The following is a 57,266-nucleotide window of genomic DNA, read 5'->3' on the forward strand; positions in this document are numbered from 1 at the left end:
CCGCTCGGCGCACCTGCCGCCGATCAACGAGGGGATGCCGACCGCCTGCGAGCAGGGCCGGCCGCGGGTGGACTGCACGCTGAGCGCGGAGACGGGACGTCGCCTCATGGCCAACATCCGCCGCGAGCAGTACGGCGGCCACCCGGTGATGGAGCGCAAGGCGCCGTTCGGCGCACAGCTCGGGATGTGGTGGCTGTACTTCGAGTGGCAGTGGCTGCGCGATCCCGACGGCCGCGCGCCGGCCGCCCAGCGCACGCTCGCGATGGCGTTCCTCGTGCTCGCGGTGCTCGGGCTCGTAGCGCTCCGTCGCCGGGAGCGCGCGGCGTGGTGGTACCTCGCGCCGCTCGCGGGGACGCTGACGCTGGCGCTCGTCTTCTACCTGAACTTCAACTACGGCTACTCGCAGGCCCCATCGCTCGGCGACACGGTGCCGCGCGAGGTGCGCGACCGCGACTACTTCTTCGTCTGGACCTACTCGGCGTGGGGGATGTTCGCGGCGCTCGGCCTGGCGGCGCTCTGGCGCGCGCTCGCGGATGGGCTGATGGCGCGCGGCGCACCCGCGCGGCGCGCGTGGGCGATGGCGGCGCCCGTGCTCGCGCTCGCGCTCGTGCCGGCGTTCGGCAACGCGACCGCCGCGTCGCGCGCCGGGCAGACCTTCACGCGCGAGTGGGCGGTGGATCTGCTGAACTCCGTCGAGCCGTACGGCGTGCTGGTCACCAACGGCGACAACGACAGCTTCCCGCTCTGGTACGCGCAGCAGGTGGAGGGCGTGCGACGCGACGTGACGGTGGCGCTGGTGCCGTACCTCGGCCTGCCGTGGTACGCGCGGCAGCTGCTGGTGCAGCCGCCCGCCGCGTACGACCCGGCGCGCGGGCCGGCGCTCTACGCGGCCATGCGCACGCCGCGGCCCACGCAGCCGCTCTGGGACCTGACGCCGCGCGGGACCGACGCGATCCCCGACTACGTGCAGCTCGCCGAGCCGCAGCGCTTCCAGCACGGCGAGATGGACGTCACCGTGCCGGCGGGCGTGCTCACGCGCGACCAGCTCCTGGTGCTGCGCGCCATCAAGGACTCGTTCCCGGAGCGCCCGGTCTACTTCACGAATCCAGGCTATCCCGCCGCGCTGGGCTTCGGCGCGTACGTGCGGCAGCAGGGCCTCGCGTACCGCCTGGAGCCGCGCCCGCTGGTCGCGAGCGCGACGCTGGTGCCGGTTAGCGGCGTCCACGTCGACGTCCCGCGCTCCGTGGCGCTCTGGTCGTCGACGTATCGAGGCACGACCGCGCTGCTCCGCGAGGGGCAGTGGGTCGACCGCGCGTCGGCGAACATCCCGGCGAACTACGCGCTCACCGGCCAGCAGCTCGCGACGGCGCTGGCGGCCAGCGGGGACACCGGCGCGGCGATGCGCGTGGCGCGCCAGGTCGAGGCGATGGCGCGCTCCGCGCGGCTGCTGCCCGCGGGCGAGTGAGCGTGGCGCGCGCGCCGCGGTGCAGCTGACCCATTCGGCGAGGTCGGCATCGGACGTACGATGGGCCCGTCGCGCCGCGCCGTGGGAGTCGCCACGGCGCGCGCGATCCGACCCACACCGCACCTCTCCCGATGTCCCGACCCTTCAGCTCCGTACTTCGGAGTCGCCTGCTGCTCGCCACGCTCGTCGCGGCGGTCGTTCCGGCCGCCGTGCGCGCGCAGTCCACGCAGCCCGACTTCCCGCCGCAGCCCACCGAGGCGCGGGTGTACTACGCCGGCAACCAGAGCCGCGGCATGTCGGAGTGGTATCCGACCGAGGCGCACGCCGAGGTGAACGACCCGGCTGGGATGTACGAGGCGTCGGCGACCGCCGTGCAGTCGCAGGGACGGCTGTCGATCTACGTGGCGACCCAGCCCTCACAGTGGAACAGCCACAACACGGAGGCCATCGCCCGCCTCGGCGGCGTCCTCCAAGTGAGCAACTTCGGGCCGGCCGCGCTGATGCAGCCGTTCCAGTTCTACACGCACGGCACGTTCGACGCGACCGCCGCGCCCCAGTCCAACTACTCGTTCCAGTACTACTACTCCATCTCGGAGTGGACGGGGACGCAGTGGTCGCTGCTGTGGCGCACGCCGATCCGCGTGAACTACTCGTCGCAGTACGGCACCACCTATGAGCTGGAGAACGTCACGGGCGCGAGCTTCCTCGTCGCCGCGGGCTCCACGCGCACCTTCGGCATCAGCGCCTCGCTGTACGCGCAGGCCGCCGCGGGCGCTATCGCCGACATGTCGCACACGGCGCGCATCTACGCGACGCCCACGGCCGGCCTGACGGCAGCAGGGGTCAACGGCTTCCTGTCGGAGCAGGCGATTCCCGAGTGGGCGCAGCCGGCCGTCGTGACGACGCCGGAGCCGGCGACGCTGCTGCTGGTCGCGCCGGCGCTCGCGCTGGTCGCCGTCGTCCGCCGTCGGCGCCGCGAGGGCTGAGCCGGCCGGACGGCGCGCGCCAGGGGAGCGACATGCTCTGCGGCGCGTCTCGCGGCCGCGACAGGCCATAGATTCCCGGCATGTCCCTCGTCGTCACCGACGCCGTCGTCCTGCACGCCTTCGACTACCTGGAGAGCTCGCGCGTGCTGCGCCTGGCGACGCGCGAGCACGGCGTGCAGTCGGTGCTGGCGAAGGGCGCGCGCCGCTCGCAGAAGCGCTTCGGCGGCGCGGTCGACCTGTTCGCCGAGGGGCAGGCGCAGTACTACGCGAAGGCGGGGCGCGACCTGCACACCCTCGCGTCGATGGACGTGACACGCGCGCGCTTCGGCCTCGCGGCCGATCTGGAGCGCTTCGCGGCGGGAGCCGCGCTCGCGGAGCTGGTGCTGCGCTTCGCCCGCGACGAGAGCCAGCCCGCGTGGTACGACACGCTGGTGCAGGCGCTCGACACGCTCGCCGCCGCGCCGCCGGCCGGTGCGCGTGGCGCCGGCATCGCCGGCGCGTGGCGGGTGATCGCCGCGCTCGGCTTCTCGCCGGCGGTCGATCACTGCGCGAGCTGCCACGACCCCATCGCGGAGGACCGGCCGTCGCGCTTCAGCCACCCGGCGGGCGGCGCGCTCTGCGACCGCTGCGCGCGCACGTCGGGAGCGGGCCGCGTGCTGCCGGCCGAGGCGCGCGCCGCGCTGCGCGCCTGGCTAGGGGATGGTTCCGACGCCGCCGCGCTGCCGCTCGTCGACGCGGCGACTGCGCGCGCGCACCAGCGGCTGCTGCGCGAGTTCCTGCGCGAGCACCTGGTGGACGAGCGGCCGCTCCGGGCGTTCGAGAGCTGGGAGTCCACGCGCTACGACGTGCCCGAGCCGGCGTCCTGACCGTCGGGACCGCCGGCCACATCGACCCCCGGAGGACGGCGCTCGCGCGCGCTGGGGGTCATCGACACCGAACCGCGCGCCGGAGGAGCAGCGCCGCGGCATGCGGGGGCGTGCCGCGATCGGTCCTGCCGATCCGGCCGGCGTGCGCCCGTCCACGGTCGAGGCGTACCGGCGGTAGTGGCGGACCTCGTGCTCGCGCGTCTACAGGATACCGGTACGGTCCAGCTCGACGGGGCGCGCGTGCGTCGCGCGGGCTGGATGCCGGCGCCGTCGGCCGCGCACCGACGCGTGCTCGACGCGCTGCCGGATCGGTTGGCGGCCGCGGGGCTGGCCCGGCCGACGACGGTCGAGCGGACCGCCGAGCTCGGGGTAGAAGTGCCGGCGCCGCGCGCGCCGGGCCAGCCGGACGCTCGGGTGGTCGCGTTGGACCCGGAACGGACGCGCACGGCGGACGCGTTGCACCGGGGCATCGCGCTGCTGGCCGGCCGCTGCACCCCTGGCGAGATCTACCTGCCCGGAACGCGCCGTGGGATGCGCGAAAGATCGAGAATGCACTTCATGTCGGTGCTCGAACACCTTGACCGGGAGGGACTTACCGCTCTTGTGGCCGATAGTCGCCGGTGGCGCGGCGGGCCTGGCACTTCGTGTGCCACATCACATGCTTGACACCGCCTGCTCGGTCCGTTAGCGTCTCAGCAGGCGTAGTCTGTTCCGTCCACCACAACAGGAGTCCTGCCAAGGAACCTAGTCCGTCAAATTGGAGAGGCACATGAAGCTCCGTTGGGCAGCACTCATCGCAGTGCTCGCTCTCAGCGCGCTCATGCCACGTCCCACGGAAGCGCAGGCCAGCGGGCAACCCCCGCAGTCGGCGCGACGCAATGGAAGTCTCGGGCAGAACTATCCGAACCCGTTCAATCCCGAGACGACCATCCCCTTCTCGATCGGCGAGCCTGGCTGCACCGATCAGACCCGGCAGTATCGGGTGACCATCCGCATCTACAACCTGCTCGCGCAGGTCGTCGCGGTGCCGGTCATCCAGGGTTCCGGTGCAGTGGGTGCCGGTGGCGGTCCTCCCGCCGTCGAGAACCTCACCCTCGGGTGCGGGTCCTACAGGGCCTACTGGGACGGCAAGTACCTGAACAGCAGCCGAGAGGCCGCCTCGGGCGTGTATCTCTACCGGCTGGATGTGGATGGCAAGGTCGAAGGCGTCAAGAAGTTCCTCGTCACCAAGTAGCACCGGTGGCGATGACGCCCCGGTCGCCTTCCGAGCGAGCGACAGCACAACCCGCATGACTCGATGCCCCGTCAGGTCCGCCTGGCGGGGCATCGCCCGTTTCAGCCGGTTGGTCGGCCTGCCGAAACGACGGACCGCGCGACGCGTACGGCGGAGCACCTGCGCCTGGCTCCGCCAGTCTGCCCGCTTTCGCGGGCCCCCGGCTTGCGGCCCCGTCGATCGTCGATCGCGCGACGCGCGCGATGATCTTCTGTTCCCTGGACTCCCGATCCGATGCTCAATCCCGACCGGCTGACCGTCAAATCCGCCGAGGCGCTGAACGAGGCCGTGGCCGTGGCGCGGCGCGCCGGCAACCCGCTCGTCTACGACGCGCACCTGCTGCTTGCCCTCCTCCAGCAGGACGAGGGGATCGTGACGCCCATCCTCCAGAAGATCGGCGTCTCGAACGTCGCCGACTTCCGGCGGCGGGTGGAGCAGGAGGCGGCGCGCTACCCCAAGCAGTCCGACGCGCAGCCGACCGTCTCGCGCGAGCTCAACCAGGTCCTCGACCGGGCCGACGCCGACGCGCGCGAGCTGGGCGACGAGTACGTCTCGACCGAGCACCTGCTGCTCGCGCTGGCCGAGGTGAAGGGGACCGAGAGCTTCGCGCTGCTGCGCGGCGTCGGCGCGACGCGCGAGGAGCTGATCAAGGCGCTCCAGGCCGTGCGCGGGGCGCACAAGGTCACCGACCAGAACCCCGAGGAGAAGTACCAGGCGCTGTCGCGCTTCTCGACCGACCTCACGGAGCGCGCGCGGCGCGGGAAGCTCGATCCCGTGATCGGCCGCGACGAGGAGATCCGGCGCGTGGTCCAGGTCCTCTCCCGGCGGACCAAGAACAACCCGATCCTGATCGGCGAGCCCGGCGTCGGCAAGACGGCGATCGTCGAGGGGCTGGCGCAGCGCATCGTCGACGGCGACGTGCCCGAGAGCCTGCGCAACAAGACGCTGATCTCGCTCGACATCGGCGCCATGCTCGCGGGCGCCAAGTACCGCGGCGAGTTCGAGGAGCGCCTGAAGGCGGTGCTGAAGGAGATCACGAGCGCCGAGGGCCGCTTCATCGTCTTCATCGACGAGACGCACACGATCGTCGGCGCGGGCCGGACCGAGGGCTCGCCCGACGCCGGCAACATGCTGAAGCCCGCGCTCGCGCGCGGCGAGCTGCGCGTCGTCGGCGCCACCACGCTCGACGAGTACCGGAAGTACATCGAGAAGGACGCCGCGCTCGAGCGCCGCTTCCAGCCGGTGTACGTGGGCGAGCCGAGCGTCGAGAGCACGATCGCGATCCTCCGCGGCCTCAAGGAGCGCTACGAGGCGCACCACGGCGTGCGCATCACCGACGGCGCCGTCGTGGCCGCGGCGACGCTCTCGCACCGCTACATCGGCGACCGCTTCCTCCCCGACAAGGCGATCGACCTGCTGGACGAGGCGTCGTCGCGCCTGCGCATCGAGATCGACTCGATGCCGCAGGAGATCGACGAGGTGGAGCGGCGCATCGTGCAGCTGCAGATCGAGCAGGCGGCGCTGAAGAAGGAGACCGACGCCGCCGCGCGCGAGCGCCTGGCGTCGCTGGAGCGCGAGCTGGCCGAGCTGCGCGAGCGGTCGCAGGCGATGAAGGCGCAGTGGCAGCAGGAGAAGGACACGCTGGGCGCCGTCGGCACCATCAAGCAGCAGATCGAGCAGGCGCGCGTCGAGGCCGAGCAGGCGACGCGGCAGGGCGACCTGCAGCGGGCCGCCGAGATCACCTACGGCCGCATCCCCGAGCTGCAGCGGCAGATGGAGGAAGCCGAGCGGCGGCTGGCGAGCAACAGCGGGCGCCCGCAGTTCCTGAAGGAGGAGGTGACGGCCGACGACATCGCCGAGGTGGTGGCGAAGTGGACCGGCATCCCGGTCACGCGGATGATGGAGAGCGAGCGCGCGCGCCTCACGAAGCTCGACGAGGAGCTGGGCAAGCGCGTCATCGGGCAGCAGGAGGCGGTGCAGGCGGTCGCCAACGCGGTGCGCCGCAGCCGCGCTGGGCTGCAGGATCCCAACCGGCCGATCGGCTCCTTCATCTTCCTCGGGCCCACGGGGGTCGGGAAGACCGAGACCGCGCGCGCGCTGGCGGAGTTCCTGTTCGACGACGAGCACGCGCTCGTGCGCATCGACATGTCGGAGTACATGGAGAAGCACGCGGTCGCGCGGCTCATCGGCGCGCCGCCGGGCTACGTCGGCTACGAGGAGGGCGGCCAGCTCACCGAGGCCGTGCGGCGGCGCCCCTACTCGGTCATCCTGTTCGACGAGATCGAGAAGGCGCACCAGGACGTGTTCAACATCCTGCTGCAGATCCTCGACGACGGGCGGCTCACCGACTCGCAGGGGCGCACCGTGGACTTCCGCAACACGGTCGTCATCATGACGTCGAACATCGGCAGCTCGTACATCCTGGAGCACGCCGACGACAACTGGGAGCTGGTGGAGGCCGAGGTGTCGAGCGCGCTGCGCGAGCACTTCCGCCCGGAGTTCCTCAACCGCGTGGACGACATCATCATCTTCCACCCGCTGGGCGAGGAGCACATCGACCGCATCATCGACCTGCAGCTGGAGCGCCTGCGCCGCCTGCTGGGCGAGAAGAAGCTGACGCTCGAGCTGACGCCGAACGCGCGCCGGCTGCTGGTGAACGAGGGCTACGACCCGTCGTTCGGCGCGCGGCCGCTGAAGCGCGCGATCCAGCGGCTGCTCCAGAACCCGCTGGCGATGGCGGTGCTCGAGGGCCGCTTCTCCGAGGGCGACCGGATCCGCGCCGACTCGGCGCGCAACGGGCAGCTCGTGTTCGAGCGCGCGGAGGAGCCGGCGGTGGCAGCGGGGGTGTGATCGCCCGCGCCCGCGCATGTACGCCGCCTGCCTGTTCTGTCACCGTGCGCTCGGCGACAACGCGGTGATGGAGTCGTTCCCCGTCGGGCGCCAGCTGGCGTTCGACGGGGCACGCGGCCGGCTGTGGGTCGTGTGCCCGCACTGCGCGCGGTGGAACCTCACGCCGCTGGAGCAGCGATGGGAGGCGATGGAGGAGGCGGAGCGGCACTTCCGCGACGCGCGCGTGCGGGCGGCGACCGACGAGATCGCGCTCGCGCGCGTGGCGGGCGGGCTGACGCTCGTGCGCGTGGGCAGAGCGCGGATGCGCGAGCTGACGGCGTGGCGCTACGGCCGCGAGCTGGCGCGCCGGCTCTGGCGCACCGCCGGCGTGGTGGCCGGCGGCACCGTCGCCGTGGGGGCGGCGGCCGTGGCGGGCGTCGGCGCCGGCATCGGCGTGCGTCCGGAGCTGGTCATCCCGTTCCTCCATCCGGCGATCGCGATCCTCGCGCTGCAGGCCGGTGGGCTGGGGCTGAGCCTGCGGCCGGTGCGCATTCCGGGACCGGACGGACGCACGTACGAGGTGTTCCGCTCCGAGTTCGCGGGGCTGTACCTGGAGCCGGCCGACGTCGCCGACGCGTGGCGCCTGCACGTGAAGCACGGGTACGGCGTGCTGTCGCTCGAGGGCCATGCCGCGGTGGACGCGCTGCGCCCGCTGCTGGCGCGCATCAACCGGCGCGGCGCCCTGCGCGGACGCGCGGTCGATGCATCGCGATGGATCGAGGCGCACGGCGGTGCGGCGGCGTCGGTGCTGGCGCTGGCCCGCGCGTCGCGGGAGCGCGGCGGCGACTTCGAGGCGCGGCGCCGGGCGTTCGAGAGCGGCGAGGCGATCGAGCGGAATCCCTTCGCGAAGAACGAGACCCCGGGCAACCTCGGCGCGCTGCACCGCATGCCCGCGGTCGAGCGGCTGGCCCTCGAGGTGGCGATGGTCGAGGACGCGGAGCGGCGCGCGATGGAGGAGGAGCTGGCGCCGCTCACGCGCGCGTGGCGGGACGCGGAGGCGATCGCCGCGATCGCCGACGGGCTCGCGCTGCCGGCGGCGGTGGAGCGGCGCGCCGCCGCGATGCGCCAAGTCGCGACGCGCGACGCGCTCGCGCCGGAGCGGCCGCGTGATTAGACCTGCGGCATGAGCGACGCGACCGACGAGGAGATGATGCGCCTCGCGATGGCCGAGGCCCGACTGGCTGCCGCTGGCGGCGACGTGCCCGTCGGCGCGGTCGTCGCGCGCGACGGCGTCGTGCTCTCGGCCGCCGCGAACCGCACGGTGCGCGACCAGGACGCGACGGCGCACGCGGAGGTGCTGGCGCTGCGCGCGGCGTCCGCCGCGCTGGGCGCCTGGCGACTGTCGGGCTGCACGCTCTACGTCACGCTGGAGCCGTGCGCGATGTGCGCGGGCGCGCTCGTGCTCGCGCGCGTCGATCGCGTGGTATTCGGCGCGTGGGACGACAAGGCGGGGATGGCGGGCTCGGTCGGCGACGTGCTGCGGCACCCGCGGCTCAACCACCGCCCGGCGGTGCGCGGCGGCGTGCTGGAGGAGGAGTGTGGGGACGTGCTGCGCGCGTTCTTCGCGGCGCGGCGTACGGGGCGAACAGGCCGCGCTTAGCGACGAGCGCGCGCTCCGGCTGCTCGTCGATCCTCCGGTGGACGGAGACGCGTCCGGGGTCGCGTCTCGGGTGCGGCCCGTCAGCCGGCGCGCCGAACGTGTCGGCGCATGGTCCGGCGTCCGAACGGCCGCCTATCCCAGCCGCCGACGACGGCGGAGGGCGGTCGCGACCGCCTTCCGCCGTCGCCAGCACCCGTGCTGACATCACATGGAAACGTCAGCGAAGTAGGCGGCGGCCGTCCTGTCGTTCGACGTCACGGCCAGGAAATGTCCTCGAAGTAGGCGGTCGTCGTCTTGCTGCTCGACGTCACCGTCAGGACGACGTTCGTGAACGTGGCGCTGATCACAACCGGGTCCATGGTATCGGGGCAGCTGCGACCGCTCACCGGCTCCGTCTCGACGGTGAAGGTGCCACGGCCCGAGCGCGTGTTGAACGTCACCTCACCCGCCGTCTGCGAGGTCGACCTGTCCAGACCACTCGGCTCCTGATTCTTGCTGCCCCGGTTGAGGCAGCCGCTCAGGACCGAAACCTCTGCCGACAACCGTGCAGTCGCCGTCTTACCTGCTCCCGCGACTTCTCCCGTCGACTGCAGGTACACACCGCCGTCGCCCGTCTCGACGGTCAGGTCGGGCACACCGACGAAGTGGAGCCCACCGTCTCGCTCGGTCGAGGTGGCCTCGACGAACCGAGGCCCGGAGGTGGGAGTCGGCCCCGTGGGGGTGCTCTCGTTGCAGGCGGCCAGCGCGAGCGCGAACAGGGGCAGCATAGCGAGTCGCTTGATCATGGCGTGCCTCCTTGGGGTGTTCGAGTGTCTCAGCGAGGAGTGCCGTGCATGAGCAGGGAAGTGCGGTCGCGATCGCGCGGTCGTAGACCCATGTTTATGCGTCCCGGAGAAACGCGCATGGGCGATAATTGCCCATGGCCTGTGGGCTGGCGCGCGGCGCGCGCGCGGAAGCGGGCGCTCGATCATGCGCGTGCGCGCGACGGCGCGGACCTTCGAGCGCTGTCGCGCCGCGACGGTGCTCGCGCCGGTGCGTCTCGCCCGCGCTCACGGGTGCCGGGCGCTCCGGGAAGTCAGGCGTCCCGCGGCCGGCAACGTGCGCTGGCGTACGCCTTCCTGGGGCACCGCTGGCCTCGTTGACACCGCCACCCGGGACGGCTAATTTCCACGGCTGCTGGACAGGTGGCCGAGTGGTTGAAGGCACCGGTCTCGAAAACCGGCATACCGGCAACGGTATCGTGAGTTCGAATCTCACCCTGTCCGTCGCGGTGGGGGCTTGAGCGATCAAGCTCCCACCGTTTTCGTCAGTGATCGACAACGATCGACGCAGCTCCGCACGCCGCCGCGGCCCGGCCGCGGCTCCCCGGACAGGTGGCCGAGTGGTCGAAGGCGCACCGCTGGAAACGGTGTAGACGTCAAAAGCGTCTCGTGGGTTCGAATCCCACCCTGTCCGTACGCACGAGCCCATGGCCGCCCGCCGCCCCGTCGCGTCGGGCGGCCGTGTATATTGGCCGCTCATGCCACCCAAACACACCGTCGTGCTCGACGCGCGCGCCATGGAGCGCACCGTCAAGCGCATGGCCGACGAGATCGTCGAGGCGAACGCGGGCACCGAGGGCCTCATCCTCGTCGGCATCCAGCGCCGCGGCGTGCAGCTGGCCGAGCGGCTGATGCGCGCCATCCGCGACGCCGAGAACGTGGACGTGCCGCGCGGGGCGCTCGACATCACGCTCTACCGCGACGACCTGCAGACCGTGGGACCGCGCCCCGTCGTCGGCCCCACGTCGCTTCCCGCGAACATCGACGGCAAGCGCGTCGTGATCGTCGACGACGTGCTGTACACGGGACGCACCGTGCGCGCCGCGCTCGACGAGCTGGCGGACTTCGGCCGCCCCGCGCGCATTCAGCTCGCGGTGCTGGTCGATCGCGGCGGACGCGAGCTGCCCATCCAGCCCGACATCGTCGGCAAGCGGCTGGAGGTGCCCGACGGCGGCCACGTCGACGTCTTCGTGACGGAGCTCGACGACCGCGACGCGGTGATCCTCGTGCCGGGCGCGGAGGACGCGTGACCGGCGCGACCCGGCTCGGCAAGGACCTGCTGGCGCTGGAGCCGCTGTCGCCCGAGCAGATCCGCCTGATCCTCGACACGGCCGAGCCGTTCCGCGAGATCAGCGAGCGGGCGATCAAGAAGGTGCCGACGCTGCGCGGGCAGACCGTCGTCAACCTGTTCTTCGAGGCGTCCACGCGCACGCGCATCTCGTTCGAGTTCGCCGAGAAGCGCATGAGCGCCGACACGGTGAGCATCGCGGCCAGCGGGTCGAGCGTGGCGAAGGGCGAGACGCTGGTCGACACGGCGCGCAACCTCGAGGCGATGCGCATCGACATGGTCGTCGTGCGCCACGGCTCGTCGGGAGCCGCGCAGTTCCTCGCCGAGCGCATCGAGTCGAACGTCATCAACGCCGGCGACGGGACGCACGAGCACCCAACGCAGGGGCTGCTCGACCTGCTGACGCTGCGCCACCGCTTCGGATCGCTCGAGGGGCGCCGCGTCTGCATCGTCGGCGACGTGCTGCACTCGCGCGTCGCGCGCTCGAACATCTGGGGCCTGAAGAAGCTCGGCGCGCAGGTGGGCGTGTGCGGCCCGCGCTCGCTGCTCCCCAATGCGATCGACGAGCTGGGCGTCGAGGTGTTCGACCGCGTCGAGGCGGCGATCGAGTGGGCCGAGGCGCTGAACGTGCTGCGGCTGCAGCTCGAGCGCATGCAGGCGGGGTACATCCCCAGCCTGCGCGAGTACAACCGCGTGTTCGGCGTCACGCGCGAGCGCCTCGAGCGCGCGCCGGGCGATATGCTCATCCTCCATCCGGGGCCCATGAACCGCGGCGTCGAGATCGACAGCGACGTCGCCGACGGGCCGCACAGCGTGATCCTCGACCAGGTGACCAACGGCGTGGCCGTGCGCATGGCAGTCCTCTATCTCCTCGCCGGCGGTCGGCCGGAGCTGGCCGAAGCGGCGAAGTCCGCCGGCAAGGGCCGCGGAGGCGACGCGTGAGCGCGCCCGACCGCCGTCCCATCCTCCTCGCGGGCGGGCGCGTGCTCGACCCGTCGCAGCAGCTCGACCTCGCGGTCGGCGACGTGCTGCTCGTCGACGGGAAGATCCAGCACGCGGGCGAGCGCATCGCGCGCCCCGACGACGCCGAGATCGTCGACTGCGCGGGGCTCGTCGTGTCGCCGGGCTTCGTCGACGTGCACTGCCACCTGCGCGAGCCCGGGCGCGAGGACGTCGAGACGATCGCCACCGCCGCGCGCGCCGCGGTGGCGGGTGGCTTCACCGCCGTCTGCGCGATGCCGAACACCGACCCGGTGACCGACAACCAGGCGGCCGTCGGCTTCATCATCAGCCAGGCGAAGCGCGCCGCGGCGGCGCGCGTCTACCCGATCGGCGCGATCACGCTCGGTCAGAAGGGCGAGGCGCTGGCGGAGTTCGGCGAGATGGTGGGCGCCGGCGCGGTCGCGGTGAGCGACGACGGCAAGCCGGTCGTGAGCGCGCAGATGATGCGCACCGCGCTGGAATACGCGCGCACCTTCGGCATCCCCGTCGCGGACCACTGCGAGGATCCCACGCTGGCGCACGGCGGCGCGATGAACGAGGGCGCGATGTCGATGAAGCTCGGCCTCAAGGGCATCCCCGCCGAGGCCGAGGAGATCATGGCGATCCGCGACATCCTGCTCGCGCGGCGCACCGGTGGGCACGTGCACCTGTGCCACATGAGCACGAAGGGCTCGGTGGAGCTGATCCGCTGGGGGAAGGAGCGGAACATCAACGTGACGGCCGAGGTGTGCCCGCACCACCTCTCACTCACCGAGGACGCGGTCGACGGCTACGACACGAACGCGAAGATGAATCCGCCGCTGCGCACGCCGGAGGACGTCGAGGCGCTGCAGCAGGCGGTGCGCGACGGCACGATCGACGTCGTCGCGACGGACCACGCGCCGCACCACTACGACGAGAAGGAGCGCGAGTTCGCCGATGCGCCGAACGGCATCGTCGGCCTCGAGACGGCGCTCGCGGTGCTGGTGACGTGGCTCGTCGAGCCGGGGATCCTCACGTACGCGCAGCTCGTCGACAAGATGGCGTGCGCTCCCGCGCGCATCTTCAACCTGCCGGGCGGCACGCTGCGCCGCGGCTCGGTGGCCGACGTGACGGTGTTCGATCCGACGCGCGCGTGGACCGTCGATCCGAGGGGCTTCCACTCGAAGGGACGCAACTCGCCGTACGCGGGGCGCACGCTGCGCGGCCGCACGGTCTGCACGGTGGTCGACGGGCGCGTCGTGTACCGCGAGGCGGCGGAGGCGACGCGGGCGTGACGGCCGAGCGCGCGGCGATGATGCGCGCGGCGATCGTGCGCGTCTGCCGCCGGCTGTGGGAGCGGGGCCTGATCGCGGGGCCGGACGGCAACGTCTCCGTCCGGCTCGGCCCCGACCGCCTGCTGGTGACGCCGTCGGGCGGCGCGAAGGTCGACATCGCCGAGGCCGACCTGCTCGAGGTGGACCTCGAGGGGCGCGTGATGGCGGGCGCGGGGCAGGCGAGCTCCGAGCTGGCGATGCACCTCGCGATCTACCGCGCGCGGCCCGACGTGGGCGCGGTGGTGCACGCCCATCCGCCGACGGCGACCGGCTTCGCGGTGGCGGGCGAGACGCTGCCCGACGGCGTGCTCCCCGAGCTGATCTGCCAGATGGGCGCCGTGGCGCTCGTGCCGTACTTCACGCCGGGGACCCCGGCGGCGGCGGCCGCCTTCGCGCCCTATCTTTCCGGCCACAGCGCGTTCCTGCTGGCGAACCACGGCGCGACCACGGTCGGCGCGACGCTCGACGAGGCGCACCGGCGCATGGAGAGCCTCGAGCACGCGGCGCGCATACTGCTCGCGGCACGACTGGTCGGGCGCGTGACGCCCCTCACGGACGAACAGCGCGCGGCGCTCCAGGCTCCGGCGGCACCCACGACAGCATTCACGGCACCGCCGCTCGACGGCGGGGAGGCAGGATGACGGACGGAACGACCCTCCCGCTGGACGAGATCCGCGGACTGGTGGCGGAGCGCACGCGCTTCGAGACGTGGCTCGGCACCCTGGAGGCGCGGCGGAGCGCGACGCCCGCGCACGTCTTCGAGCGCGTCTGGCAGGACTACGACGGCCGCCGCCAGAAGGCCGCCGAGGCGCTCCGCACGCACCTGCAGGCGCTGCAGGACGAGGAGACGCGCCTCGCGTCGCGACACGAGGAGGTGACGCGCACGCTGGGCGAGCGCCGCGACGCGATGGCCGAGGTCGAGCTGCGTGCCCTCGTGGGCGAGTTCGACGAGGACGAGGGCGCGCGCCGGCACCGCGAGGTGGAGGAGGCGATCGCGGAGCTGGAGCGCGAGGTGGAGGGCGTCGGGAGCGAGCTGGCCGACGTGCGCGGGCTGGTGACGCAGGTGCGCGGCCGCGAGGACGAGCCGGCCGTGGCGGCACCTGCCGAGCCGGTCCCGGTCGAGTCGCTCGCGCCGGCCGCCTCCGAGCCCGCGTCCGCCGGGACGCAGGGCACGCCGGCGATCACGGGCGTGGGGGTCGCGCCGTCCGACGGGCCGACGGGCCGCTTCGGCAGCGCCGACGCGCCGCGCTTCCCGACGCCGACCGACGGGCTGATGGTCGGCGAGAGCGCCGGCCGCGAGACGCCGACGACCGGCTTCGCCGCGCAGGGGCTGACGCAGGCCGCCCGCGGCGTGCCGACCGCGCGCCAGGACGACGCGGCCGTGGGCACCGCGACCCAGAAGACGCTCCGCTGCCAGGAGTGCGGCGCGATGAACTACCCGACCGAGTGGTACTGCGAGCGCTGTGGCGGCGAGCTGGCCGCCCTCTGAGGCGGCCGGCGCAGACCGGGAAAGCGACGCGGGGCCGGTCCATCACTGGACCGGCCCCGCGTCGCTTCGCGCTGGACGCTCAGGCGCTCAGACCGCCGCCGCCTTGCGGGCGAGCTGGCTCTTGTGGCGCGCCGCCTTGTTCTTGTGGATCAGGCCCTTGCGGGCGGCGCGGTCCAGCAGGCTCACGGCGAGCGCGGTCGTGTCGGCCGGCGCGCCCTCGGCGCGGGCCTTCTTGAGCGCGGTCCGCAGCGCCGAGCGCTGCGCGCGGTTGCGCACAGCCGCAGCGCGCGACTTCCGCATGTTCTTCTTGGCGGAGGCGATGTTCGGCACTTTGGAGAACTCTCAGGCAGATGACAGACGTGGCGCGCAGGTCGCGCGAAGCGTCGAAGGCTAGCCCACCCGGTATCCCATGTCAAGGCACGACACGGGTTTGCACGGTGTGTCGCTTTGACTTGCCCTGGGGGCGCCACTAGGTTTCGCCGCGCTGCCGCCGCCGTCCGCGCCCCTCGTGTGCCCGGTCGTGCGCCTCCCGGCCGATCCCCGGCGCCGCCGACCGCGTCCAGGCGCGCCCGCGCCGTCCCTCCCGCTTCCGTTCTCGGTGGACCTGCGCACCCTCGTCCTCGTCGCACCCGTCCTGCTGTTCTCGATGGTCGCGCACGAGTACGCCCACGGCTACGCCGCCTACAAGCAGGGCGACCCGACCGCGTACCAGCTCGGGCGGCTGACGTGGAACCCGCTCAAGCACATCGACCCCTTCATGACCGTGATCCTCCCGGTCATGCTGGCAGTCATGGGCGGGCCGATCTTCGGCGGCGCGAAGCCGGTGCCGGTCCAGCCGCGCAACTACCGCGACTACAAGCGCGGCGACATCATCGTGTCGCTCGCCGGCGTGGCGACGAACTTCGTCCTCGCGTTCGTCTGCGCGCTCCTCATCGTCCTCCTCGGCTTGCTCGGGCGCGCGCTGCCCGACGCCACGTCGACGCTCGCGCTCCTGCAGGAGATGCTGCGGCACGGGATCTGGTTCAACCTGATGCTGACGTTCTTCAACCTGCTGCCGATCCCGCCGCTCGACGGCTCGCACGTCGCGAAGTACCTGCTGCCGCCCGCGTGGGCGATCCGCTACGTGGAGTTCGGCCGCTTCGGGATGCTGATCCTGCTGCTCTTCCTCTCGATGGGGCAGGGCGCGCTGCGGGCCTGGCTCTCGCCGGCCGTCGCGATCAACCGCGCGGCGCTGCAGACGGTCGCGCCGTACGTCCTGCCGGTCAGCGGCCTGTGATCGCGCCCGCCACCACCCAGGGCGCGGCGCAGGACGCCGCGACGGCCGGCGCGCCGGCGACGTTCGTCGTCGAGCTGCCCGAGTTCTCCGGCCCGCTCGACCTCCTGCTGTCGCTGATCCGCGACGAGCGCCTGGACGTCTACGACATCCCGATCGCGCGCGTCGCCGAGCAGTTCCTGGCGCGCATCCAGCACCTCGCGCTGGACGAGGCGGCCGACTACCTCGAGATGGCCGCGCGCCTGCTGCGCATCAAGGCGCAGCTGCTGCTGCCGCGCAGCGGCGACGAGGAGAGCTGGGAGGACCCGCGCGCGGAGCTCGTGCGCCGGCTGCTGGAGTACCAGCAGATCCGCGAGGTCGTCGAGCACCTGGACCGCCTGGGCGAGGAGCGCCGCGACCGCTTCGTGCGCGGGTCGTTCGCGCCGATGGCCGCGCTGCCGGCGGGCGTGCCGCCGCTCGCGCTGTCGCTGACCGAGCTGCTGTCGGCCGTCGACCGCGTGCTGCGCGTCGCCAAGGAGCCGACCGTGCACGACGTGGTGCAGCGCGCGCTGGACGTCGCGGGCGCGATCACGTCGGTGCGCGGCGCGCTGGCGCTCCGCGCGCGCACGCGCTGGACCGAGGTCGTGGGCGCCGACGCGGAGCCGTGGCAGATCCTCAGCGTCCTGCTCGCCCTGCTGGAGATGGCGAAGCTCGGCGAGCTGCGCCTCGCCCAACCGAAACCGTTCGCGATCGTGGAGATCACGCGTGAGTCCGCTGGCGAAGCTGCTTGAAGCGGCGCTGTTCGCGAGCAGCCGTCCGGTGCCCCTGGACGAGCTGCGCGCCCTCGACGCCGAGGCGTCGCCCGAGGACGTGCAGGCGGCGCTCGACGGGCTGCGTGCGCACTACGACGACCCGGAGACCGGCCACTCGTTCGAGCTGGTCGAGCAGGGCGGCGGCTGGCAGCTGCTGACGCGCGCCGAGTACAGCGAGGCGATCGAGCGCGCGCAGCTCGCGCAGCGTCCGCAGCGCCTCTCCGCGGCGTCGCTGGAGACGCTCGCGATCATCGCGTACCGCCAGCCGATCGGCCGCGCCGAGGTCGAGGAGATCCGCGGCGTGTCGGTGGGCGGCGTGCTGAAGGCGCTGCTGGAGCGCGGCCTGATCGACATCGTCGGGCGCTCGGAGGGACTCGGCCGTCCGCTGCTGTACGGCACCACGTCCGCCTTCCTGGAGCAGTTCGCGCTGCGCCACCTGGAGGAGCTGCCGCGCGCCGACGAGCTGGCGATCGCCCTGCGCGCCGATCCGCGGCCGCTGTAATTGCGCCCTGACCACGTTGTGACCACCCGAATGGAGACGCGCCCGTGACCCCGCGCGAGACGAACGGCCGCGACCGCGGGTCGCGGCCGGCAGGCAAGGCGGGATCGCGCGGCGCGCCCTCGCGTGGCGCGAAGACGGCCGGCGCGAAGGGCCGCGGCGCTCCGTCGCGTGGCGCGCCATCGCGCGGCGGTCGCGACGAGCGGCCCGCCCGCTCCGCGCGTCCGTCGCGCGACGAGCGCCCTGCGCGCGGCGCGTTCGCGCCGACGGAGAAGCCGACGCGCGGCGAGCGCTACGACCGTCCGACGCGCGCGCCGCGTGCGGAGACGTCGGAGCGCGACGCGTGGTCGGCGCAGCCGATCCGTCCCGAGCGCGCGCCGCGCCCCGAGCGTGGCGACGCCGCCGCCTGGAAGGAGCGCGAGAAGGCGAAGAAGGCGCCCAAGCGCCCGATCCCGCGCCGTCCGCGACCGGCGGAACCGGCGGTCGACGAGCGCGCGTTCGAGTCGCGCCCGTCCTCGGGGCGGCCCGCGCGCCCCCTGCGCCCCGAGGCGACCACGCGCGGTGGCGGCGACCTGCCCGCGCGCCGCGGTGGCCCGCAGCTGCCCGCGGGCGCGCCCGGCCGCGGTCCGTCGCGACAGGCGCGCCGCGAGCAGGCTCGCGGGCTCGATCGCCCGGTGCCGCAGCACGCGCCGGCGCGCGAGGAGTCGCGTCCGACGTCGCGCCCCGCGCGCGCCATCGTCCGCGACGTCGCGCCCGACGGCACGCGCACGGTGCGGCCTGACGTCCGGCGCGAGCCGGCGCGCGAGCCGGCGCGCGAGCAGACGCGCGAGCAGACGCGCGACACCTCGCGTCCGCAGCGCCCCGTGCGCGACCGGAAGCCCGGAAGCAGCTCGGCCCGCAAGGCGCGCCCGCAGTCGTCCGAGGAGCGCGCCGCCCGCGCGCTGCAGAAGGCGACGCCCGCCGTCGCGACGGGTCCGATGCGCCTGCAGCGCGTGCTCGCGCGTGCGGGGCTGTCGTCGCGCCGGCAGGCGGAGACGCTCATCGCGGCCGGGCGCGTGCTCGTGAACGGCCGGCCGGCGCAGCTCGGCCAGACGGTCGATCCCGCGAAGGACGCGGTGACGCTCGACGGCGCGCCGGTGAAGGGCCCCGTGGCCGCGCAGTGGCTGGTGCTGCACAAGCCGGCCGGCTCGCTCACCACGCGCAAGGATCCGCAGGGGCGGCCGACGGTGTTCGATCTCGTCCCGGAGATCGCGGGGCTGACCTACGTGGGCCGCCTCGACTACATGACGGAGGGCGTGCTGCTGATGACGACGGACGGCGACGCCGCGCACCGGCTCACGCATCCGAGCCACGAGGTCGAGCGCACCTACGTGGCGACCGTGCGCGGCAACGCGGCGGCCGCGGTGCGGCAGGCGCGCAAGGGCGTGCAGCTGGAAGACGGCGTCGTGCATCCGACGGACGTCGACTCGCGCCCGCTCGGCAACCGCCGCTACGAGTTCGCGATCACGATCACCGAGGGCCGCACGCGCGAGGTCCGGCGCGTCTGCGAGGCGCTCGGGCTCGAGGTCGAGCGGCTGGTCCGCGTGCAGTTCGGGCCGGTGAAGCTGGGTGGCCTCGCACCGGGAAGCGTGCGTCCCCTGACGGTGACGGAGATGAAGGTCATCGACGGCCTGGTGCACGCGGCGCCGCGCGACCGCCGCGCCGACTACGAGGACTGGGGCGAGTAGCGCGAGCCGTCCGCGCGAACCTGTGCGCGGACGTCGGGTACTGGGGCGAGCGGAGCCGTTCGGGCCGCGTGGATAGGTCGGGCTCGCCTCGCGGTCCCGTTCTTGAACCAGTGAAGGGCGGCGCGCGGCCATCGGGGTCGCGCGCCGATCCACCGACAGCGCAATCGACTCGTGGGGACGACGATCTCGCAGGCCGCCTCCGCCGCCTCGGCCGACGCGGCGCTCGTGCAGGGAGTGGTGCGGCAGGTGGCCCGGCGCGTAGTCGGGCAGGAGTACATGGTCGAGCGGCTGCTCATCGGCCTGCTGACCGGCGGCCACGTGCTGCTCGAGGGCGTACCGGGCCTCGCGAAGACGCTGACGGTGCGCACGCTGGCGGAGACCATCAGCACCAGCTTCCAGCGCATCCAGTTCACGCCCGACCTCCTGCCCGCCGACGTCGTCGGCACGCAGGTGTTCGACCAGGCGACGGGCCAGTTCTCGGTGAAGAAGGGGCCCATCTTCGCCAACGTCATCCTCGCCGACGAGATCAACCGCGCGCCCGCCAAGGTGCAGTCGGCGCTGCTGGAGGCGATGCAGGAGAAGCAGGTCACGATCGGCGGCCAGACGTTCAAGCTCGCCGAGCCGTTCCTCGTGCTGGCGACGCAGAACCCGATCGAGCAGGAGGGGACGTATCCGCTCCCCGAGGCCCAGCTCGACCGCTTCATGCTGAAGCTCCGCGTGGGCTACCCGACGCGCGACGAGGAGAAGGAGATCATGCGGCGCATGGCGGGCGGCGAGCCGATCACGATCACGCCGACCGCGACGCCCGACGAGATCCTCGAGGCGCGCCGCCGCATCGCGGAGCTGTACATGGACGAGCGCATCGTCGACTACATCGTCGAGATCGTGCACGCCACGCGCGCGCCCGCCGAGGCGGGGCTCGGCGACGTCGCGCCGCTGATCGAGTTCGGCGCCAGCCCGCGCGCCACGATCGCGCTCGCGCAGGCGTCGCGCGCGCACGCCTTCCTGCGCGGCCGCACCTTCGTGACGCCTGACGACGTGAAGGCGATCGCGCCCGACGTGCTGCGGCACCGCGTGCTCACCTCCTTCGAGGCCGACGCCGAGGAGGTGACGAGCGACGACATCGTCGCGCGGGTGCTGGAGCGGGTGGAGAGCCCGTGATGCTGCGCCGCCGCCGCGCACGCGCCGAGACCGCGGGCGCCGCGTCGGCGGCGGCCGTGCCGGCGGACGCGGCGTCTGACCGCGCCCGTTCGGCCGCGCGCGTGCTGGGGCGCCGTGAGTCGGCGGCCGAGGGTCCCGGGCCCACGCCCGCGAACGGGAGCGCCGCCCGCGCCGAGAGCTCCGCGCCCACCGTGCCGCCCGAGGTGCTGCGGCAGGTGCGCTTCATCGAGCTGCGCACGCGCGGGCCCGTCAACTCGCTGTTCGCGGGCGAGTACAAGTCGGTGTTCAAGGGGCAGGGGATGGAGTTCGCGGAGGTGCGCGAGTACCAGCCCGGCGACGAGGTGCGCGCGATCGACTGGAACGTCACCGCGCGCATGCGGCGGCCGTTCGTGCGCCAGTACGAGGAGGAGCGCGAGCTGACGGTGATGCTCGCGGTCGATCTCTCCGGCTCCGAGCGCTTCGGCACCGCGCGCCGCTTCAAGAGCGAGCTGGCCACCGAGCTGGCCGCGGTGCTGGCGCTGGCCGCGGTGCGCAACAACGACCGCGTGGGGCTGGTGCTGTTCACCGACCGCGTGGAGCACGTCGTGCGGCCGCGGAAGGGGCGCCGTCACGCGCTCCGCCTGCTGCGCGACCTGCTGGTGACCGAGCCCGCGGGCACGGGCACGAGCGTCGCGGCGGCCGCAGACTACCTCGGACGCCTGCTGTCGCACAAGGCGATCGTCTTCATCGTCTCGGACTTCGAGGACCCCGCGCTTGAGCGTCCGCTAAAGCGGCTCGCGCTGCGGCACGACGTCGTCGCGGTGACGGTCGAGGATCCCGGCGAGCTGACGCTGCCCGACGTCGGCCTGGCGCGCTTCGTCGACCCGGAGACGGGGGAGGAGGTGGACGTCGACACGAGCGATGCGCGCGTGCGCGCCGCCTTCGACGCGGAGGTGCAGAAGGACCGCGAGGCGCGCCAGCGGCTGCTGCGCCGCCTCGCGATCGACGAGGTGCCGGTGCGCACGGACGCCGGCTACGTCGAGCCGCTACTCAAGTTCTTCCGCGCGCGGGAGACGCGCGCGCAGCGGTGAGCGCGATGCGGCGGTTCGTGTGGTGCGCGCTCGCCGCGCTGCTCCTGGCGCCGACCGCCGGCGCGCAGGCGCCCGCGGGCAGCGCGCCGCGCGTCCGACTCGGCACGCTGGTGGCGCCGGACACGGTGACCGTCGGCGATCCGTTCGTCGTCACCGTGCGCATCCAGGCGCCGCCGGGCGCGCAGGTCACGTTCCCCGCGGCACCCGACTCGGGCGCGGGCGTGGAGCTGCTCGATCCGCGCCGCGACCGTGCGGTGGCCGATTCGGGCGAGTTCACGGCGACGTACCGGCTGGCCGCCTGGGACGTCGGCACGCTGCCGCTCAACCTCGGCAACGTCGTGGTCAACGTGGGCGGGCAGGCGCGCACCGTGTCGCTCGCCGCGCTCAACGTCCACGTGCGCAGCGTGCTCCCCGCCGACAGCGCGCTGCGCGTGCCCAAGCCGCCGCGCGAGCCGATCGCGGACCCGGGGCTCTGGTGGCTGAAGTGGCTGCTGCTCGCGCTGGCGCTGCTGGCGCTCCTCGCGCTGCTGCTCTGGCTCGCGCGCCGCTGGTGGCGCAACCGCCGCGGGGCCGCGCGGCCCGACGGCGCGTACGCCGCGGCGCTCGCCGCGTTCGAGCGGCTCGATCGCATGCAGCTCGTCGAGTCGGGGGAGACGGGCCGCCACGCGGCGCTGGCTGAGGAGATCCTGCGGGACTACCTCGCGGCGCGGCTGCCGGACGAGGCGGTTCCGTCGCGCACCAGCACCGAGCTGCGCGCCGCCCTCGCGACGCGCGAGGAGGTGCCGCACGAGCGGCTCGGCGCGCTGCTGGAGCTGACCGACCTCGTGAAGTTCGCGGCGTGGCCGATCGCGGCCGCGTCGGCAACGGAAGCGGGGCGCGAGGCGCGCGCGATCGTCGACGCAGTGGAGCGGGGCATTCGCGAGCGCGAGGCGCGCGAGCGAGAGGAGGCCGAGGCGCGCGACCGCGCGGAGCGTGAGGCGCAGCGGCGGTACGAGGAGGAGCAGCGGCGGCGCAGCCGGAAGGGACCGGACGCGTCGAAGGACCGGGCCGCATGAAGGACTTCCTGGACCGCATCCCCTCGACGCTCTCGTTCGGGGGGCTCGACTTCGCGGCGCCGTGGGTGCTGCTCGCGCTCCTGCTGCTGCCGCTGCTCTGGTGGTGGCGCCGGCGCCGCCGGCGCGGGGCGATCGTCTTCTCGCGCGCGGGCGTGCTCGCGCGTGGCCCGCGCGCGGGGCAGGGCGTCGTGCGCGCGCTCTCGGCGCTGCGGCTGATCGCGCTCGCGCTGTGCATCGTCGCGCTCGCGCGGCCGCGCACCGGCGCGCGCGCCGAGACGTCGCTCACCGAGGGCATCGACATCGTCATCGCATTCGACATCTCCAGCTCGATGCTCGCGGAGGACTTCCAGCCCAACAACCGGCTGGAGGTCGCGAAGGCGCGCATCAAGGAGTTCGTCACCAATCGGCAGTCCGACCGGATCGCCATCGTGCCGTTCGCGGCGGAGGCGCTGACGCAGGTCCCGCTCACGACGGACTACCCGGTCGTGCTGGCGGCGGTCGACGCGATCCAGTCGGGACAGCTGGAGGACGGCACGGCGATCGGCACCGCGATCGTCACCGCCGCGAACCGGCTGCGCAGCGCGCCAGGCCGCTCGCGCGTGATGATCCTCATGACCGACGGCGAGAGCAACCGCGGCGCGATCGATCCGCGCACGGCCGCGCAGGCGGCGGCGCAGTTCGGGATCCGCATCTACACGATCGGCGTCGGCACCGAGGGGATGGCGCCCGTGCCGGTGGGCCGCGGGCTGTACGGGCTGCGCTACGAGAACCGCCCGGTGAAGATCGACGAGGTGCTGCTCACGGACGTCGCGCGCACCACGGGCGGCCGCTACTTCCGCGCGCGCGACGCGCAGGCGCTGCAGCGCATCTACGAGCAGATCGACCGGCTGGAGCGCACGCCGGTGAAGTCCCGCACCTACGTCCGCTTCACCGAGGAGTACCGCTGGCCGCTGGGCGTCGCGCTGGGCGCGCTCGCGCTGGAGCTGCTGCTGCTCGCGTGGCGAGGGCCGCTGCCATGACGGAGGCCGCCTGATGGACGCGAGCTGGATCCGCTACTTCCAGGCGCCGTGGCTGCTGCCGGCGGCGCTGCTGCTGCCCGCGCTCGTCGTCGTGCTGCTGACCGTCTGGTCGCGCCGGCGGAAGGTGCGCGCGGCGCGGCTGGGCGAGGAGGCGCTGATCGCGCGCCTCGCGCCCGACGTCGCCGACACGCGCGTGCGCTGGCGCATCGTGCGCCTCGGGCTGGCGGCGCTGCTGGCGGGCATCGCGCTCGCGGGGCCGCGCTGGGGGCTCGCACGCAACGTCGTGCACTCGTCGGGGATCGACGTCGTGCTCGCGCTCGACGCGTCGCTGTCGATGCTGGCGCAGGACGAGCGGCCGAGCCGTCTCGATCGCCTGAAGCAGGAGGTGCGGCGGCTGCGCGCGCTGTCGACGGGCGACCGCACGGCGCTCATCGCGTTCGCGGGGCGCAGCTACATCCTCACGCCGCTGACGACGGACCAGGGCGCGCTCGCGCTCTTCCTCGACAACCTCGATCCGTCGGTCGTGGGGCAGGCGGGCAGCTCGCTGGCCCGCGCCATCCGGCAGGCGACCGACCTGCTGCAGGTGGGCAAGTCGGGGAGCGACCGCGCGATCGTGCTCATGAGTGACGGCGAGGCGTTCGAGCCGATGGAGGACGTGCAGGCCGCCGCGCGCGAGGCCGCGGAGGCGGGCATCAGCCTCGTGACGGTGGGTTTCGGCTCGACGACGGGCTCGACGATCCCGGTGCGCGAGGGGAACAGCGTGAGCGAGAAGCGCGACAGCGAGGGCGCGATCGTCGTCACGCGCTACTCGCCGACGCTGCTGGCGGCCGCCGCGCAGGCGGCGCGTGGCACCTTCATCCCGGCCGAGGCGACCGACAAGGCGGCGCGCGTGCGCGCGGCGCTGTCGGGGCTGCGCGCGCAGCGGCGGTCGCTGGACGCGGGCGAGGACCTGGTGCCGCGCTTCCAGTGGTTCCTCGCGCCCGCGCTCCTGCTCCTCGTGCTCGACACGGTGCTCGGCGCGCGCCGTCCGCGCAGCGTGCCGTCGCGCGCTGCGCTCCGCCGCCTGATGCCGGCGATGCGCCACGCGCCGCCACACGCCACCGCGCCGCGCGCCGCGAAGGCGTCCGCGGTCCTCGCGGCCGCATGGCTGCCGCTGGTCGCCGCCGCCTCGGCGGTTCTCGTGGGCGCGTGCGCGACGCCGAATCCGCTAGCCGGCAGGGACGCCGACCAGGCGCTGCTCGCGTACCGCCGCGGCGACGTGGCCGCCGCGCTCGCGACGTATCGCGAGCGGGCGCAGCGCGGGTCGCCGCTGGCGCGCTACAACCTCGGGACGGCGCTGCTCGCATCCGACTCGCTCGATGCGTCGCGCGCGCCGCTGGACGAGGCGCGGCGTGCGCGCGATCCCGAGCTGCGCTGGCGCGCGCACTTCAACCTCGGCCTCGCGCACCTGGAGAAGGGGCTCGCGATGCAGGGCGACAGCGCGCGCAGCGACCTCGATGCCGCGCTCGCGCTCTACAAGCGGGCGCTCATCGCGCGGCCGCGGGACATGGAGGCCAAGTGGAACTACGAGCTCGCGCTGCGGAAGAAGCAGGAGCAGAGCGGCGGCGGAGGCGGCGGAGGCGGCGGAGGCGGCCAGTCCGATTCGCAGGGAAGCCCGCCGCCCGATGCGCCCCCGCAGCAGCAGCCGAAGCCGGCGGGCGGCCTTGGGCAGCGGCAGGCCGAGGAGCTGCTGAACGCCGCCGCCCGCGACGAGCGCGACGTGCAGGGGCGCCGCCAGAAGCAGAATCCGCCCCCGCCGCCGCCCGGCGGGAAGGACTGGTGACCGGCGGGACGTCCGCCGGATGCGCCGTGGACGCCTTCCGAACAGCGGGAGCGGTGGTGCGGACGCGTGCGACGGTGCAGACTGCGCGCATGCGGGAGAAGCGACCGATGGTGGGCAGCAGGCCAGGGCGGAGCGGCGTGGGAGGCGGGGCATGGCGCTGCTGAGCGCGGCCGCCGCCCTCGCGCTCCGCTGGCTGGCGCAGGTGACGGTGGCGGTGAGTGCCCCGGCCGAGGTCGCCCCGCGCGACCCGGTGCTGGTGAAGGTCGAGGTCACCGCGCCTGCCGGCCGCGACGTGCGGCTCGTGCCGCCGAGCTTCGAGCCGATGCGCGTGCTGAGCAGCATGCGCGTGGCCGCGGTGGACTCGACGCCGCCGGGCGGGACCTACCTCCGCGCGCCCTGGCAGGTGGTCGAGTGGCGCTACGTGCTCGCGGTCCCCGAAGGGGTGCGCGGCAAGCACGCGTTCGCGCCTTTCGTCGCGGAAGTCGGGGGACGCGGACTGCGTCCCACCGCGGCGCGGTCGCGCAACTGGGCGCTCAGCGTGCGCACGCCGGTGCAGCCGGCAGCGACGCCGTCGATCGTCGAGCGTACGCCGCGCACCTCGCGGCAGGGGATCGCGTTCCACGCGCAGGTCGGGCCCGACACGGTCTACGTCGGGCAGCAGGCGACCTACCAAATCGCCGTCTTCCTGGACGACGACGTGCGGCAGCGGCTCCGCCGCAACCCGGAGTTCGTGCCGCCGGAGCTGCGCGGGCTGCTCGCCTACGACCTGCCAGCCGGCCGCGCATCGCTGCGCGGTCGCATCATCGACGGGCGGCGCTTCGACGTGCACGTCTTCCAGCGCGCGGTGTTCCCGGTCGCGCCGGGGCGCGTGCTGATCCCGCCCGCGTCGCTCACCTACTCGCTGCCGCAGTCGTCGGGCTTCTTCAGCCGCGAGGAGACGTTCTCGACGAAGTCCGAGGCCGTGCGCCTCGTGGCGATCGAGCCGCCCGCGGAGGGCCGGCCCGGCGACTGGACCGGAGCCGTCGGCGACCTGCGCGCGACCGCGCGGCTCGACTCCTCGGCTGCGCGCGTCGGCGATCCGGTGGTGCTGACGCTGCGCGTGGAGGGCCGCGGCAACGTGAAGCTGCTGCCGCGCCCCACGCTGCAGATCCCGTGGGCCACCGCCGTCGAGGGCGAGGAGCGCGTCGAGCTCGACTCCTCGGCGCTCGCGGTGCGCGGCGCGAAGGAGTTCGACTGGATCATCACGCCGCGCGGCGCGGGCGACCGCGAGGTGCCGGCCATCCGCTACGCGTTCTTCGATCCGTCGGCGCGGCGCTACGACGTCGCGCTCTCGCCCGCGCTGACGCTGCACGTGCTCCCCGGCACCCTGGCCGGCGCGCCCGACGCCGAGGGACGCCCGACGGGCGCGCCGCGTCTGACGATCCGCGAGCGCTTCACCGGACCCTCGCGCACGCCGCTGCCGTCGCAGCCGGTCTTCTGGCTGCTGGTCGCCGCGGTGCCGCTGCCGGCGCTCGTGGTCTCGGTGCTGCGCGGGACGCCCCGCCGTCCGGCGGGCACGCCCGAGCCGCCCGCGCGCCGGCTGCGCACGATGGCCGACACCTCGGCGCGCATCACGCCCGATGTCGTCCGCCGCGCCTTCGTGACCGCCGTGCGCGATCGCCTCGCGCTCGGCCCCGACGCGTTCGCGGCGCCCGCGACGCTCGTGCACCGGCTGCGGCGCTGCGGCGTCACGGTCGAGGGCGCGCGCGCCGCGGGCGACGCGCTGCACGCGCTCGACCGCGCGGCATTCGGCGTGGCGCACGGCGTGGCGCCCGCGCCCGACGTTGACCTCGCCCGACTGGCGTGGACGACCTACCAGCGCCTGGACGCCGAAGGGTGCGGGGTGGCCGACGCGGGTCGCGGACGCGCTGGTGACCGTGCGCTCGCGTCGCGGCTCGGGCTCGTGCTGCTCATCGGCGGCGCGCTCACGGGCGCGGTCGCGACCTCGGGGAACGCCGCGGCTCGCCAGCCGGTGGCGGACACCACGGCGGCCGACCTCACGGTGCTCCAGCGCCAGCGCGCCGAGCGTCCGGACGTCGAGGGGCCCGACAGCGGGCTCGCGGGCGCGGCGCGCGCGTTCGACCGCGGCGTGCAGGCGTACCACGCCGACCGCCTCGTCGACGCGCGCGCGGCCTTCGAAGCGGCAGTCCTGTCCGCGCCGCGCGCCGCCGATGCGTGGGCCAACCTCGGCACGACCGCGTGGGTGCAGGGCGACACGGTCGCCGCGACGGTCGGCTGGCAGCGTGCGCTGCGCCTGTCGCCGCTGTCGAGCGACGTCCGCGATCGACTGGAGCTGCTCCCCACCGCGCAGGACGGCTGGATCGGCGGTGTGCCGCCCATCCCGCCGGATGCGGCCGCCGTCGCCGGTCTCCTGTGCTGGCTCGCCGCCGGCGCCTCGGTCCTCATGCGCCTGCGCCCGCGTGCGCCGCGCGCGCTGACGACGCTCGCGTGGCCGGCGGCGGCGACCGCGGTGGGAATGCTCGCCGTCTCGGTGCACCTGTCCGACCGCGCCATCGCGCGCGACCTGGGCGTCGTGCGCCGCGACGGCCCCCTGCGCGCCGAGCCCGCGCTCGGCGCCGAGCAGGCGGCGCCACTGCACGTGAGCGACGTCGCGCGCGTGGTCGCGCGGCAGAACGCGTGGGCGCGCGTGCGGCTCGACGGCGACCGCGAGGGATGGGTCGAGGCGGACCGCCTGGTGCCGCTGGCGGCTCCCTGACCTTCGACGGCGTCGTCGGGCTCGCCCGGGGCGTTAGCTTTCGCGCGTGACCCGCATCGCCGTCCTTCCGCCAGCGGTTGCCGACCAGATCGCCGCCGGCGAGGTGGTCGAGCGGCCCGCGTCCGTCGTCAAGGAGCTCGTCGAGAACGCGCTGGATGCCGGCGCCACCGCGGTCGACGTCACCGTCGAGGAGGGCGGGCGCGCGCTGATCCGCGTCAGCGACGACGGCGGCGGGATGGGCCGCGAAGACGCCGTGCTCGCGCTCGCGCGCCACGCGACCTCCAAGATCCGCAGCGCCGAGGAGCTGGTGGGCGTCGCGAGCTTCGGCTTCCGTGGCGAGGCGCTGCCGGCCATCTGCTCGGTGTCGCAGCTGGAGCTGGTGACGGCGCCCGGCGACGGGGCGGGGACGCGCGTGCGCGCCGCCGCGGGCAGCGTGCAGGAGGTCGAGGAGGCGGCGCGCCGGCGCGGCACCACGGTGAGCGTCGCGCGGCTGTTCTACAACACGCCGGCGCGGCAGAAATTCCTGCGCAGCGCGCGCAGCGAGTGGCGTGCGATCAACGACGTGCTGGTCGTGATGGCGCTCACGCGCCGCGACGTGCGCCTCAACGCGACGCACGACGGGAAGCCGGGCCTCACGCTGCCGGCCGCGCCGTCGCTGCGCGCGCGGCTCGGCGCCGTATACGGCGCGCGCTACGCCGACGAGCTGCTCGACGTGGAGGACGTGGCGGGCGCGGTCGGCGTGACGGGCCTCGTCGAGCGGCCGGGCGACGTGGGCACGTCGGGCCGCCGCGTCTTCCTCTCGGTGAACGGGCGCGCGGTGCGCGACAATGGGCTCGTGCGGGCGGCCGAGGCGGCGTACCGCTCGACGATCCCCGCGGGGCTGCGGCCGTCGCTCTTCCTCGACGTCGTGCTGCCGGCGGCGGAGCTGGACGTCAACGTGCATCCCGCGAAGGCCGAGGTGCGCTTCGGCGACCGCTGGAACGTCGAGCGCGCGGTGGAGCGTGCGGTACGGCGCGCGCTCGGCACGCTCGACAGCGCGGCCGACGTCGGTGGGCGCGGGTGGTTCGCGGGCGGGTTGATGCCGCGCACGGCGCCCGCGCACAACCCGTGGGAGGCCAGCGGTCGTGACCTCTCGGCGCTGAACATCTCCGCGACGCCAGAGGTAGGGCTGTTCGCGACGGAGAGGGCGTCCGCCGATGCGCACGATCCGCGCGCGTTCGATGGCGCACCGGACGGTGCGCCGCCGCTGCCGTGGGAGACGCCGGAAGTCGCACCCGCCGCCCCGCGCGACGCCGCGGCGGACGAGGTGTCCGTGCCGCCGCTCGTCCAGCTGCGGCGCACGTACATGATGTTCGAGCGCGACGAGGGCGTCGTGCTCATCGACCAGCACTCGGCGCACGAGCGCGTGCTGTACGAGCGCTTCCTGGGCGCGATGGCGAGCGGCCAGTCGCCGTCGCAGCGACTGCTCTTCCCGCTGACGCTGCACCTCAGCCCCGCGCAGGCCGACGCGTTCGAGGCCAACCGCGACGCGCTGACGAAGCTCGGCTACGAGGTCGAGCCGTTCGGCGGCGGGTCGCTGCTGGTGCACGCGGTGCCGACGCCGCATCCGCGCTTCGACGCCGAGCGGTGCCTGCGCGACACGCTCGACGCGCTGACGGGCGACCGGCACGCGTCGACGCACGCGCGCCACGAGCGGCTGGCCGCGACGGTCGCGTGCAAGGCGGCGGTGAAGGCGGGCGACGCGCTCTCGCCCGACGAGATGCGCGCGCTGTTCGTCGCGCTCGCACGCACGACGCTCCCCGCCCACGACGTCCACGGCCGCGCGACGATCGTGCACCTCGGCTGGGACGAGCTCGAACGCCGGTTCGGCCGGGCGTGAGCGTGCTGCGCGCGATCTGCGGGCCCACGGCGGCCGGCAAGTCGGCGCTCGCGCTGCGGCTGGCCGAGCGCGTGGGCGCGGCGATCGTCAGCGCGGACTCGCGGCAGCTGTACCGCGGCTTCGACGTCGGGACCGCGAAGCCGAGCGCGGAGGAGCTCGCGCGCGTGCCGCACTTCGGCGTCGACGTGGCGGAGCCGACCGAGCGCTGGTCCGCGGCGCGCTGGGCGGACGCGTGCGACGGCTGGCTCGCGGAGGCCGAAGCGATGGGGCGCGCGCCGCTGCTCGTGGGCGGCACGGGCTTCTACCTGCGCGCGCTGGCCGAGCCGCTGTTCGAGGAGCCGCCGCTGGACGCGTCGCGGCGCGAGGCGCTGGCGGTCTGGCTCGAGAACCTGTCGCTGTCCGAGCTGCGCCGCTGGGTGGCCGTGGTCGATCCGGCGCGCGCGCACCTGCAGCGCACGCAGCTGCTGCGCGCGCTCGAGGTCGCGCTGCTCACGGGCCACCGACTGAGCGACTGGCACGCCCGCGCGGCGCGACCGGCCCGCCACGCGCTGCGCTACCTCGTGGTCGATCCCGGGCCGGTGCTCGCCGACCGCATCGCCGGCCGGACGGACGCCATGCTCGCTGCCGACTGGGTGGACGAGGTGCGCAGGCTCATGGACCGTGTCCCGCCCGACGCGATCGCCTGGAAGGCGTCGGGGTACGACGCCGTGCGCCGGCACCTGCAGGGCGAGCTCACGCTGGCGGAGACCCGCGAGCTCGTCGTGATCGAGACGCGGCAGTACGCCAAGCGCCAGCGCACCTGGTTCCGACACCAACTGCCGTCGTCGGCCGTTCTCCGGGTGAACCCGGACGACCCCGACGCGGATGCCATCGCCGCCGCGTGGTGGTGCGACGGCCCTTCGCCCCTCGACGAGGAGCACGCGTGAAGATCGGCATCACCTGCTATCCCACCTACGGCGGCTCGGGCGCCGTCGCGACCGAGCTGGGGATCGCGCTCGCGGCGCGCGGCCACGAGGTGCACTTCATCACGTACCAGCAGCCGTTCCGGCTGCCGAACTTCCTCCCGCGGATCTTCTTCCACGAGGTGGACGTCGGCCGGTACCCGCTGTTCGAGTACCCGCCGTACGACCTCGCGCTCGCGGTGCGCATGCACGAGGTGGTGCGCGCGCACGAGCTGGACGTGCTGCACTGCCACTACGCGCTGCCGCACGCCACCAGCGCGTGGATCGCGCGCGAGATGCTGCGCGACAAGGGCGACGACGTGCAGGTGGTGACGACGCTGCACGGCACCGACATCACGATCGTCGGCCAGGACCCGTCGTTCCACGCGATCACCAAGTTCTCGATCGAGCGCTCGGACTTCGTGACCGCGGTGTCGGAGTACCTGCGGCGCGAGACGATGGCGGCCTTCGGCTGCACGGGCTGCAACGTCGAGGTGATCCACAACTTCGTCGATCCGGCGGTCTACGACCGGACCGCGCATCCGCCGGCGCTCTCGTGGCTCGTGCCGCGCGGCCGCAAGGTCATCATGCACGTGTCGAACATGCGCCCGGTGAAGCGCGTGCGCGACGTCGTGCGCACGTTCGCGAAGGTCACCGCCGAGGTGCCGAGCGTGCTGTTCATGGTGGGCGACGGCCCGGAGCGCGTGGACGCCGAGCAGGAGGCGCGCGCCCTCGGCGTCGAGCGTCAGGTGCACTTCCTCGGCAAGCTGGAGGCGGTGGCGCCGCTGCTCGCGGGCGCGGACCTCTTCCTCCTCCCCAGCGCCAGCGAGTCGTTCGGCCTCAGCGCGCTCGAGGCGCTGTCGTCGGGTGTGCCGGTGGTCGCGAGCCGCGCGGGCGGCCTGGCCGAGGTGGTGCGCGACGGCGAGACCGGCGCGCTGTGCGACGTCGGTGACGTGGACGGGATGGCGACGGCGTCGATCGCGATCCTGCGCGACCCCGAGCGGTGGCGCGCGATGAGCGAGGCCGCCGCCGCCGACGCGCGCGAGCGCTTCACCCTGGAGAAGGTCGTCGCGCGCTACGAGGCGCTCTACGAGCGCGCGATCGCTTCGCGCCCGCAGCCGGCCGTGCGCGTCGAGCGCGCCAGCCGCCGCACGACCCCACTGGGGATGCCCGCGGTGCCGACACCCGCCGCCGTGCCCGCGCCCGTGGGCGCCGGGGCCGCGGTCCGCGACGAGGCGGACGGCCCACCGTCGGATTGAGGCCGCTCTCGCTATACTTCGCGCCGCACGCCGCTCCCACCGTCCGGGGGCGGCGCGCGTCGCTTTGGCCCCGTCCCGCGCCGTCCCCCGCATGACGCTCCTGCACGCGCTCATCCTCGGCATCGTCGAGGGCATCACCGAGTTCCTGCCGATCTCCTCGACGGCGCACATGATCCTCACGGCGGAGCTGCTGCGCCTCGAGGACAGCCCGTTCGTGAAGAGCTTCGAGATCATCGTGCAGCTCGGGGCGATCCTCGCCGTCGTGCTGCTCTACTGGCGCCGGCTGCTGGACTTCAAGCTGCTGACGAAGGCGGCGGTGGCGTTCCTGCCGACCGGGATCGTCGGCCTCACGGTCTACAAGATCGTGAAGGGCTACCTGCTCGGGAACGTGCGCGTCGTGCTCGCGTCGCTGCTGGTCGGCGGCATCGTGCTCGTGCTGTTCGACCGGCGGTGGCGCGACGACGAGCGCGAGCCCGACCTGGACGCGATCACCTACGGGCAGGCGCTGGCGATCGGCCTGTGCCAGTGCCTGGCGATGATCCCGGGCGTCTCGCGCTCCGCGGCCACGATCGTCGGCGGGACGCTGCTCGGCGTGCCGAAGCGCACCATCGTCGACTTCTCGTTCATCCTCGCCATCCCGACGATGGCGGCGGCGACCGGCTACGACCTGCTGAAGAGCTACGGCGACCTGGCCGGCCATGGTCCCGAGCTCGCGATGGGCTTCGTCGTCAGCTTCATCACCGCGCTGCTGGCGGTGAAGACGTTCCTCGCCTTCCTGAAGGGGCGCGGCTTCGCGCCGTACGGCTGGTACCGCATCGTGCTCGCCGTGGCCTTCTTCTTCGTGTTCGTGCGCTGAGCGGCGTGGACCGCGCGACCGATCGCTACGACGGCGTCCTCGCCGAGACGCTCGCGGGCGATCTGGGCATCCCGCGCGTCGTCGCATTCGAGCGCGTGGGCTCGACGATGGACGTCGCCCACGCGCTCGCGGCCGAGGGCGCGCCGGCGGGCACGCTCGTCATCGCGGACGCGCAGACCGGCGGGCGCGGTCGCGCGGGGCGCCGCTGGGTGTCGGCACCCGGCGCCGGCATCTGGATGACGCTGCTGGAGCGGCCCGCCGACGCGAGCGCGCTGGAGGTGCTCTCGCTCCGCCTCGGGCTCGCGGCCGCGGTCGCCGTGCAACCCTTCGCGGACGACGCGGTGCAGGTGAAGTGGCCGAACGACCTCCAGATCGCGCGGCGGAAGCTGGCGGGCGTGCTGGTGGAGGCGCGCTGGCGCGACGCGCAGCCGGAGTGGGTCGCCGTCGGCGTCGGGCTGAACGTGGTCCCACCCGCCGACCTCCCGGAGACGAGCGGACTGCGCGCGCACGTGGCGCGGCTGGCGGTGCTCTCGGCGCTCGTCCCGGCGCTGCGCGAGGCCGCGGCGACGCGCGGGGGCCTCTCGCCCGAGGAGCTGGCGGCCTACGCCGCGCGCGATGCCCTGGCGGGCCGGCGGATCGTGGCCCCGGTGGCCGGCATCGTGCGCGGGGTCGCGCCCTCCGGTGAGCTGCGGGTGACCGCCACCGACGGCGCCGAGCACCGGTTGCGGCAGGCGACGATCACGCTCGCGGACTGACCGCGAATCGAACGAGAGGGGCACTGTCACGACGACAGACCGCCCCCGGGTGCTGCTGTCGCAACGACAAACGGGGCGGGCACCGGCCTGTCGGAACGGCGCGGCCGCACTGGCGCAAGACTTTATTCCACAGCGACTTACGGCCGAGCGCGGAGGGCGCGTCGGGGGTTGACGCCCTGCGGGGCGCACCATAGGTTCGTCGCCGTTGGCACTCACTGAGGGTGAGTGCTAATAACCCACCCACTTCCAATTCGGAGAGGCGCAAGCAATGGCCACCAAGAACGCCGTCGCCGTGAAGCCCCTGGCCGATCGGGTCGTCGTCCGCGCGCTCGAGGAGACCGAGCAGATGCGCGGCGGGCTGTACATCCCCGACACGGCGAAGGAGAAGCCGCAGCAGGGGGAGATCATCGCCGTCGGCCCCGGCAAGTTCGACGACAAGGGCAACCGCGTGCCGATGGACGTGAAGGTCGGCGACAAGGTGCTCTACGGGAAGTACAGCGGCACCGAGGTCACGCTCGACAACGAGCAGTACCTCATCCTCCGCGAGGCGGACGTCCTCGCGATCGTCGGCTGAGCCGCGCCCCCGCGCCGCTCGCGACTCGATCGCTCGCAGGTTTTTCCGTTTCTCCCGTCGGACTCTTCGAACCCTCCATCAGCTCACGCTGAGGACGTACTGACATGGCTGCGAAGGAACTGCACTTCAACACCGACGCGCGCGCTGCCCTGAAGCGCGGCGTCGACCAGCTCGCCGAGGCGGTCAAGGTGACGCTCGGCCCCAAGGGCCGGAACGTCGTCATCGACAAGAAGTTCGGCGCCCCCACGGTGACCAAGGACGGCGTCACCGTCGCCAAGGAGATCGAGCTGTCCGATCCGCTCGAGAACATGGGCGCGCAGATGGTGAAGGAGGTCGCGACCAAGACGTCGGACAACGCCGGCGACGGCACGACGACGGCGACCGTCCTCGCCCAGGCCATCTTCCGCGAGGGCCTCAAGAACGTGACGGCCGGCGTCAACCCGATGGCGCTCAAGCGCGGCATCGACAAGGCCGTCACCGCGATCGTCGAGGAGCTGAAGAAGATCTCGGTCCCGACGGCCGGCAAGAAGGAGATCGCGCAGGTCGGCAGCATCTCGGCCAACAACGACGCCGAGATCGGCTCGCTGATCGCCGACGCGATGGAGAAGGTCGGCAAGGACGGCGTCATCACGGTCGAGGAGGCGAAGGGCCTCGAGACGACGCTGGAGACGGTCGACGGCATGCAGTTCGACCGCGGCTACCTCTCGCCGTACTTCGTGACGGACCCGGACAAGATGGAGGCGGCCCTCGAGGACGCGTACATCCTGATCCACGACAAGAAGGTCTCGTCGATGAAGGACCTCCTCCCGGTGCTGGAGAAGGTCGCGCAGGCCGGCCGTCCGCTGCTCATCATCGCCGAGGACGTCGAGGGCGAGGCGCTCGCCACGCTCGTCGTCAACAAGCTGCGCGGCACGCTGCGCGTCGCGGCCGTGAAGGCCCCGGGCTTCGGTGACCGCCGCAAGGCGATGCTGCAGGACATCGCGACGCTCACCGGTGGTCAGGTCGTCTCCGAGGAAGTCGGCTTCAAGCTCGAGAACGCGGTCCTCACGGACCTCGGCCGCGCGAAGCGCATCGTCGTCGACAAGGACAACACGACGATCATCGACGGCCACGGCACCCAGGATTCGATCCAGGGCCGCATCAAGGAGATCCGCGCCGCGGTCGACAAGAGCACGTCGGACTACGACAAGGAGAAGCTCCAGGAGCGTCTCGCGAAGCTCGCCGGTGGTGTCGCCGTGATCAACGTCGGCGCCGCGACCGAGGCCGAGATGAAGGAGAAGAAGGCCCGCGTCGAGGACGCGCTCCACGCGACCCGCGCGGCCGTCGAGGAGGGCATCGTCCCGGGCGGCGGCGTGGCGCTGGTGCGCGCGCAGCGCGCGCTGGACGGCCTCAAGCTCGACGACACCGACGAGCAGATCGGCGTGCAGATCATCCGCCGCGCGATCGAGGAGCCGCTCCGCATGATCGTCCAGAACGCCGGCGCGGAGGGCTCGATCGTCCTCGAGAAGGTGCGCACGGCCCAGGGCGCGACGTACGGCTACAACGCGCTCACGGACACGTACGAGGACCTCGTGCAGGCCGGCGTCATCGACCCGACCAAGGTCACGCGCACGGCGCTGCAGAACGCGGCCTCGATCTCGGGTCTGCTCCTCACGACCGAGGCGCTGATCGTCGAGAAGAAGGAGGACAAGCCGGCCGCCGCGGGTGGCGCGCCGGGCGGCATGGGCGGGATGTACTGAGAGTCCCACCAGTCCGAGCGAAGCTGAACGAAGGACGGGGGCGCCGCGCATGCGGCGCCCCCGTCGTCGTTCGTGGACCTGACGGGGTCACCGTGTGCGACGCCGCCGCGCGACCGCCACGACGCCCAGCAGGCCCGCCGCCAGCAGCGCGGCCGACGACGGCTCGGGCACGGTCGACGTGCCACCGCCGCCCGGCGCGGCGAACGTCGCGCGGAAGGCGAGGTCCGTCCCCGTGCCACCCGCGAGGCTCCACGGGCCGCCCGTCAGCGTCGCCAGCCCCGACGGCCCGTTGCGGACGAACGACGAGCCGCCCGCGTACGTGTCGTTCGGCCACGACGTCGTCTGCGTGGCGCCGGGCCGCAGGACCACCGGTGCGTCGGGGAACTCGACGCTGCTCAGCACCGCGAGGTACGTCTGGCCCGCGGTGAGGTTGATCCCACCGGTGACGAAGCTGAACTCGGTGGGCGTGGCCGCGCCCGTGTAGCTCTGCGCGGTGCTGCGGAACAGGTAGCTGCCGCCGGTCATCCGCGTCGCCGGGTCCCACCCGAAGAGGTACGCGTAGAACGGCGTCGTGCCCGTGATCGTGTTGTCGCGCAGCCAGAAGTCGAACTCGTTCAGCTGCGTGAACGTCGTCCCGCTCGGGACGGTGAAGCTCTGCCCGAGCGACGCGTACGAGACGTCGCTGGCGCGCCCGAATGGGAAGATGGGCCAGTTCGCCACCGTCGGCGGGGTGCCCGTGTCGATCAGCTGCGCCCGGGCCGGCACGCCGGCGAGCAGGAGCAGCAGGGCGGTGGGGACGTGCAGGATGCGAGGTCGAGACGAGCGCATGTGCGGTGTCCCTCCATCGTACCGGTGCGGTGAGCCGCGATCCGACGAGCGCGAGAGGCCATGCTTCGGCGATCGCGGCGGATGGGCGAGGCGCTCGACCGCTCGACCCTCGCGTGCGGCGGCGCATGCGAGTGGCGCGGGGAGCGGCTCCGGACGGTACGCCCCCGGCGTCCGGACGCCGGGGGCAGGTTGCGGCACCGCAAGGCGAGTGCCCGCTTGCGACACGCCGGAGGCAGCAGACCTCGCACCGGGCTGCCGCTCAGCGCGTCACGACGCGCTCTGCAGGACGCGCGATGCTAGACGGCGGCTGCGGTCGGCGCGCGGCGGCTCGACAGCCGCTCGGCGGCTTCCTCGGAGTCGATCCCCGTGACGAGCTCGCGCAGGTAGCCCTCGCGGATGTCGTACACGAGGCCGTGCAGCATCGGGCGACGCCCCTTCCGCCACGCCTTCTGCACGACGGGCGTCTCGGACAGGTGGTAGATCTGCTCCAGCACGTTCAGCTCGACCACGCGGTCGAAGCGCGCGCGCTCGTCCGTGATCGCGTCCAGCTCGCGCTGGTTCCAGCGCACGACGTTGCGCACGTGGCTCAGCCAGTGGTCCACGAGCCCGTTCGTCGTGTCGCCCAGCGCGGCGCGCACGCCGCCGCACTCGAAGTGCCCGGTGACGATGACGTGCTCCACGCGCAGCGCCTCGATGGCGTACTGCAGCACCGACATCGCGTTCAGGTCCGATGGCAGCACGAGGTTCGCCACGTTCCGGTGCACGAACAGCTCGCCCGGGTGCGTCCCGGTCAGCAGCTCCGCCGGCACGCGGCTGTCGGAGCAGCCGATGAACAGGAACTGCGGCTCCTGCTTGATCGCGAGGTTCGAGAAGTAGCCGGGATCGGCGGCCGTGAGCTCGGCCACCCAGCGCCGGTTGTTCTCGATCAGGCGACGGTAGTTTTCCATGTCAGAAGGCCAGCGAGAGCTGCTCGGCGCGCACGCGGGCGCGCCCCGCGCTGGCGACGAACGGTCCGACGACGGCGTCCTGCGCGGCCGGCGTGATCGCGCCGCGGAAGCGCGTGGTGGCGAGCGCCTCGCGCACGGCGGTCGCCGCGGTCTGCGGTAGGTTGCAGTTCTCGCTCAGGTGCGCGAGCACGACGTGCCGCAGCGTCGTCGACGCGAGCTGCCGCGCCAGCGCGCCGGCGGCCGCGTTGCTGAGATGCCCGTTGCGGCCCGCGATGCGCGCGCTGACGGACGGCGGATACGGGCCCGCGCGCAGCATGTCGCTGTCGTGGTTGGACTCCAGCACGAGCATGTCGACGGCGCGCATCGCCGTGCGCACCGCGTCCGACGCGTGCCCGAGGTCGTAGCAGATGCCGGCGCGTGTGCCGCAGGCGGTGCCGGTCGCGACCAGCGCCACGCTCTCCCGCGCGTCGTGCGGTGTCCGCACGGTCTCGACCGCGAAGCCGGGCAGCGCGAGCGTGTCGCCCGCGCGGAACGCCGTCGTGCCCGCGGTGGCGAGCGGCGGATGCGCGGCGATGGTGCCCTCGCTCGCGTGCAGCGCCCAGCCCCACTTCGCCGCCGCCTGCGTGGCGCCCTTCACGTGGTCGGTGTGCTCGTGCGTGACGACGCACGCCGCGATCGACTGCGGCGCGACGCCGATGCGCCCGAGCCGCGTCTGCAGCTCGCGCACGCCGAAGCCGGCGTCCACGAGCAGGCGGCGGCCGTCGCTCTCGAGGAGCACGGCGTTGCCGCGGCTCCCGCTGCCGAGCACCCAGAGCTGCACGGTCAGCGCCCCGTGCCGCGCGCGTGGGCCGCGCGCAGCTGCGCCGCGCCGCGCGCGCCGAGCGTCACCTGGCGCCGCGCCATCGCGCGCGCCGCGACGTCGACGAACTTGTCGACGTCGTACGTGTCGTACGGCGCCGCGCCACCCCACGCGAACGGCGCGACGGCCTTGGGCGGCATGCGGTCGTACACGTTGGCGCCGGCGCCGAGCACCGTACCGGTGTTCAGCTGCAGCCCGATGCCCGTCTTGGCGTGATCGCCGAACAGCGTGCCGAGGAACTGGAGCCCCGTGTCGCGCACGCCGGCGGGCGTCCAGAGCGCGACGGTGCCGTACGTGTTCTTCAGGTTGCTCGTCGTCGTGCCGGCGCCGAGGTTGACCCAGCGGCCCAGGTACGAGTGGCCGACGAAGCCGTCGTGCGCCTTGTTCGAGTGCCCGAGCACGATGCTGGTGCTGATCTCGCCGTGCACGCGCGCGACCTCGCCGATCGCGCAGGCCGCGATCTTGTCGGCCGTGACGAGCGACGCCTGGCCGACGTAGCACGGGCCGACGACGCGCGTGAACGCCTGCACCGTCGCCTCACGGCGGATCACGATCGCGCCGGCCGATGCGTCCAGCACGACGTACGGCTCGACGTGCGCGCCCGCCTCCACGAACACCGGGTGCGTGCCGAGGACCGTCGCGCCGTGGTACATCGGCTGGAGCGTGGGGCCGATCACCGGCAGGTCGTCGGCGAGCATCGTGGTCAGCTGCCCGACGTAGTCCCACACCTCCTGCATCCACCAGCCGCGGATCGGCGCCGTGCGCGCCTGCGGGTCCGCCAGCGCCTCGAGCTCCAGGGTGCCATCCGCCAGGCGGTCGACCGGCAGCGCCTCGCGCAGGCGCACCGCGGCCACGCGCCCGTCGCACGCCCAGACGTCGGCGTCCGGGTCCGCGACGGCCAGCGCCGGCGCGAAGCGCGCGTTGGCGACGATCGCGCGCGCGGGGAGCACGTCGGTGCTCGCGGCCGGCGCGTCGAGCTCCTCGAAGCTCGCGAGGTGCGGCGCGCCGACGAAGCCGGCGGCCGTCAGCGCCAGCGCCTGCTCCCAGCGCTGCCGCACGAGCAGCGCGCCCGCGCGCAGCTCGCCCGCGGGACGGGTGAGCGCGAACGGCTCGAAGGTGCGCGCGCGCGCGTCGTCGTAGAGGTGCAGGGGAGACATCGGCTCAACCGCCGGGCTTGAGCTCGCGCGGGAGCGAGTCGAGGAGGGTCTTGAGGTCGCTGGAACGGTCGACGGTGGTCACGAGCGTGAGCCCGCGCCCCACCACCACCACCAGGTCGTCTACCCCGTAGAGCACGACGGCGTTCCCATCCGCGTGGACCACGTTGCGGTGCGCGTCCAGCAGGTGCACCGCGCCGCTGGTGGCGTTCTCCGCGCCATCGAGCGCGCGCACCCGGCCCAGCGCCCCCCACGTGCCGACGTCGTCCCACCCGAAGTCCCCCGGCAGCACGAGCACGCGCGGGCTGCGCTCCATGACGCCGACGTCCACGGCCACGGGCGTGACGTCGGCGAAGAAGGTGCCGATCGCGCTCGCGTCGTCGGCGGCGTCGGACACCGCGCGCAGCGCCGGCGCCACCTCGGGGCAGCGCGCGTCCAGCTCCTCGAGGAAGTCGCCCGCGCGCCACACGAAGATCCCCGAGTTCCACAGGTAGCCCTCCGCGCGCATGCGCGCGGCGCGCTCGCGCGTCGGCTTCTCGACGAAGCGCGCCACGCGGTGCACGCCCGGCTCGATCTCGGCGTCGGGCTGGATGTAGCCGAATCCCGGGTCGTCGCGCGTCGGCACGATGCCGACCGTGACGAGGCTGCGATGCGCGGCGGCCGCGCGCGCTGCATCGCGCAGCGCGGCGCGGAAGCCGTCGGGATCCCCGATCGCCCAGTCGGCGTGGACGCACAGCATCACGGCGTCGTCGCCGCCGCGGCGCGCGACGGTGCGCGCCGCCCACGCCAGCGCGGCTGCGGTGCCCGCCGGCGCGGGCTCGGCGATCACGTTCTCGGCCGGCAGCTCGGGCGCCAGCGCGCGGATCGGCGCGACGAGCGACGCGTTCGTCAGCACGAGCGTGCGCGCGGCGGGGACCAGCGGCGCCAGCCGCGCCAGCGTGTTCGCGAGCAGCGGCTCGCCGTCCACCAGCGGGAGGAGCTGCTTGGGGCGCGTCGGGGTGCTGAGCGGCCAGAAGCGCGAGCCCACTCCGCCGGCGAGGACCACGGCCCACGCGCCGGCGGTCGGATCGGCTCCGCTCACGACTGCTCCGACTCGACGTCCGTCACGCCCGCCAGCTCCGCGGTGCGCGCGTACAGCTTCTTCGGGCTGAACGGCTTCGTCATGAAGTCCGTCGCGCCCAGCGCCATCGCCTCGCGGTACTGCTGCTCCTGACCCGCGGCCGTGAGGATGATGCACGGCACGTCGCGGAACCGCTCGTTGGCGCGCAGCCGCGCCAGCACGTCCAGCCCGCTGACGTTCGGCATCATGAGATCGAGCAGCACGAGGTCCACGTCGCCCTCGCGCTCCAGCAGGTCCAGCGCCTCGCGGCCGTCATGCGCGAGCGAGACCCGGAACGGCCCCTGCTCGAGCTTCATCTTGATGATGCGCCCGATGTGCGGCTCGTCGTCGGCGACGAGCACGTGGCGCGTCGCGGTGCGGCCGGGCGGAGTTTCGGTCATCACGGAAGGTAGGGAACGCGGGCTCAGACCAGCGCGGCCAGCTGCGCGCGAGAGCGCCGGAGCTCGTAGACGAGCGCGCCCGGCTCGGCGTCCTTCGCCAGGCGCACCACCAGCAGCACGTCGGGCGAGAGCACCGAGACCACCGCGAGGCCGTGCGCGAACTCCAGCACGGCGGTGGAGAGGGGGCCGTCGCTCGCCGCCGCGCCCATCGCGTCGCCCGCGGTCGCGATCCCCGGCGCCACCGCGGCCAGGTGCTCCGCGTCGGCGGCGTCCAAGCCACCGGCGTCCACCAGGAGGCCGTCGCGCCCGAGCACGACGGCGCCCGCGACGTCCGCGCGCGCCTGGAGGGTCTCGATCAGGTCGCGGAGCGTCGGCATCGGGTGGCGGTGGAAGGGCGGCGCGGCGCCGCACGGCGTACGGCCGGGCGCGGGGAAGGAGCGAACGAAACAGCAACGCCGGAGGGGCGTCAAGCGATGGGGCGCGGCCGGCCACGTCCGTTGAAACCGCCCCGGCGGCCGGGTATCGTTCGCAGTCACTGCGACTTCCCGCTTCACACCGCCCTCGATGCCCTCGCCCGACGCGCGCCGTTCCGCGCCCCATCCCGCCGCCGCGCCGGCCCGCCTGCTCGCGACGCTGGTCCTCGCGGGCGCCGCGGCCCTCACGGCCGCCTGCAGCGGCGAGGACCCGTTCGCGATCCGCGCCTCGCTGGAGACGACGCTCGACACGGTCGTCGTCTTCCCGTTCAGCAGCACGCAGCCGCTGCTGCCGTCCGGGCTCGACCTGTTCGGCCGCTCGGTCGTGCGCCCGACCCTGCGCGGTGGCGTGGTGCCGAACTTCGACCTGGTGGTCGACACCGACGCGCAGGGGCGTGTGCTGCTCTATCCGGCCTCGCTCGTCGCGTCGCCGCCGGGCGGCTCGCCGCGCACGGGCTTCCAGGTGATCGCCGGAAGCTTCGACGCGCTCGAGACCGCGCCCAAGAGCGGCTACCGCTTCGACACGCTGCAGGTCGCCGCCGTGGGCCAGGTGATCGCGATCGAGGGGCAGGGCGTCTCGCAGCAGGGCATCTACTGCGGTACCACCGCGCCGATGCACGCGAAGCTGATCGTCGACAGCGTGGCGCGCGCCACCGGCGCCGCGCACCTGCGCGTGCGGACCAACCCGAACTGCGGGTTCCGCTCCCTCAAGGCCGGCCTCCCGGACGACTGAGCATGCACGACCTGAAGCTGGTGCGCGAGCAGCCCGACCTGCTCCGCGACGCGATGCGTCGCCGCGGGGCGCTCGACGCGCTCGCCCCGCAGCTGGACCGCCTGGCCACGCTGGAGCAGGAGCGCCGCGCGCTCATCCAGCAGGTCGAGGAGCAGAAGGCCGCCCGCAACGCGAGCAGCGCCGAGGTGGCGCGGCGCAAGAAGGCGGGCGAGAGCGCGGACGACCTGATCGCGCAGGGGCGCACCCTGGGCGAGTCGATCGCGGCGCTCGAGGCGCGCGCCAACGCGGCGGACGATGAGCTGCGCGCGATCCTGATGGAGATCCCGAACGTCCCGCTCCCAGACGTCCCGCAGGGTGGCGAGGACGCGAACGTCGTCGTGCGCGAGTGGGGCACGCCGCGCGCGCCCGACGGCGTGCAGCCGCACTGGGACGTCGGCGCGGCGCTCGGCCTGTTCGACCTGGAGCGCGGTGCGAAGGTCAGCGGCTCGGGCTTCGTGGTCTACCGCGGCCAGGGCGCGCGGCTGGTGCGGGCGCTCATGAACTGGTTCCTCGACGTGCACACGTCGGAGCACGGCTACGAGGAGGTCTGGGCGCCGGCGATCGTGAACCGCGCGTCGATGACCGGCACGGGCCAGCTGCCGAAGTTCGAGGACGACGCCTACGCGATCAGGGACGACGACCTGTTCCTGATCCCGACGGCCGAGGTGCCCGTGACGAACCTGTACCGCGACGAGGTGCTCGACGCGGCGCAGCTGCCGATGGGCTTCACCGCGTACACGCCCTGCTTCCGCCGCGAGGCCGGATCGGCGGGCAAGGACACGCGCGGCATCCAGCGGGTCCACCAGTTCGACAAGGTGGAGCTGGTGCGCTACAGCACCGCCGAGGACTCGGCCGCGCAACTGGAGCTGCTCACCGGGCACGCGGAGACGATGCTGCAGCGCCTCGGGCTGCCGTACCGCGTGAAGCTGCTGGCGGCGGGCGACACCGGCTTCTCGAGCGCCAAGACGTACGACCTCGAGGTCTATGCGCCGGGCGTCGACAAGTGGCTCGAGGTCTCGAGCTGCAGCGTGTTCACGGACTTCCAGGCGCGGCGCGCGAACATCCGCTACCGCCCGGCGCCGAAGGACAAGCCGCGCTTCGTGCACACGCTCAACGGGTCGGGCCTCGCGTTCCCGCGCGTGATCGCGGCGATCCTGGAGCACTACCAGCAGCCCGACGGGTCCGTGGCGCTGCCGGAGGTGCTGCACGCGTACGCGGGCACGGACGTCCTGCGTCCGGCCGAAGCGGCCGCGGCGCGCTGAGCACGCTCGCCGTCGGGTCCTGGCGCTCGCAGTTCACGATGCGCCGCCGCGCGCCCGTCGTCCTGGTGGTCGTCGGGATCGTGCTGCTCGTGGCGTGGAACGTCGTCTACACGCAGCGGGTCCTCACGCGGATCCGCGACGCGGAGCGGCGGCAGACGATCATCCTCCAGCGCGTCTTCCGCGCGCAGGCGGACTCGAATCCGGCGGTGGCCGCGGCGGCGCTGCAGGACGTGATCTTCCAGCTGCAGCAGTCCGGCGTGCCGATGGTGCAGCTCAGCGCCGACGGCAAGGCGATGGGCGGGATGAACCTGCCGTGGGGGAGCGACTTCACCGACCCGCGGATACCCGCCTACATCACGCAGCTCGCGAAGCAGAACACGCCCGTGCAGGACCCCGAGACGGGCACGGTCGTCTACTTCGGCTACAGCGATCTCGTCGAGGGGCTGCGCGTCATCCCGCTGCTGCAGGCGGGGCTGCTGGGCGCGCTGCTGCTGGCCGGCGTGTACGCGCTCGTCGTGCGCGGGCGCGCGGAGCGCGAGCACGTGTGGGCGGGCATGGCGCGCGAGAGCGCGCACCAGCTCGGGACGCCGCTGTCGAGCCTCAGCGGGTGGATCGACCTGCTGGACGACGAGGTCACCGAGCAGGGACGGCACGCGAAGCCGATGATGAAGTCGGCCGTCGACAGCATGAAGGCCGATCTGGAGCGGCTGGAGCGCGTCGCCCACCGCTTCGAGCGCATCGGCCGCGAGCCGAAGCGCGACGACGTGGACGTCGCCGTGCTGGTGGACCGGATCGTCGCCTACTTCAAGCGCCGCGTCCCCACGCGGAGCGCCGCCGTCACCGTGCGCGCGCACCGGCCGCGCGACCCGGTGGTCGTGAAGGGCGACGCCGTGCTGCTGGAGTGGGTGCTGGAGGCGCTCACGAAGAACGCGGTCGACGCGCTGGCCGGCCGCGGCGGCAAGATCGACGTGATGGTCGAGCGGAGGGACGACGGCACCGTGCGCCTCCGCGTCGCCGACGACGGGCCGGGCATCCCGCCCAAGCTGCGGCGCCGCATCTTCGACGCGGGCTTCAGCACCAAGGAACGCGGCTGGGGCATCGGCCTCTCGCTGGCGCGCCGCATCGTCGAGGAGAACCACGGCGGCCGCATCGCGCTCGTGCCGAGCGACCGTGGCGCGACCTTCGACGTTATCTTGTCGTGATGCAGCCGTCGCACCCCAGCACGTCCGCCGCGCCGATGGGCGCGGCCGCCCGCGATCCGCTCGCCGGGCTCAATCCCGCCCAGCGCGAGGCCGTCCTCCACTTCGAAGGGCCTGCGCTCGTGCTCGCCGGGGCGGGCTCCGGCAAGACGCGCGTCCTCACCACGCGCATCGCGCGCCTGGTCGAGCACCACCGCGTCGACCCGATGCAGATCCTCGCGGTGACCTTCACCAACAAGGCCGCCGGCGAGATGCGCGAGCGCATCACGCGCCTCCTCGGCTACGAGCCGAAGGGGATGTGGGCCGGGACCTTCCACGCCATCGGCGCGCGGCTCCTGCGGGCGCACGCGCACCTGATGGGACGGACGCCGAACTTCACCATCTACGACGAGGACGACGCGCTCAACACCGTGAAGCGCGTGATGGAGAAGCACGGCATCCAGCCGAAGGAGGTCGCGCCGAAGTCGATCCTGTCGGCCATCTCGGACGCCAAGAACGCGCTCGTCTCGCCCAGGGAGTACGGCGAGCTGGCGATGGACCCGTTCACGAAGACGGTCGCCAAGGTCTACCCCGACCTCGAGCCCGCGCTGCGGCAGGCGAACGCGGTGACGTTCGACGACCTGCTCACGCTCCCGGTCGAGATCCTCCGCGCCCACCCGCACGTGCTCGCGGGCTACCAGCACCGCTTCCGCTTCCTGCTGGTGGACGAGTACCAGGACACGAACCACGTGCAGTTCGAGTTCGTGCGGCTCCTGGGCGGGCAGACGGGGAACGTCATGGTGGTGGGTGACGACGACCAGTCGATCTACGGCTGGCGCGGCGCCGACATCCGCAACATCCTCGACTTCGAGAAGACGTGGCCGGGCGCGGCCGTCGTGCGGCTGGAGGAGAACTACCGCTCGACGCCGAACGTGCTGGAGCTCGCGAACGTCGTCATCGCCGAGAACGCGGGGCGTCGCGGGAAGACGTTGCGCGCGACCCGGCCGGCGGGTGAGCGCGTATCGCTGGTGGGCGCGCTCGACGACCGCGACGAGGCGGACTTCGTCGTCGACGAGATCGCGGCCCGCCGCGCGGGCGAGAACCGCGTGCTGCGCCACTTCGCGATCCTCTACCGCACCAACGCGCAGAGCCGCTCGCTCGAAGAGGCGCTGCGCCGCCGAGCGTATCCGTACCGGCTCGTGGGCTCGGTGCGCTTCTACGACCGGCGCGAGATCCGCGACCTCATGGCGTACCTCAAGCTGATCGCCAACCCGGCGGACGGCGAGGCGTTCCGACGCGTGGTCAACGTGCCCAAGCGCGGCATCGGCGACACGTCGGTCGACCAGATCGCGGCCCGCGCCGGCGCGATGGGCATCCCGCTGCTCGAGGCGGCGCGCAGCGCCGAGGTGCGGGAGTCGCTGCGCCCGGCGGCGCGCACGGCGCTCGCGGAGTTCGTGAACGTCATCGACAAGCTCCGCGCGGCGGCGCCGAACGTCGGGGTGGACGAGCTGCTGCGCGAGCTGGTGGACGCCATCAAGTACGGCGACCACCTCAAGGCCGAAGGACCGGACTGGCAGGAGCGCGGCGAGAACGTGCGCTCGCTCATCGACGGCGCGGCCGAGACGGTGATCGAGGACGGCGGCGAGGTCGGGCTGACGCCGCTCGACCACTTCCTGCAGAAGGCGACGCTCGTCGCCGGCGTCGACGCGCTCGATCCCAACGCGGATGCCGTCACGCTGATGACGATGCACAACGCGAAGGGCCTCGAGTTCCCGGTCGTGTTCATCACGGGGCTGGAGGACGGCCTCTTCCCGCTCGCGCGCGCCTACGACGACCCGAAGCAGCTGGAGGAGGAGCGCCGCCTCTTCTACGTCGGCATCACGCGCGCCGAGGAGAAGCTCTACATCACGCACGCCGAGCAGCGCCTGCGCAACGGTGAGAAGATGCAGTCGCGCCCGTCGGGTTTCCTCGACGGGTTGGCGCCTGGCCTGTTCGACAAGAAGCTGACGCTCAAGGCGCGCAGCTCGGGCCGCGCGTTCATGTCGGGCCTCGGCGGTGGCGGCGGCAGTGGGCGCGGCGAGCGTGGCGACCGCTCGTGGGGCAGCTCGTCGTGGGGCTCGCGCAGCGAGCGCTCGACGGGCAACGATCGCGCGGCGCGCGGTGGGCAGACGGGCTTCGAGGGCGGCGACGACTTCTCGTGGATCGACAACAAGCCGTCGAACCGCCGCCCGGGCACGCCCGTGAACCTGCCGACCAGCATGCCCGCGAGCATGAAGCGGCGGCCGGGCGGCGTGCCGGAGCAGGAGGTCGGCGAGGGCGTCGCGCTGGGGAAGGGGATGCGCGTGCGCCACGAGAAGTTCGGCACCGGCACGATCGCCGAGCTGGCGGGCTCGGGTCCCGACGCGAAGGTGCGCATCGACTTCGACGACGAGGAGATCGGCCGCAAGACGCTCGTCGTCGGGAAGGCCAAACTCGAACCCGAGATCGAGTAGCATGTCCGTATCCGAGCACGACGTGCGGCACATCGCGGCGCTCGCGCGCCTCGGCCTCGAGCCCGAGCGCGTGCCCGCGCTGGTGGCGGAGCTGAACGGCATCCTGGCCCACATGGACGTGCTCTCGAAGGTGAACACGTCGGTGGTGCAGGCGGTCGAGGGTGTCGGCGCGGGCGGCATGCCGCTGCGCGCCGACGGCGGCGCGCCCGACGCGCTCGCACGGCCGCGCGAGGCGTTCGCGCCGGAGACGCGCGACGGCTTCTTCCTCGTGCCGCGGCTCGCGACCCACGTGGCGTCGCCCGACGCCATGCTCGACGCGACGGCCGGCGACGAGGGCGACGCGTGAGCCACAGCGAGGCGGGCGCGCTGCCGGCCGCGGCGCTGCGCGACGCGGTGACGGAGGGGCGCACGACGGCGGTGGACGCGGTGCGCGCGAGCCAGGCCCGCGCCGCCGAGGTGAACGCCGGCCCCGCGTGGCTGAACGCGATCATCTGGAGCGACGACGCCGCCGCGGTGCGCGAGGCCGAGGCGATCGACGCGCGGCGCGCCGCGGGCGATGGCGACATGCCGCTCGCCGGCGTGCCCGTCGTCGTGAAGGACAACATCGCCACGCTCGACCTGCCGACGACCTGCGGCTCCCGGATCCTCGATGGCTACGTCAGCCCGTTTGAGGCGACGGTCGTGTCGCGCCTGCGCGCGGCCGGCGCGGTGATCGTCGGCAAGACGAACATGGACGAGTTTGCGATGGGCTCGTCCACGGAGCACTCGGCGTACGGCCCCACGCGCAACCCGATCGATCCGGCGCGCGTGCCGGGCGGCTCGTCCGGTGGTTCCGCCGCCGCCGTCGCCGCGGGCGCGGTGCGCATCGCGCTCGGCTCCGAGACGGGTGGATCGGTGCGTCAGCCGGCGGCGTTCTGCGGCGTGGTCGGTGTGAAGCCCACCTACGGGCGCGTCAGCCGCTACGGCCTCGTCGCCTTCGCGTCGTCGCTGGACCAGGTGGGCGTGTTCGGCCGCACGGTGGACGACGCGGCGCTGGGGCTGCAGGTCATCGCCGGCCACGACCCGCGCGACGCGACGTCCGCGCAGCACGAGGTACCGTCGTACCGCGCCGTGGCGAACGCCGGCACGGACGGCCAGCCGCTCGCGGGGCTCAAGATCGGGCTCCCGAAGGAGTACTTCCCGCACTCGCTGGACGCGCGCATCGGCGGGCGCACGCGCGCCGTGGTCGAGCACCTGCGGCGACTGGGCGCCGAGATCCACGACGTCTCGCTGCCGCACACGGATCTCGCGATCGCCGTCTACTACATCGTCGCGCCGGCGGAGGCGTCGAGCAACCTCGCGCGCTTCGATGGGGTCCGATTCGGCCGCCGGGTGGCAGGTGACGGCCTGCGCGAGACCTACGAGCGCACGCGCTCCGGCGGCTTCGGCCCCGAGGTCACGCGCCGCATCCTGCTCGGCACCTACGTGCTGTCGGCCGGCTACTACGACGCGTACTACAAGAAGGCGCAGGAGGTGCGCGCGCTCATCGCCCGCGACTTCGCGCACGCGTTCGAGAAGGTGGACCTGCTGTTCACGCCCACGACGCCGACGCCCGCGTTCCCGCTGGGCGCCGTCAGCGATCCCTACGAGATGTACCTCAGCGACATCTTCACGGCGACCGCGAACCTCACCGGCATCCCCGCGATGAGCCTCCCGATCGGCCGCGTGGACGGCCTGCCGGTGGGCGGCCAGCTGCTGGCGCCGCACTTCGGCGAGGCGGCCATGCTGCGCGCGGCCTACGCGCTGGAGGCGTCGCTCGGCGCGGAGGCGCACACGTGACCGCCGCCGAGAGCACGCGCGTCGACTGGCGCGAGCGCTACGAGATGGTCGTCGGCCTCGAGGTGCACGTGCAGCTCGACACCGCGACCAAGGCGTTCTGCAGCTGCGCCACGAGCTTCGGTGACGCGCCGAACGCCAACACGTGCCCCGTCTGCCTCGGCCTTCCGGGCGCGCTGCCCGTGCTCAACGCGCGCGCCGTGGAGCTGGGCGCGCGGGCCGCGCTCGCGCTGGGGTGCACGGTGCACCAGGTCTCGGTCTTCGCCCGGAAGAACTACTTCTATCCGGACATGCCGAAGGGCTACCAGATCTCGCAGTTCGACCGGCCGCTGGCGACCGGCGGGCACGTCGTGATTGGCGAGACGGAGGCCGGATCGCCGATCATCGTCGGCGTGACGCGCGTGCACCTGGAGGACGACGCGGGCAAGTCGGTCCACGACCGCTATCCAGGCGTCAGCGCCATCGACCTCAATCGCGCGGGCACCCCGCTGGCCGAGATCGTCAGCGAGCCGGACATGCGCTCCAGCGCCGAGGCGGGCGCGTACCTGCGCGTGCTCAAGCAGCTCGTGCAGTACGTCGGCGCGAGCGAGGCGAACATGGAGGAGGGCTCGCTGCGCGTGGATGCGAACATCAGCGTCCGGCGGCACGGCGAGACGAAGCTCGGCACCAAGACCGAGATCAAGAACATGAACTCCTTCTCCAGCGTCGAGCGGGCGCTCGAGGTGGAGTTCGCGCGCCAGTGCGCGCTGATCGATGCGGGCGGCCGGGTCGAGCAGCAGACGATGCTCTGGGACGCGGCGCGAAACGAGGTCCGCCCCGCGCGCTCGAAGGAGGGGAGCCACGACTACCGCTACTTCCCCGATCCGGACCTGCCGCCGCTGGTGCTGACGGCGGAGTGGATCGACGAGCAGCGCGCCGCGCTCCCCGAGCTGCCTGCCGCCCGTCGCGCTCGTCTGTGCAGCGAGTTCGGCATCACCACGAAGGACGCCGAGGTCCTCTCGGCCGATCCCGCGCTCGCCGACTACTTCGAGGCGGTCGCGCGCGCGGCGGAGGACGGCAGGACCGCGGCGAACTGGGTCACGCGCGACGTGCTCTCGACGCTCAACGACAGCGGCCGCACGCTGGCCGACTTCGCGCGCACGGTGCGTCCGCTCGATCTCGGCGCGCTCCTGCGGATGGTGCGCGGGGGCACGGTCAGCCGCTCGGCGGCCGCGCGCGTGTTCGCGGTCATGGCGCGCACCGGCGAGGAGCCGGCGGTCGTGGCCGAGCGCGAGGGGCTGCTGCAGGTCAGCGACGACGCGCAGCTGATCGCCTGGGTGGACGGCGTGCTCGCGGCACATCCCGACGAGGCGGCCCGCTTTGCCGCCGGCGACCGCAAGCTGCAGGGCTTCCTCGTCGGCCTCGTGATGAAGGCGTCGAAGGGAAGCGCCGACCCGAAGCGCGTCAACCAGCTCCTGGTCGAGCGCGCGGGCGCCTGAGCGGCCCGCGCGCCCTGCGCCGCGCTACGCCTCGCGAAGCGCGGCGGTGAACAGCGGCTTGGGCAGCGACGCCGCGTAGGTCAGCGACGACGAGGGGAGCCCGAACTGCCGCTCCGCCTCGGCGCGCGCGGCGTACTCGCCGCCGGTGCGCAGCGCCATCCGCCGCACGCGCTTGGCCTGCCGCAGCGGCTCGTCGCCCGACGGATCGAGGCGGAACGCCTCCGAACCCTCGCCGCGCCGCAGCCAGTCGATGATGAAGTCGAACGACCGCACGACGTGGCGTCCCACCTCGTCGTCGTGCAGGTCCCAGCGACTGTTCTCGGTCACCAGCTGGAACACCCGCTGCCACGACTCGCTGTCGGCGACGTGCACCATCCCCCGGAACAGGCGGCGGTTGGTGGGCGTGCTGAAGATCGTCGGGCTGAGGATGCGGTCCAGGTGGTCGTCCGACCGCGCGTGGTCGCGCAGGATCAGCTCGCGGGCGCGCCGGCTCGCGCCCACCGGCAGGTGCGTCTCGAAGCGGCTCTCCCAGTAGGAGTGCCCGAGCGCCGCGGTGCTGGCCGTGATGGCCAGCTGCCGCGGCACGAAGTAGTTGTGCGCGACGGCGTCCGCGGCCAGGTGCGCCTGGTAGCCGAGCGCGAACGCGCGCAGCGGCTCGTCGCGCGCGCGGTCGGCGATCTCCTGCCCGACGTGCCACGCGTGGCAGTGCCGCCCGACCGGCGCGTACTTCTTCGCCATGCTCGTGTCGGCCGCGATCGACCCGTACAGGAAGTCGTACGGGAAGGCGCGCAGCAGCTCCGCGACGGCGTCGGGGACGAGGTGCAGCGACCGCAGCACCGCCTCGCCGAGGAAGACGTGCGTGCCCGGCGTCCACGCCCACGCGTCGGTCGGCAGCAGCGCCACCGCGAGCAGGGCGAGCGCCGCGCAGCCCAGCACCCGCACCGGCAGCCGGTGGTGGGCGCGCGCGTCCGTCAGATGCCGAGCTCCCGCCGGCGGCGCCGCATCGCGCGCCGCATCTGCCGCAGCTCGCGCTCGATCGCCTCCTCGACGCGGTCCCGTGCGGCCGACACGAAGCCGCTGACCGCGGACGATGCGTCATGCACGCTCGGCACGTCGCGGAACGCGCGCGACGCGGTCTTGTGCACGCGGCGGGCGCCGCGCACCATCGCCGGCTCCTCGGGCGCCAGCACGCGCGACGCCAGCAGGCCCACGCCCGCGCCCACGGCGGCGCCCAGCAGGGCGGCGATCAGCAGGTCGACGCCTTCGCGATCCTCGTCCATCGACTCATCCTCGAGTGCGGGGTCCACGGCGCGGGCGGACGCGCGGCTGCTCCCGCGCGGCGACGCGGGAATCGTCTTCGGCATCGGTCAGGTCCTCTTCGAAGTCGTCTTCGTCGTACGGGAGATCGTCCAGGCCGTCGTCCAGCCCGGCGTCCAGCAGGTCCTCCTCGAGCGGCCGCGCTTCCACCAGCGCCAGCTCGTCCAGCGCGTCGCCCGTCGCCAGCAGCGGCGCATCCGCCACGGCTGGGCGCCGCGGCGGCCGCGGCGGCACGATCGCCTCGCCGAGGTCAGCGCCGAGCGACGCCACGCTCGCACGCACGCCTCGCACCGTCGCCGCCGCGGTGACGAACGTCTCCTCTGCCTCCTCCTGCGCGATCTCGATCAGCGCCTCCAGCTCGCGCGCCCGCGTCTCCGCGCGCGCGACCGCCTTCTGCAGCCGCCGCTCGGCGTCCGTCACGAGCGCGCTCGCCCGCTGCACGTCGGCGCGGATCGCCGTGGAGACGTAGTCCACGTTCTCGGCGATACGGCTGGCGTGGTGCGCGATCGGGTTCACGTCGGCGTACACGCGGTCCAGCAGGTCGCTGATCTTCTTGTAGCTCTGCCGGAAGTTCCAGGCGGCCGGGATCACCGCCGCCGCGAGCGCGATGAACGAGATCGTGAGCAGCGCGTCGAGGATCTGCGTCGTCCGCTCGAACCAGCCGGGATCGATCGGCGCCTGCTTCATGATCAGCGTGTCGCCCACGGTCGGGACCTGGGCGATGAGCCACACGCCGGCGCGGGTGAGCGCCGTGGACGCGGTCAGCATCGGGAAGGAAGAGGCGAGAGGGCGGACGGCACCCGGTGGCGGCGCGCCCGCAGCCGTGCGACCGGCGGGCGTGACATTGGCCGAGGCCGGTGCAAGCGAGGGGCCAGCACGGCGCCGGGCGTGGCGAGGACCACGCTAGCGCTCCAGCTCGGGCGCCAGGCCGACGACGCGCCCGACCGGCACGGTGAAGACGATGCCCACGCCCGGCGCCGCGAGGTCGCCGCAGACGTCCTGGATCATCCGGATCGCGGCGTCCGCCTTGGCGTCGTCGAGCACGCAGAGGATGGTCTGGTTGTGCGCGCGGGTCGTCTGGCCGAGGCTCTCCAGCCCGGCGAACAGGGGCAGCTCGCGCCGGAGCATCCGCCCCATCCCGCGACTCTCGAGGATCGTCGCGCCCGTGATCCCCAGCTCCACGAACCCCGCGAGCACCCCGTCGATCCGCGACTCCTGATTGATGACGGCGACGAGCAGTTGCATCCCTTTGGCGCGAGGCGTTGGGCGGCTATCGTACCGGGCGCGTCGGGCCGCGTCAAGGAACGCGCGCCCTCGTGGCGCGCGTCTTGTTGCAGGCGGCCCGCTCCGCGTCGCTTCCGCTCCGTCCCCGCTCCCCGCTCGCAATGTCCGCCGCGCACTCGCAGGCCGTCCAGTTCATCGTCGAGGGCGGGAACCGCCTCTCGGGCTCCATCCGGCCGTCGGGCAACAAGAACGCGGCGCTCCCGATCGTCGCCGCGGCGCTCTGCACCGAGCATCCGGTGACGCTGGAGAACGTGCCGCGCATCCGCGACATCGAGACGCTCGTGGAGCTGGTGCGCTCGCTCGGCGTCGCGATCTCGTGGCAGGAGCGGAACACGCTGCACATCCACGCGAAGACGGTCACGCCGGGTGAGCTCGATCGCGAGCTGTCGAAGAAGATCCGCGGCTCGATCCTGCTCGCGGGCCCGCTGCTCGGGCGCTGCGGGCGCGTCACGCTGCCGCCGCCGGGCGGGGACGTGATCGGGCGTCGCCGGCTCGACACGCACTTCCTGGCGCTGGAGCAGCTGGGCGCGCGCTACGACCTCACGGACGTCATCGACATGTCCGCGCCCAAGGGGCTCCGCGGCGCCGACGTCTTCCTCGACGAGCCGAGCGTCACCGGCACCGAGAACGCGATGATGGCGGCCGTGCTCGCGCAGGGCACGACCGTGCTGCGCAACGCCGCCAGCGAGCCGCACGTGCAGGACCTCGCGCACTTCCTCGTCGCCCTGGGCGGCCGCATCGAGGGCATCGGCACCAACCAGCTGACGATCCACGGCGGCACGAAGCTCGGCAGCGCCACGCACCGCATCGGCCCCGATCACATCGAGGTCGGGTCCTTCATCGGGCTCGCGGCCGTCACGAAGTCCGAGATCCGCATCGAGCGCGCGGGCGTCGAGCACCTGCGCTCGACGCTCATGGGCTTCGAGCGGCTCGGCGTGGACTGCCGCATCGAGGGCGAGGACCTGATCGTGCCGGGCGACCAGTCGCTGCTCGTGCAGTCGGACCTCGGCGGCCACGTGCCGACCATCAGCGACCAGCCGTGGCCCGCGTTCCCGGCCGACGTCATGTCGATCGCCATCGTCACCGCCACGCAGTGCCACGGCATGGTGATGATGCACGAGAAGATGTTCGAGTCGCGGATGTTCTTCGTGGACAAGCTAATCGGGATGGGCGCGCGCATCGTGCTCTGCGACCCGCACCGCGCGATCGTGTCGGGGCCGAGCCGCCTGCGCGGCACGACGCTGGAGAGCCCCGACATCCGCGCCGGCATGGCGATGTTGCTGGCCGCGCTGTGCGCGGAGGGCACGAGCGTCATCAACAACGTCGGCCAGATCGAGCGCGGCTACGAGCGCATCGACGAGCGCCTCAACGCGCTCGGCGCCAGGATCGAGCGCGTCGGGGACCGCCGCACGCCGTGAGCGCGGGCGGCACCGTGGACGTGGGAATGGAGGCGGGCGTCGCCGACGCGGCGGCGCGGCCCGCGGACGGCGGCGCGCCGTACCTCGAGTTCGACGTCTTCTCCGAGTGGGGCGTCCGTGCGCTGGTGACCACGCGCGCGGCGGGCAGCTTCGTCAGCGGCGGGGACGAGCCGATGGGCGAGGTCATGGCCCGCTGGTCCGCGCTGCAGCACCACCTCGCGCCCGCGGGCGGCGGCCGGTTCGCGACCGCGCGGCAGGTACATGGCGCACACGTCATCGAGCACGTCGCCGGCTGGACCGGATGGCTGCGCGGCCACGACGCGGACGGACACCTGGCCGTCGAGCGCGGGACGGCGCTCGCGGTGTCCGTGGCCGACTGCGTCCCGGCCTACGTCGCGCACCCATCGGGCGCCGTGGCGATGCTCCACTCGGGGTGGCGCGGCACGGTCGCGGGGATCCTCGGCAGCGCGGTGCGCGCGTTCGCGGCGCGTGGCCTCGCCGCGGCGGAGCTGCGCGTGCTGCTGGGCCCCGCAATCTGCGGCGCGTGCTACGAGGTGAGCCCGGACGTCTACGGCCAGCTCACCGGCCGCGCGGTCGATCGCCCGACCCCGGTCTCGCTGCACGCGGTGCTCGCCGACCAGGCGCGTGCCCTCGGCGTGCGGGACCTGCACGCGACGCCGCTCTGCACGCGGTGCGACGTGGCCACGCTCTACTCGCACCGCGCCGGCGACGCGGGGCGCCAGCTCGGCGTGATCGTGGCACGCGTGTCATGAGCGCGCCGTCGGCTCGGGCCGTTCAACTTGACGCGACCTAACCCCCGGTCTACCTTAGTATTGCGCTCCGGCCGGGAAACCGGCCCGTTGAATGTGGGGGAGGGTGCCCCACATTTTTTGTTGCCGTTAGCCGCCACCCGACCGTGCACGACGCGCTGGAAACCGCAGTCTCCGCGGAACTCGAGGCCCTCGGGTTCGAGCTCTTCGACCTCCGTCGCCGGGGGTCGCGCAGCCGGCCCGTGCTCGACCTGCGCATCGAGCGGCGGGACGGCGCGCGGGTGTCGGTGGACGACTGCGCGCGCGTCTCGCGGGCCGTCGAGGCCCGACTCGAGGCGGAGCGGCTGGTCGGGGAGCAGTACGTGCTGGAAGTGTCGTCGCCAGGGATCGAACGGCCGCTGCGCGGGCCGGCCGACTGGCGGAAGTTCGCAGGGCAGATGGCGGTGGTCACGGCCCCGTCGCTGCCCGCTGGGAAGGCGGAGGTGACGATCGTCGCTCTCGAAGGCGAGGCTGGCGAGGAAGTGGCGGTCGTCCGCGACGAGCGCGGGGCGGAGCACCGCCTCCGGCTGGCGGAGGTCAGCCAGGCCCGGCTCGCGTTCCACTGGAATCGGTAATAGGAGTCCTGGATGGTCGCTTCGGCTGAGATCCTCACCGCGATTCGCGAGTTGACCAACTCGAAGCAGCTCGATCGCACCGAGCTGTACGCGTTGCTGCAGGATGGCATTCTGGCCGCGCTCGCCAAGAAGTACGGCCCGACCGTTCAGGCCGAGGTCGACATCGACGACGACACGGGCCAGATCCGCGTCGTCCTGCTGCGCACGGTGGTCGAGGAGCCGCAGGACCCGGCCCGCGAGGTCTCCCTCGACGAGGCGCGCGCCCTGGACGCCGAGTTCCAGGTCGGCGACGTGCTGGAGCGCGAGGTTCCCTTCTCGGAGTTCGGCCGCGCCGCCGTGCAGGCCGCCAAGCAGCGCATCGTGCAGCGCGTCCGCGAGGGCGAGCGCACCCGCATCAAGGACGAGTTCTCGACCAAGGTCGGCGAGCTCCTCTCCGGCGAGGTGCAGCAGATCGAGCGCGGCAAGCTCGTGGTGATGCTCAACAAGTTCCGCGAGGCGGAGGCGATCATCCCCTACCGCGAGCAGAACCATCGCGAGCACTATCACCAGGGCGAGACCATCCGCGCGGTGCTCAAGCGCGTCGAGGACACGCCCAAGGGCCCGCGCCTGATCCTCAGCCGCTCGGACGCGCTGTTCGTGCAGGCGCTCTTCCGCCTGGAGGTGCCCGAGATCCAGCAGGGCATCGTCGAGATCCGCGCGGCCGCCCGCGAGGTCGGCAGCCGCACCAAGATCGCCGTCTTCTCGCGTGACGACGCGGTCGATCCGGTCGGCGCCTGCGTGGGCCTCAAGGGCGCCCGCGTGCAGGCCGTCGTGAACGAGCTGGGCGGCGAGCGCATCGACATCGTGCCCTGGTCGGCCGATCCGGAGCGCTTCGCCAAGCTGGCGCTGGCGCCTGCCAAGGTCGCGCGCGTCTTCAGCGACGCCGGCTCGCGCACCATCCAGGCGATCGTGGACGA

Annotated in this window: 54 protein-coding genes and 2 tRNA genes (2 of these 56 cut by a window edge); 43 read left to right on the forward strand and 13 right to left on the reverse strand. The window is 73.4% G+C overall.

All coding sequences use genetic code 11. The annotated features are described in order from the left end of the window. The 8 genes from rosag_RS15205 to tadA form a co-directional block, all read left to right on the forward strand. Positions 1-1,465, forward strand: partial view of a glycosyltransferase family 117 protein gene (locus tag rosag_RS15205; RefSeq protein WP_284350997.1) — the 3' portion only. Its footprint begins 887 nt before the window's first position; the window shows 1,465 of its 2,352 coding nt (coding positions 888-2,352); its start codon lies beyond the left edge, outside the window; it ends in the stop codon at positions 1,463-1,465. Positions 1,466-1,596: 131 nt separating this feature from the next. After that, positions 1,597-2,451, forward strand: coding sequence for a hypothetical protein (locus tag rosag_RS15210; protein WP_284350998.1), 855 nt, complete (start codon positions 1,597-1,599; stop codon positions 2,449-2,451). Between the two features lie 80 nt (positions 2,452-2,531). Continuing rightward, complete coding sequence (gene recO, locus rosag_RS15215) at positions 2,532-3,317, forward strand: DNA repair protein RecO (RefSeq protein ID WP_284350999.1); 786 nt, start codon at positions 2,532-2,534, stop codon at positions 3,315-3,317. A 177-nt stretch (positions 3,318-3,494) separates the two neighbouring features. Beyond that, positions 3,495-3,983, forward strand: coding sequence for a hypothetical protein (locus rosag_RS15220; RefSeq protein ID WP_284351000.1), 489 nt, complete (start codon positions 3,495-3,497; stop codon positions 3,981-3,983). Between the two features lie 103 nt (positions 3,984-4,086). Further along, positions 4,087-4,551, forward strand: a complete 465-nt coding sequence (locus rosag_RS15225; RefSeq protein WP_284351001.1) for a hypothetical protein — start codon at positions 4,087-4,089, stop codon at positions 4,549-4,551. A 273-nt stretch (positions 4,552-4,824) separates the two neighbouring features. Then, positions 4,825-7,440 (forward strand): ATP-dependent chaperone ClpB, encoded by a 2,616-nt coding sequence (gene clpB / locus rosag_RS15230; RefSeq protein WP_284351002.1) that lies wholly within the window; start codon positions 4,825-4,827, stop codon positions 7,438-7,440. A gap of 16 nt (positions 7,441-7,456) precedes the next feature. Further along, entirely contained in the window at positions 7,457-8,593 is a 1,137-nt protein-coding gene (locus tag rosag_RS15235; protein ID WP_284351003.1) for a hypothetical protein, read from the forward strand. A gap of 9 nt (positions 8,594-8,602) precedes the next feature. Beyond that, positions 8,603-9,079, forward strand: a complete 477-nt coding sequence (tadA, locus tag rosag_RS15240; protein WP_284351004.1) for a tRNA adenosine(34) deaminase TadA — start codon at positions 8,603-8,605, stop codon at positions 9,077-9,079. A gap of 254 nt (positions 9,080-9,333) precedes the next feature. Here the strand turns inward: tadA and rosag_RS15245 are convergent, their stop codons facing one another. Then, positions 9,334-9,864 carry a hypothetical protein gene (locus rosag_RS15245; RefSeq protein ID WP_284351005.1) on the reverse strand — a complete coding sequence of 177 codons (531 nt, stop codon included), beginning with the start codon at positions 9,862-9,864 and terminating at the stop codon, positions 9,334-9,336. 393 nt (positions 9,865-10,257) lie between these two features. Here rosag_RS15245 and rosag_RS15250 point away from each other — a divergent pair. The 7 genes from rosag_RS15250 (at position 10,258) to rosag_RS15280 (ending at position 14,974) form a co-directional block, all read left to right on the forward strand. After that, positions 10,258-10,344, forward strand: a tRNA-Ser gene (locus rosag_RS15250). 102 nt (positions 10,345-10,446) lie between these two features. Next, a tRNA-Ser gene (locus rosag_RS15255) sits at positions 10,447-10,534 on the forward strand. 64 nt (positions 10,535-10,598) lie between these two features. After that, on the forward strand, positions 10,599-11,150 hold the full coding sequence (gene pyrR, locus rosag_RS15260; RefSeq protein WP_284351006.1) for a bifunctional pyr operon transcriptional regulator/uracil phosphoribosyltransferase PyrR: 552 nt from the start codon (positions 10,599-10,601) through the stop codon (positions 11,148-11,150). Further along, entirely contained in the window at positions 11,147-12,130 is a 984-nt protein-coding gene (locus rosag_RS15265; RefSeq protein ID WP_284351007.1) for an aspartate carbamoyltransferase catalytic subunit, read from the forward strand. Before pyrR ends, rosag_RS15265 begins: the two co-directional genes overlap by 4 nt. Then, complete coding sequence (locus rosag_RS15270) at positions 12,127-13,446, forward strand: dihydroorotase (RefSeq protein WP_284351008.1); 1,320 nt, start codon at positions 12,127-12,129, stop codon at positions 13,444-13,446. The genes rosag_RS15265 and rosag_RS15270 overlap by 4 nt, the downstream gene beginning before the upstream one ends. Beyond that, positions 13,443-14,126 (forward strand): class II aldolase/adducin family protein, encoded by a 684-nt coding sequence (locus rosag_RS15275; RefSeq protein ID WP_284351009.1) that lies wholly within the window; start codon positions 13,443-13,445, stop codon positions 14,124-14,126. Before rosag_RS15270 ends, rosag_RS15275 begins: the two co-directional genes overlap by 4 nt. Then, on the forward strand, positions 14,123-14,974 hold the full coding sequence (locus tag rosag_RS15280; protein ID WP_284351010.1) for a hypothetical protein: 852 nt from the start codon (positions 14,123-14,125) through the stop codon (positions 14,972-14,974). The genes rosag_RS15275 and rosag_RS15280 overlap by 4 nt, the downstream gene beginning before the upstream one ends. An 87-nt stretch (positions 14,975-15,061) precedes the next feature. Here rosag_RS15280 and rpsT read toward each other — a convergent pair whose 3' ends face one another. Next, positions 15,062-15,304 carry a 30S ribosomal protein S20 gene (gene rpsT / locus rosag_RS15285; RefSeq protein ID WP_284351011.1) on the reverse strand — a complete coding sequence of 81 codons (243 nt, stop codon included), beginning with the start codon at positions 15,302-15,304 and terminating at the stop codon, positions 15,062-15,064. A 268-nt stretch (positions 15,305-15,572) separates the two neighbouring features. On the opposite strand from rpsT, the gene rosag_RS15290 reads away from it, so the two are divergent. The 17 genes from rosag_RS15290 to groL all read left to right on the forward strand — a co-directional run bounded on the left by rosag_RS15290 (position 15,573) and on the right by groL (position 36,149). Beyond that, positions 15,573-16,250, forward strand: a complete 678-nt coding sequence (locus rosag_RS15290; RefSeq protein WP_284351012.1) for a site-2 protease family protein — start codon at positions 15,573-15,575, stop codon at positions 16,248-16,250. Beyond that, a complete protein-coding gene (locus rosag_RS15295; RefSeq protein WP_284351013.1) occupies positions 16,247-17,017 on the forward strand; it encodes a segregation and condensation protein A in 771 nt (256 codons plus the stop codon). Before rosag_RS15290 ends, rosag_RS15295 begins: the two co-directional genes overlap by 4 nt. Further along, positions 16,992-17,540, forward strand: a complete 549-nt coding sequence (scpB, locus tag rosag_RS15300; protein WP_284351014.1) for an SMC-Scp complex subunit ScpB — start codon at positions 16,992-16,994, stop codon at positions 17,538-17,540. Before rosag_RS15295 ends, scpB begins: the two co-directional genes overlap by 26 nt. A 44-nt stretch (positions 17,541-17,584) precedes the next feature. Continuing rightward, a complete protein-coding gene (locus rosag_RS15305; protein WP_284351015.1) occupies positions 17,585-19,264 on the forward strand; it encodes a pseudouridine synthase in 1,680 nt (559 codons plus the stop codon). Between the two features lie 225 nt (positions 19,265-19,489). Further along, positions 19,490-20,425, forward strand: coding sequence for an AAA family ATPase (locus tag rosag_RS15310; protein ID WP_425607512.1), 936 nt, complete (start codon positions 19,490-19,492; stop codon positions 20,423-20,425). Continuing rightward, positions 20,425-21,495 (forward strand): DUF58 domain-containing protein, encoded by a 1,071-nt coding sequence (locus rosag_RS15315; protein ID WP_284351017.1) that lies wholly within the window; start codon positions 20,425-20,427, stop codon positions 21,493-21,495. The genes rosag_RS15310 and rosag_RS15315 overlap by 1 nt, the downstream gene beginning before the upstream one ends. A 5-nt stretch (positions 21,496-21,500) precedes the next feature. Then, entirely contained in the window at positions 21,501-22,550 is a 1,050-nt protein-coding gene (locus tag rosag_RS15320; protein WP_284351018.1) for a BatD family protein, read from the forward strand. After that, entirely contained in the window at positions 22,547-23,569 is a 1,023-nt protein-coding gene (locus rosag_RS15325) for a VWA domain-containing protein (protein WP_284351019.1), read from the forward strand. The genes rosag_RS15320 and rosag_RS15325 overlap by 4 nt, the downstream gene beginning before the upstream one ends. A gap of 13 nt (positions 23,570-23,582) precedes the next feature. Further along, positions 23,583-25,391 carry a VWA domain-containing protein gene (locus rosag_RS15330; RefSeq protein WP_284351020.1) on the forward strand — a complete coding sequence of 603 codons (1,809 nt, stop codon included), beginning with the start codon at positions 23,583-23,585 and terminating at the stop codon, positions 25,389-25,391. A 151-nt stretch (positions 25,392-25,542) separates the two neighbouring features. Beyond that, the gene (locus rosag_RS15335; RefSeq protein WP_284351021.1) at positions 25,543-28,146 is read left to right on the forward strand and encodes a hypothetical protein; all 2,604 of its coding nucleotides are present in this window, start codon (positions 25,543-25,545) and stop codon (positions 28,144-28,146) included. 46 nt (positions 28,147-28,192) lie between these two features. Next, positions 28,193-30,025: a DNA mismatch repair endonuclease MutL gene (gene mutL, locus rosag_RS15340; protein WP_284351022.1), complete on the forward strand. Its 1,833-nt coding sequence runs from the start codon at positions 28,193-28,195 to the stop codon at positions 30,023-30,025. Continuing rightward, a complete protein-coding gene (gene miaA, locus rosag_RS15345; protein WP_284351023.1) occupies positions 30,022-30,951 on the forward strand; it encodes a tRNA (adenosine(37)-N6)-dimethylallyltransferase MiaA in 930 nt (309 codons plus the stop codon). Before mutL ends, miaA begins: the two co-directional genes overlap by 4 nt. After that, on the forward strand, positions 30,948-32,225 hold the full coding sequence (gene bshA / locus rosag_RS15350; RefSeq protein ID WP_284351024.1) for an N-acetyl-alpha-D-glucosaminyl L-malate synthase BshA: 1,278 nt from the start codon (positions 30,948-30,950) through the stop codon (positions 32,223-32,225). Before miaA ends, bshA begins: the two co-directional genes overlap by 4 nt. 91 nt (positions 32,226-32,316) lie before the next feature. Next, entirely contained in the window at positions 32,317-33,081 is a 765-nt protein-coding gene (locus rosag_RS15355; RefSeq protein ID WP_284351025.1) for an undecaprenyl-diphosphate phosphatase, read from the forward strand. Positions 33,082-33,086: 5 nt separating this feature from the next. Beyond that, a complete protein-coding gene (locus tag rosag_RS15360) occupies positions 33,087-33,836 on the forward strand; it encodes a biotin--[acetyl-CoA-carboxylase] ligase (RefSeq protein ID WP_284351026.1) in 750 nt (249 codons plus the stop codon). 268 nt (positions 33,837-34,104) lie between these two features. Continuing rightward, positions 34,105-34,410, forward strand: a complete 306-nt coding sequence (gene groES, locus rosag_RS15365; protein ID WP_284351027.1) for a co-chaperone GroES — start codon at positions 34,105-34,107, stop codon at positions 34,408-34,410. A gap of 104 nt (positions 34,411-34,514) precedes the next feature. Continuing rightward, a complete protein-coding gene (groL, locus tag rosag_RS15370; RefSeq protein WP_284351028.1) occupies positions 34,515-36,149 on the forward strand; it encodes a chaperonin GroEL in 1,635 nt (544 codons plus the stop codon). Positions 36,150-36,236: 87 nt separating this feature from the next. Here groL and rosag_RS15375 read toward each other — a convergent pair whose 3' ends face one another. From rosag_RS15375 to rosag_RS15405, 7 genes are all read right to left on the reverse strand, one after another. After that, positions 36,237-36,977: a PEP-CTERM sorting domain-containing protein gene (locus rosag_RS15375; protein ID WP_284351029.1), complete on the reverse strand. Its 741-nt coding sequence runs from the start codon at positions 36,975-36,977 to the stop codon at positions 36,237-36,239. 296 nt (positions 36,978-37,273) lie between these two features. Next, entirely contained in the window at positions 37,274-37,924 is a 651-nt protein-coding gene (locus rosag_RS15380) for a carbonic anhydrase (RefSeq protein ID WP_284351030.1), read from the reverse strand. 1 nt (position 37,925) lies between these two features. Then, a complete protein-coding gene (locus tag rosag_RS15385) occupies positions 37,926-38,744 on the reverse strand; it encodes an MBL fold metallo-hydrolase (protein WP_284351031.1) in 819 nt (272 codons plus the stop codon). A 2-nt stretch (positions 38,745-38,746) separates the two neighbouring features. Then, positions 38,747-39,940 (reverse strand): putative sugar nucleotidyl transferase, encoded by a 1,194-nt coding sequence (locus tag rosag_RS15390; protein ID WP_284351032.1) that lies wholly within the window; start codon positions 39,938-39,940, stop codon positions 38,747-38,749. Between the two features lie 4 nt (positions 39,941-39,944). Further along, entirely contained in the window at positions 39,945-41,018 is a 1,074-nt protein-coding gene (locus rosag_RS15395) for a mannose-1-phosphate guanylyltransferase (protein WP_284351033.1), read from the reverse strand. Then, complete coding sequence (locus rosag_RS15400) at positions 41,015-41,437, reverse strand: response regulator (protein ID WP_284351034.1); 423 nt, start codon at positions 41,435-41,437, stop codon at positions 41,015-41,017. The genes rosag_RS15395 and rosag_RS15400 overlap by 4 nt, the downstream gene beginning before the upstream one ends. A 23-nt stretch (positions 41,438-41,460) precedes the next feature. Next, positions 41,461-41,814 (reverse strand): roadblock/LC7 domain-containing protein, encoded by a 354-nt coding sequence (locus rosag_RS15405; protein WP_284351035.1) that lies wholly within the window; start codon positions 41,812-41,814, stop codon positions 41,461-41,463. A gap of 187 nt (positions 41,815-42,001) precedes the next feature. Between rosag_RS15405 and rosag_RS15410 the strand changes: the two genes are divergently transcribed. From rosag_RS15410 to gatB, 7 genes are read left to right on the forward strand one after another with little or no spacing between them, the layout of a single operon-like run. After that, entirely contained in the window at positions 42,002-42,643 is a 642-nt protein-coding gene (locus tag rosag_RS15410) for a hypothetical protein (RefSeq protein ID WP_284351036.1), read from the forward strand. Positions 42,644-42,645: 2 nt separating this feature from the next. Next, positions 42,646-43,944: a serine--tRNA ligase gene (gene serS / locus rosag_RS15415; protein WP_284351037.1), complete on the forward strand. Its 1,299-nt coding sequence runs from the start codon at positions 42,646-42,648 to the stop codon at positions 43,942-43,944. Between the two features lie 38 nt (positions 43,945-43,982). Then, positions 43,983-45,146 carry a sensor histidine kinase gene (locus rosag_RS15420; protein ID WP_284351038.1) on the forward strand — a complete coding sequence of 388 codons (1,164 nt, stop codon included), beginning with the start codon at positions 43,983-43,985 and terminating at the stop codon, positions 45,144-45,146. After that, positions 45,146-47,614, forward strand: coding sequence for an ATP-dependent helicase (locus rosag_RS15425; protein ID WP_284351039.1), 2,469 nt, complete (start codon positions 45,146-45,148; stop codon positions 47,612-47,614). The genes rosag_RS15420 and rosag_RS15425 overlap by 1 nt, the downstream gene beginning before the upstream one ends. 1 nt (position 47,615) lies before the next feature. After that, positions 47,616-47,960 (forward strand): Asp-tRNA(Asn)/Glu-tRNA(Gln) amidotransferase subunit GatC, encoded by a 345-nt coding sequence (gene gatC / locus rosag_RS15430; protein WP_284351040.1) that lies wholly within the window; start codon positions 47,616-47,618, stop codon positions 47,958-47,960. Beyond that, a complete protein-coding gene (gene gatA, locus rosag_RS15435) occupies positions 47,957-49,432 on the forward strand; it encodes an Asp-tRNA(Asn)/Glu-tRNA(Gln) amidotransferase subunit GatA (protein ID WP_284351041.1) in 1,476 nt (491 codons plus the stop codon). The genes gatC and gatA overlap by 4 nt, the downstream gene beginning before the upstream one ends. Further along, on the forward strand, positions 49,429-50,907 hold the full coding sequence (gene gatB / locus rosag_RS15440; RefSeq protein WP_284351042.1) for an Asp-tRNA(Asn)/Glu-tRNA(Gln) amidotransferase subunit GatB: 1,479 nt from the start codon (positions 49,429-49,431) through the stop codon (positions 50,905-50,907). Before gatA ends, gatB begins: the two co-directional genes overlap by 4 nt. Positions 50,908-50,931: 24 nt before the next feature. On the opposite strand, the gene rosag_RS15445 is transcribed toward gatB, so the two are convergent. The 4 genes from rosag_RS15445 to rosag_RS15460 all read right to left on the reverse strand — a co-directional run bounded on the left by rosag_RS15445 (position 50,932) and on the right by rosag_RS15460 (position 53,469). Next, on the reverse strand, positions 50,932-51,849 hold the full coding sequence (locus rosag_RS15445) for a zinc dependent phospholipase C family protein (protein ID WP_284351043.1): 918 nt from the start codon (positions 51,847-51,849) through the stop codon (positions 50,932-50,934). 29 nt (positions 51,850-51,878) lie between these two features. Next, positions 51,879-52,187, reverse strand: coding sequence for a hypothetical protein (locus rosag_RS15450; RefSeq protein ID WP_284351044.1), 309 nt, complete (start codon positions 52,185-52,187; stop codon positions 51,879-51,881). Positions 52,188-52,191: 4 nt separating this feature from the next. Next, positions 52,192-52,992: a hypothetical protein gene (locus tag rosag_RS15455; RefSeq protein ID WP_284351045.1), complete on the reverse strand. Its 801-nt coding sequence runs from the start codon at positions 52,990-52,992 to the stop codon at positions 52,192-52,194. Between the two features lie 135 nt (positions 52,993-53,127). Beyond that, positions 53,128-53,469, reverse strand: a complete 342-nt coding sequence (locus tag rosag_RS15460; RefSeq protein ID WP_284351046.1) for a P-II family nitrogen regulator — start codon at positions 53,467-53,469, stop codon at positions 53,128-53,130. 140 nt (positions 53,470-53,609) lie between these two features. Between rosag_RS15460 and murA the strand changes: the two genes are divergently transcribed. From murA to nusA, 4 genes are all read left to right on the forward strand, one after another. Then, the gene (gene murA, locus rosag_RS15465) at positions 53,610-54,926 is read left to right on the forward strand and encodes a UDP-N-acetylglucosamine 1-carboxyvinyltransferase (protein WP_284351047.1); all 1,317 of its coding nucleotides are present in this window, start codon (positions 53,610-53,612) and stop codon (positions 54,924-54,926) included. Continuing rightward, the gene (locus rosag_RS15470; protein WP_284351048.1) at positions 54,923-55,699 is read left to right on the forward strand and encodes a purine nucleoside phosphorylase YfiH/LACC1 family protein; all 777 of its coding nucleotides are present in this window, start codon (positions 54,923-54,925) and stop codon (positions 55,697-55,699) included. Before murA ends, rosag_RS15470 begins: the two co-directional genes overlap by 4 nt. A 143-nt stretch (positions 55,700-55,842) precedes the next feature. Beyond that, entirely contained in the window at positions 55,843-56,310 is a 468-nt protein-coding gene (locus tag rosag_RS15475; RefSeq protein ID WP_284351049.1) for a ribosome maturation factor RimP, read from the forward strand. A 12-nt stretch (positions 56,311-56,322) separates the two neighbouring features. Further along, positions 56,323-57,266: the 5' portion of a transcription termination factor NusA gene (gene nusA, locus rosag_RS15480; protein ID WP_284351050.1), read on the forward strand. 382 nt of this gene lie beyond the right edge of the window; the window shows 944 of its 1,326 coding nt (coding positions 1-944); it begins with the start codon at positions 56,323-56,325; its stop codon lies off the right edge, out of view.

The sequence above is a fragment of the Roseisolibacter agri genome (genome assembly GCF_030159095.1).
GTDB lineage: Bacteria > Gemmatimonadota > Gemmatimonadetes > Gemmatimonadales > Gemmatimonadaceae > Roseisolibacter > Roseisolibacter agri.

Excerpts from the sequence above, each read along its gene's own strand:
- rosag_RS15210 (WP_284350998.1), top strand. The coding sequence starts at position 1,597 with ATGTCCCGACCCTTCAGCTCCGTACTTCGGAGTCGCCTGCTGCTCGCC.
- recO (WP_284350999.1), top strand. The coding sequence starts at position 2,532 with ATGTCCCTCGTCGTCACCGACGCCGTCGTCCTGCACGCCTTCGACTAC.
- rosag_RS15225 (WP_284351001.1), top strand. The coding sequence starts at position 4,087 with ATGAAGCTCCGTTGGGCAGCACTCATCGCAGTGCTCGCTCTCAGCGCG.
- clpB (WP_284351002.1), top strand. The coding sequence starts at position 4,825 with ATGCTCAATCCCGACCGGCTGACCGTCAAATCCGCCGAGGCGCTGAAC.
- rosag_RS15235 (WP_284351003.1), top strand. The coding sequence starts at position 7,457 with ATGTACGCCGCCTGCCTGTTCTGTCACCGTGCGCTCGGCGACAACGCG.
- tadA (WP_284351004.1), top strand. The coding sequence starts at position 8,603 with ATGAGCGACGCGACCGACGAGGAGATGATGCGCCTCGCGATGGCCGAG.
- rosag_RS15245 (WP_284351005.1), bottom strand. The coding sequence starts at position 9,864 with ATGATCAAGCGACTCGCTATGCTGCCCCTGTTCGCGCTCGCGCTGGCC.
- pyrR (WP_284351006.1), top strand. The coding sequence starts at position 10,599 with ATGCCACCCAAACACACCGTCGTGCTCGACGCGCGCGCCATGGAGCGC.
- rosag_RS15280 (WP_284351010.1), top strand. The coding sequence starts at position 14,123 with ATGACGGACGGAACGACCCTCCCGCTGGACGAGATCCGCGGACTGGTG.
- rosag_RS15315 (WP_284351017.1), top strand. The coding sequence starts at position 20,425 with ATGCTGCGCCGCCGCCGCGCACGCGCCGAGACCGCGGGCGCCGCGTCG.
- rosag_RS15320 (WP_284351018.1), top strand. The coding sequence starts at position 21,501 with ATGCGGCGGTTCGTGTGGTGCGCGCTCGCCGCGCTGCTCCTGGCGCCG.
- rosag_RS15325 (WP_284351019.1), top strand. The coding sequence starts at position 22,547 with ATGAAGGACTTCCTGGACCGCATCCCCTCGACGCTCTCGTTCGGGGGG.
- rosag_RS15330 (WP_284351020.1), top strand. The coding sequence starts at position 23,583 with ATGGACGCGAGCTGGATCCGCTACTTCCAGGCGCCGTGGCTGCTGCCG.
- rosag_RS15335 (WP_284351021.1), top strand. The coding sequence starts at position 25,543 with ATGGCGCTGCTGAGCGCGGCCGCCGCCCTCGCGCTCCGCTGGCTGGCG.
- rosag_RS15355 (WP_284351025.1), top strand. The coding sequence starts at position 32,317 with ATGACGCTCCTGCACGCGCTCATCCTCGGCATCGTCGAGGGCATCACC.
- groES (WP_284351027.1), top strand. The coding sequence starts at position 34,105 with ATGGCCACCAAGAACGCCGTCGCCGTGAAGCCCCTGGCCGATCGGGTC.
- groL (WP_284351028.1), top strand. The coding sequence starts at position 34,515 with ATGGCTGCGAAGGAACTGCACTTCAACACCGACGCGCGCGCTGCCCTG.
- rosag_RS15375 (WP_284351029.1), bottom strand. The coding sequence starts at position 36,977 with ATGCGCTCGTCTCGACCTCGCATCCTGCACGTCCCCACCGCCCTGCTG.
- rosag_RS15380 (WP_284351030.1), bottom strand. The coding sequence starts at position 37,924 with ATGGAAAACTACCGTCGCCTGATCGAGAACAACCGGCGCTGGGTGGCC.
- rosag_RS15390 (WP_284351032.1), bottom strand. The coding sequence starts at position 39,940 with ATGTCTCCCCTGCACCTCTACGACGACGCGCGCGCGCGCACCTTCGAG.
- rosag_RS15400 (WP_284351034.1), bottom strand. The coding sequence starts at position 41,437 with ATGACCGAAACTCCGCCCGGCCGCACCGCGACGCGCCACGTGCTCGTC.
- rosag_RS15405 (WP_284351035.1), bottom strand. The coding sequence starts at position 41,814 with ATGCCGACGCTCCGCGACCTGATCGAGACCCTCCAGGCGCGCGCGGAC.
- rosag_RS15410 (WP_284351036.1), top strand. The coding sequence starts at position 42,002 with ATGCCCTCGCCCGACGCGCGCCGTTCCGCGCCCCATCCCGCCGCCGCG.
- serS (WP_284351037.1), top strand. The coding sequence starts at position 42,646 with ATGCACGACCTGAAGCTGGTGCGCGAGCAGCCCGACCTGCTCCGCGAC.
- rosag_RS15420 (WP_284351038.1), top strand. The coding sequence starts at position 43,983 with ATGCGCCGCCGCGCGCCCGTCGTCCTGGTGGTCGTCGGGATCGTGCTG.
- rosag_RS15425 (WP_284351039.1), top strand. The coding sequence starts at position 45,146 with ATGCAGCCGTCGCACCCCAGCACGTCCGCCGCGCCGATGGGCGCGGCC.
- gatC (WP_284351040.1), top strand. The coding sequence starts at position 47,616 with ATGTCCGTATCCGAGCACGACGTGCGGCACATCGCGGCGCTCGCGCGC.
- rosag_RS15450 (WP_284351044.1), bottom strand. The coding sequence starts at position 52,187 with ATGGACGAGGATCGCGAAGGCGTCGACCTGCTGATCGCCGCCCTGCTG.
- rosag_RS15455 (WP_284351045.1), bottom strand. The coding sequence starts at position 52,992 with ATGCTGACCGCGTCCACGGCGCTCACCCGCGCCGGCGTGTGGCTCATC.
- rosag_RS15460 (WP_284351046.1), bottom strand. The coding sequence starts at position 53,469 with ATGCAACTGCTCGTCGCCGTCATCAATCAGGAGTCGCGGATCGACGGG.
- murA (WP_284351047.1), top strand. The coding sequence starts at position 53,610 with ATGTCCGCCGCGCACTCGCAGGCCGTCCAGTTCATCGTCGAGGGCGGG.